This window comes from Arthrobacter sp. AQ5-05 (genome assembly GCF_003287975.1).
In the GTDB taxonomy this organism is placed as follows: domain Bacteria; phylum Actinomycetota; class Actinomycetes; order Actinomycetales; family Micrococcaceae; genus Paeniglutamicibacter.
Window position 1 is genome coordinate 510,306 of the sequence record NZ_QMKQ01000001.1, and the last position, 44,058, is coordinate 554,363.

The following is a 44,058-nucleotide window of genomic DNA, read 5'->3' on the forward strand; positions in this document are numbered from 1 at the left end:
CGACTTCGAACTCGCCATCCAGGAAGGCGCCACCGTCGTCCGCGTGGGCCAGGGCATCTTCGGTGCACGGGCATTGCCCGACAGCCACTACTGGCCCGGGTTCGCCGGAGAGAAGCCCGCCACGCCCAAGCCCGCCGCCCAGTAGGCCGCCAGTCCCATGAGCCCGGACCTGCCCTACGAACTGGACCAACGCCCGGTTGCCGCCGTCGTCATCAGCTCCCAACTGGCCTTCGGCTCGGTGGGAAACAACGTGGTCGGCAGGGTGATTGAACGAGCCGGGCACCGGGTCATCTGCATCCCGACCGTCATGTTCAGCAACCTGCCCCACTACCACTCGCTGGCCGGGGGAGCGCTGGACGACGGCTGGCTCGGCGGGATCCTTGATGACCTGCTGGCGCGTGCGGTCCTCCGTGAAGCAAAATTCGTCTGCGTCGGGTACCTGGCGCATCCGGGCCAGGCACGAATCATCGGCGAATGGTTTTCCAGGGTGCGCGAGGTCAACCCGGGCATCCAGCTGGTCGTGGATCCGGCCATGGGTGATGACGACGTCGGCCTCTACACGGCCCCCGAGGTCGTGGAGGGCTATGTCAAGCACCTGATCCCCTTGGCCGGTGCGGTCACGCCCAACAACTTTGAGCTTGGATTGCTCACCGAGGGCCAAGACGGCCACTCGCCGGAAGAACGGGCGCGGTCGCTGCTGACCCCAACGCTCCGATGGGTTGCAGTCACCAGCGCCGCACCCATCTCCGGCCCCGGCACCGCCACCGTGGACACATTGCTGGTCACCGATGCGGGAACAAGGTTGGTGAAGACGCCACTGGTTGAAAGCCGGGCCAAGGGTGCGGGGGACTTCTTCCTGGGCACCACCGTCGGGGCCCTACTGAACGGGTGTGGCCTCGAAGACGCGATTGCCGACGCAGCGATCGCCACCGCCAGGGCGCTTGCCGGAGGGGATCCGTATTTTTCGGCGAGTCCCCCGACAGCGTAGTTTTACCTTTTGCTGGAGCAACCCCCATGTGAGCTGCCGCTCACTGTGCCTTTCCTGGCGGCAGGTTGAACCGCCGGTGAAGTGCCAAGGGCAAGCCCCGGTCGATGAAACGCCTACCCGCCCTCAATCCCCGGATGGTCACGCCGTTGACGACCCGGGCGCTGAACCGTGCGAAAGCTCGCCCGAACCTGGTGGTCCCGGACGAACCGCAATCGTCTCCAAACGAAGGTGGCGGCAAGTTTGCCCCGCCGCCACACCGGGAGGGCTCTGCCCCGTCGGGCGCCCGCCGTCGGCATTGTCTTTTGCCCCCGGCTTGGGCCGCGCACGCCGAGGTACACCATTTGTGGGGGAAAGTGCGGTGTCGGGCCAGCCGGGGCACTACCCGTAGTGCTAACGTTCAATCGTCCACGCCATATCTTGTGGTTCAGCGGCCAAGGATCGACACGCCGTGCCGAACGACACGCCAACTCTTTAATCCCCGGTCGATTGCTCCACAGGGTGTGGATAGATTTTCGATTTCGTTGGATTCACGCGGTTTAACGAGGGATGTTTATCCACAGTGCTTGTGGACTGCCGGTGAGTTGAATGACAGGGGTGTAATACATCATGTTGGGGTCTAACCCTCGAGGCCCCACTAGATGTAGTATTGAATTAGCTGGTGAGGCCTAGTGCGCGAACTTCCGGAATACGGAGAAATGTACGAATCTCCGCCCCCGAAGGCTTCGTAGCCGCCGGGACACAATGTCCGTATGCATCACTCCCGCGGGGAGCGCGCATAGGGAACCAGCCACATCACATACACAGATTTTTGCACGAGGGGATTTACGGACATGACCGTCACGGTTTACACGAAGCCAGCATGCGTACAGTGCAACGCAACCTACCGAGCTCTTGACAAGAAGGGCATCGTTTACCAGAGCGTTGACATTTCGCAGGATCCCGCAGCCTTGGAGCGCGTTCGTGCCTTGGGCTACATGCAGGCTCCGGTTGTCATCACCGACGCCGACCACTGGTCGGGCTTCCGCCCGGACAAGATCGACGCGCTGGCCCAGGAAATGGCCTCGTCCGTAGCCTAACCAGCCACGCCCAGCCTTACCGATTCGAGCAATTACGAGGCGATCAAAAAATGCCTAGTTCAGCGTTGGCCACACCACCAATGCATGATCACGCCGTGCCGGCGGAGGTACTTACCAACAGCAACTTGATCTATTTCTCCTCGGCTTCCGGTTATACACACCGGTTCATGGGGAAACTTGGTCTGGATTGCGCCCGCATTCCGTTGCTGAACCGCGATCCACACCTGGTGGCAAGCGAGCCGTTCGTGCTTTTGCTTCCCACCTACGGTGGCGAAAAGGGAGAACGTTCGATCCCGCCGCAGGTCGTAAAGTTCCTCAACGATGTACGCAACCGAAACCTGTTACGAGGCGTAATAGGTGCCGGAAACACCAACTTTGGAACCACATATTGCTTGGCCGCGATCAAGATCGCAGCCAAATGCAATGTTCCGCTTCTATACAAATTTGAACTGATGGGCACTCCAGAAGATGTGACCCGAGTTCGCGAAGGATTGGAAGTCTTTTGGACACGAAAGTCGCAGAACCTGAAATGAAGCAGGATTCTAAGGAATTGCCCGCAGCTTTCCAGGGCCTGGGTTACCACGAGCTGAACGCCATGTTGAACCTTTACGGTTCCGACGGACGCATCCAGTTCGAGGCAGACCGTGCCGCAGCACGTCAGTACTTCTTGGAGCACGTGAACAACAACACCGTGTTCTTCCACGACCTCGACGAGAAGCTCGAGTACCTGGTCAAGCACGAGTACTACGAGCGCGAGACGCTCGACCAGTACACGATGAACTTCATCCGCGACCTCTACCGCGGCGCCTACGCCAAGAAGTTCCGCTTCGAGACCTTCCTGGGCGCCTTCAAGTTCTACACCTCGTACACCTTGAAGACTTTTGACGGCAAGCGCTACCTCGAACGCTACGAGGACCGTGTCTGCATGGTTGCCTTGCACCTGGCCCGCGGCGACGAGAAGGTGGCCATCGCCCTGGTCGACGAGATCATCGAAGGACGCTTCCAGCCGGCTACCCCGACGTTCCTGAACGCCGGCAAGGCCCAGCGCGGCGAGCTCGTTTCCTGCTTCCTGCTTCGCATCGAAGACAACATGGAATCGATCTCCCGTGGCATCAACTCCTCGCTGCAGCTTTCCAAGCGCGGCGGCGGTGTCGCACTGTCGCTGACCAACGTCCGCGAACACGGCGCCCCGATCAAGCAGATCGAGAACCAGTCCTCCGGCGTCATCCCCGTGATGAAGCTCCTCGAAGACAGCTTCTCCTACGCCAACCAGCTTGGCGCACGCCAGGGTGCCGGTGCCGTTTACCTCAACGCCCACCACCCGGACATCCTGCGCTTCCTGGACACCAAGCGCGAGAACGCCGATGAGAAGATCCGCATCAAGACCCTGTCACTGGGCGTCGTGGTTCCGGACATCACCTTCGACCTTGCCCGCAAGAACGAGGACATGTACCTGTTCTCGCCTTACGACGTCCAGCGGGTCTACGGCGTTCCGTTCAGCGACATCTTCGTCACCGAGAAGTACTACGAGATGGTCGACGATGCCCGCATCAAGAAGACCAAGATCAATGCCCGCGAGTTCTTCCAGACCCTGGCAGAGATCCAGTTCGAGTCCGGCTACCCGTACATCATGTTCGAGGACACGGTAAACCGCGCCAACCCGATCAAGGGCAAGATCTCCATGAGCAACCTGTGCTCGGAGATCCTGCAGGTTTCGACGGCTTCGGAGTACAACGAAGACCTGAGCTACGACACCGTGGGCAAGGACATTTCCTGCAACCTCGGCTCGATGAACATCGCCAAGGCGATGGACGGCAAGAACCTCGGTGCCTCGATCGAAACCGCCATCCGCGCGCTTTCGGCCGTCTCCGACATGTCGTACATCAACTCGGTTCCCTCGATTGCCCAGGGTAACGCCAAGACCCACGCCATCGGCCTGGGGCAGATGAACCTGCACGGCTATCTGGCCCGCGAACGCGTCCACTACGGCTCGGAAGAAGGGTTGGACTTCACCAACATCTACTTCTACACCGTCGTGTTCCACGCGCTGCGTGCCTCGAACCTGCTGGCCATCGAGAAGAACGAGGCGTTCGAGGGCTTCGCCGACTCGAAGTACGCCACCGGCGAGTACTTCGACAAGTACACCGAGGCCGAATGGGTCCCGACCACCGAGCGCGTGCGTGAACTCTTTGCCGGGATCGACATCCCGACACAAGACGACTGGCGTGCGCTGAAGGCCTCCGTCATGGAGCACGGCATCTACAACCAGAACCTGCAGGCCGTTCCGCCGACCGGGTCGATCTCGTACATCAACAACTCGACCTCCTCGATCCACCCGGTGGCCGCGAAGATCGAGATCCGCAAGGAAGGCAAGATCGGGCGTGTGTACTACCCGGCCCCCTACCTGACCAACGACAACCTGGAGTTCTACCAGGATGCGTACGAAATCGGCTACGAAAAGGTCATCGACACCTACGCCGTTGCCACGCAGCACGTGGACCAGGGCCTGTCCCTGACCCTGTTCTTCAAGGACACCGCCACGACCCGCGACATCAACAAGGCGCAGATCTACGCATGGAAGAAGGGCATCAAGACGCTCTACTACATCCGCCTGCGCCAGATGGCCCTTGAAGGCACCGAGGTCGAGGGCTGCGTTTCCTGCGCACTCTAAGAGCTGTCGATTCACCACCGGTTGCAAGGTAGCGATAACCTGACAACCGAATGCGTACGACGGCGGGTGCCCACCCGCCGTCGTACGCGCACCCGCAAAACCCAAAAACTTTAGTATGAAGAGGGACGGAAATGACTGAGAAGCTCAAGCTGGCCAGCCACGTCGAAGCGATCAACTGGAACCGCATCCAGGATGACAAGGACGTTGAGGTTTGGAACCGCTTGGTCAACAACTTCTGGCTGCCGGAGAAGATTCCGCTGTCCAACGATGTCCAGTCGTGGGGAACGTTGACCGAGGCGGAGAAGCTGCTGACCATGCGCGTCTTCACCGGCCTGACCCTGTTGGATACACTGCAGGGCACCGTCGGCGCCGTCTCGCTGATCCCGGACGCCCTGACTCCGCACGAAGAAGCCGTGTACACCAACATTGCCTTCATGGAATCGGTTCACGCCAAGAGCTACTCCTCGATCTTCTCGACCTTGGCCTCCACCAAGGAAATCGACGAGGCATTCCGCTGGTCAACGGAGAACGTAAACCTGCAGAAGAAGGCCCAGATCATTGAGGGCTACTACTACGGCGAGGATCCGCTCAAGCGCAAGATCGCCTCGACGCTGCTCGAATCGTTCCTCTTCTATTCGGGCTTCTACCTGCCGATGTACTGGTCCTCACGTGCGAAGCTCACCAACACCGCCGACATGATTCGCCTGATCATCCGCGACGAGGCCGTGCACGGCTACTACATCGGCTACAAGTACCAGAAGGGGCTTGAGCTCGAGGGCGTCACCGAAGAGCGCAAGCAGGAGTTGAAGGACTACACCTTCGAGCTGCTCTTCGAGCTCTACGAGAACGAGGTCCAGTACACGCACGACCTTTACGACAGTGTCGGCTTGGCCGAGGACGTCAAGAAGTTCCTGCACTACAACGCCAACAAGGCGCTGATGAACCTGGGCTACGAGGCCATGTTCCCGGCATCGGTCACCGACGTCAACCCGGCAATCCTTTCGGCGTTGAGCCCGAACTCGGATGAGAACCACGACTTCTTCTCCGGCTCCGGCTCCTCCTACGTGATTGGCAAGGCCGTGAACACCGAAGACGAGGACTGGGACTTCTAAGCCCCTCTTCTGAAACAGGCCACTGCGGGTAGTTAGCAGCTCCGGTGGCCGCGGGCATAGCACACCTATTCCCCAACACGCCAACGGCCGGTTGCCGGATCCATTCCCGGATCCGGCAACCGGTCGTTGTGCTCTGCAGCCGGGGAAACCAGCTGCCTGGCAAGGACGGTCAACCACGGGTTGGTCCGCTTAGACCCGCAGGGGTACCGCCTGTGCATGAGATCCAAGCACCATTCTGGCCGGGACAATTTGGCACGCCAGGCAGAGAGATCCGGGGGTCCAACAGGGCCTTTCGACTCTCTACGGCGGTGGAAATTGCGCCTACGATCAGAGATAGCGGCCATCCGGACCATTCGAGCAGTGGCTCCGCGCAGTTGCATGATTCCTCCAGGAATGATGAGGGGCCAACGGCAAGGCCCCGGAGCTTCAGCATCTAAGGACTAGCCATGACATTGAACATTGCCATTATTGTGGTCATTGTCGTTCTGGCGCTTATCGCCGCCAGACTTTCCATTCACGTGGTCAAGCAGTATGAACGAGGCGTGGTCTTACGCCTAGGACGAGTTCTCGGCGCCAGGAATCCGGGCCTAGTATGGATCATTCCAGTGATCGACCGCATCACCAAGGTCTCCATGCGAATCATCACCATGCCCATCCAGTCCCAGGGCATCATCACGCGCGACAACGTCAGCGTCGATATCTCGGCTGTCGCGTACTTCCGCGTCTTCGACGCCGTGAAATCGGTCATCGCCATCGAGAATGTCTACGCTGCCATCGATCAAATCGCGCAGACCACTTTGAGGAAGGTGGTGGGGCAACACACCCTTGACGAGACGCTTGCCGAAACTGACATCATCAACTCCGGGATCCGTGAAATTCTGGATGAGACGACGCTGGAATGGGGCGTCGAGGTGACCTTGGTTGAGCTCAAGGACATCCAGCTTCCAGATAGCATGAAACGTGCCATGGCCCGCCAAGCGGAAGCCGAACGGGAAAAGCGGGCCAAGATCATTGCCGCGGAAGGCGAATCCCTCGCAGCAGCTGCGCTGGGCGATGCCTCGGACACGATGATGGCCCACCCCTTGGCCCTCCAGTTGCGTAATCTCCAAACACTTGTCGAGCTGGGCGTGGATAAGAACTCCACAGTGGTGTTTCCGGCACCCTTGATGAGCACGATTAGCGAGCTGGCTGCGTTTCTGGGACGCGAGGCAGCCGCAGCGGGAGGGGCTCGACTTCCCGCCCCGGTTGGCAACGAGGGCATTCGAGGAAACGTAGCTACCTCCTGACAGCTTGCGCATGAAACGAACCGGAAACCGCAGGGCAAACCGATCGCGGCCTAGACTGCCACGCGTCACCGCCAACAAGTGCCAAAGAGTGCTGGGAATATTGCCAACTGTTGACCAGCCTGACCACGGTGGCCAATGCGCTGCAAGGTGCCACGCCGCAGAACCCCTACGGCAGCATTACCCCGGCACAGTGGCGCTACTTGGTTGCTGATCGCGCCAAGCGCAAACGGAAGGCGGCAAAGGTCATGGAGTCGCACGGGGTCCTGCCGGAGAAGCGAGCATCGTGACCGGCTACATCTTTCGCCGCTTCCTGGAAGCCATCGTAGTCGTCCTGGTGGTGACGGTGATCGTGTTCATCCTGTTGCACCAACTGCCAGGCGGGGCGGTCAGGGCGATCTTGGGGCCCCGTGCCACTGCGGAACAAATGGAGGTGTTCAACTCCGAGAACGGCTATGACAGGCCGTTGACCATCCAGTATTTCACCCAGCTGGGCCAGCGGCTCACCGACAATTTCGGCTTTTCGATCATGCTGAACCAGTCGGTGAGCTCGCTGCTGGTCCAACGGATGCCCAAGACCATCATCCTGGGCGCGCTCTCCCTGGTGCTGACGGTGGTCGTTGCCGTTCCGCTGGGGATCTACCAGGCCGTGCGGCGCGACAAGCCCGTTGACTACATTGTCACCGGCCTGGCCTTCATCTTCTATGCGGCGCCGACCTTCTTCATCGGATTGATCATGATCGAGGTCTTCGCGCAGAACCTGGGCTGGGTCCCGCCGGAGGCGCCCCAGTCCGACGGGGTGGTGCCAATCCCGCACGGCACCACGCTGGGGCTGGTGGGGGAATCGGGGTGCGGGAAGAGCACGCTCGGGCGGCTGGTGGTGGGGCCGGACAAGCCCACCAGCGGGCACATCCTGTTTCGCGGGCGGCGGATCAACCTGCTGCGCGGCAAGGAAGCGAAGGAGGGGCGGCGCAACCTGCAGTTCATGATCGAGGACTCCTACGCCTCGCTGGATCCGCGCATGCGCGTCCGGTAGATCCTGCGTGAACCGCTGGACATCCAGCACGTGGCCACCGCCCGCGACCGCAACGAGCGGGTCGACGAGCTGCTGGCGGCAGTGGGCCTGCCGGCGCGTGCCGCCGAACGCTACCCGCACGAGTTCTCCGGCGGGCAGCGCCAACGCATCGGCCTGGCCAGGGCCCGGGCCCTGCAGCCGGGGCTGATCGTCGCCGACGAGCACGTCTCCGCGCTGGATGTCTCCATCCAGGCGCAGGTGCTGAACCTGATGAAGGACCTGCAACGCGAGCGCGAACTGACCTGCTTGTTCATCAGCCACGACTTGTCGGTGGTGCGCTACCTCTCGGATGTGATCGCGGTGAGGTACCTGGGGCGGATGGTTGAGGTGGGCCCCGCGGCTGAGATCTACTCCCACCCCGCAGCGCCACTACACCCGCGGTTTGATCGACACCATCCCCACCCCGACCCGGTGGTGGTACGTAGCAAGGCAAAGCTGGGTGCGCGCGGCGAGCTGCCCTCGGCCATGGATCCGCCCAGCTGCTGCCGCTTCCGCACCAGGTGCCCCATGGCGCAGGAGATCTGCGCGCGGGTGGTCCCGCCGCTGCAGCCCGGGGGAGGTTCGGTTGCGTTGCCGGCAGCGGAGCTGGAGGCCGCGACCGCCGCTGCCACGGCCGCCGGCACCGTGCCGCATTTGACCACCTGCCACTTTCCCATCGACGGGAAGGCCGCGGTCGATGTGCTCGGTGGAGGCGATGCTGCCCCGCCGGAGCCCGAGTGAGCCGGCCGTCTGTGGACCTCCAGGACTGCCGCGCTGCGGCTGGAATGCCCTACCCCTCCCGCTTGGCGCGGTTAGGGGGACCTCATGCAGATTCCGGTGCAAGCGGCAATTGCGATTGAACTGGGCGACCAGAGGCATCAATCCCATGTGCTTGCCACTGGCGTCAATTGGTCTTCGATGGCTCAAAGATGTTTACCTTAAACGATGCTTGGGGCCCCCATGCGTTCAGCGCGGCGGGCCCCAACCGGGGAGGTTACGTCGATATTTTGTTCGGTGGACCTTCGACCATGTGGGGATCAGGCCACGGAATCTTCTCGATCACGAAGTTGTTGCTCTGCGTCCTCTTCTGCTTCGGTATACAGGTCCTTGCGCCGGATAGCCATGGTGCAGGCAGCACTTATTACCGTGACGGCCAGGATGTAGGCGATTATCAAGCCGAGACCGCCATTCGCTTCGCGAAGCAGGAACGCCAGCAGCAACGGTGTCATGCCGGATGCAAAGATCCCTGAAACTTGATACACGACAGAGATTCCGCTGTAGCGAACCCTGGTCGGGAAAAGCTCAGAGAAGAGTGCTGCTTCCGGCGAGTAGATCATCGGGTAGATGACGCCCAAAACGACTACGATGGTTCCGACGATGACCAAGGTGTTGCCAGTGCCCATGAGAAGCAGCGCCGGGTAGGTCACGGCACCAAGTATGAGCACGCCCACCGTGTACATCTTGCGCCGGTCGATGTGATCGGAAATCTTCCCCATGACCGGGATGGTAACCACCATTGTGATCGCGCCGGCCATCACCGCGAGCAAGATGGTGTTCTTCTCCAGCTTCAGTGTCCCGGTGCCGTAGGCGATGACGAATACGGCCCAGAGATTGAATGCAACCCCTTCTGCCCAGCGGCTGCCCATGCCCAAGAAAATGTTCCGGCGATTGCGGGGATTCTTCATTAGCTCGATTGCTGGGATGGTTGATTTTTCTTCCACCGCCGCCAGTTTGCGGAATGCCGGGGTTTCCATGACCTTGAGCCGGATGAATAGCCCGACACCAACCAAGACGGCGCTGAGCAAGAAGGCGATGCGCCAACCCCAGGCAAGGAATGCCTCGTCGGACATCAGGCCGCCGAGCAGGGCAAACACGCCCGTGCCCAGAACCAAGCCGATTGCAAGACCGATCTGTGGGAAACTCCCATAGAAGCCCCTCTTGCCCGGTGGTGCGTACTCGACAGCCATGAGTACCGCGCCACCCCATTCGCCACCAACCGCAACGCCTTGGGCGATACGCATGACGATCAGGAGGATCGGCGCGGTAACGCCGATCACCTCATACGAGGGAATGATGCCGATGAGGAAGGTTGCTATACCCATGATGAACATGGTTGTTACCAATGTGGTCTTGCGGCCGATCTTATCGCCGATGTGCCCAAAGATCAGTCCGCCGATGGGACGTGCCACGAAGCCGACGGCGAATGTCGCAAAGGCGAGCAGCGTTCCAATGAGTGGATCGGCCGTCGGGAAATAGAGCTTGTCGAAGACGAGGCCGGCAGCCATGCCGTAGAGGAAGAAGTCGTACCATTCGACGGTGGTGCCCACCACGCAGGAAAGCATGACCGTCCGGATATCCTTCTTGGAGAATTCCTCTTGAACGGGACTTCCGGTTGCGGCGCTCACAACGACTCCCGGAAGATCGCTTTCAGTGCCTCACGGGACACGGGGCGCGGGACGACCGCCAGTTGCCGTGTCTGTTTCATCGTTCCTTCGACCAAGGTGTCCAGGTCCTCCTCGCCATAGCCGAAGCTTCGGAGGCCTGCGGGCATTTCGATGTCCGTCATGAGTTCGGTGAGCACATGGGCCAAGGCATCGGAGCCGTCGGTGGCGGTAAAGGTCTGGCCGCTGAGAAGCTCCGCGGCACGCAGGTGGCGCACGGGGTCACCCGCGTAGGTCCAGCGGAAGACCGCTGCCGCTGTCGCCGATACGGCTTGGCCATGCGGGACCATTGGCATCTCCGGGTAGCCTTCCGCCTGGTAGTTCTTCACCGCTCCGGCGATCGGGTACGCGTTGGCATGAGGCAGGTGGGTTCCGGCGTTGCCGAAGCCAGTGCCTGCCGACGTGGATGCAAGGGACATCTGGTAACGGGCCTCCAAGTCGCGTCCGTTCATCACTGCGCGGCGCAGGTACTTGCCGACCAGCCGCAGCGCCTGTTCGCACCAAATGTCACTGATGGGGTTGGCCCCGCAGAATGCGGGGCGCTTGGTTGGATCCTCGGGTGCGGGCTTGGAGTCGAAGGAAACGCTGGTGTAGCTTTCCAATGCGTGCGACAAGACGTCCATGCCGCTGGCCGCCGTTACCTGGCGGGGTAGCGAGACGGTGGTCAGCGGGTCAACGATGGCCATGGTCGGGCGAAGTTTGGCGTGGCTGATGCCTGCCTTCAGATGCAGTCCAAGGAAATCGATAACGCAGATGGAAGTCGATTCGGAGCCCGTGCCGGAGGTGGTTGGCACGGCAATGAGGGGTTTCAGTGGAAGCCATGGTGCCTTTCCGCCGCCGATGGGCGCAGTGACGTAGTCAAGCAGTTCGCCTGGATGGGTCGTGAGCAGGTTGACGGCCTTTGCCGTATCAATGGCGGAGCCCCCGCCAACGGCTATGTAGCAGTCCCAATTGTGTTCACGGGCGTAGGCCACTGCATGATTGATGCTTTCGTCGGTCGGCTCGACGGATACGGAGTCAAAGACTTCGGTCTTGATGCCGGCAGCCACCAGCGTTTGTTCGATTTGGTCGGGGATTCCGGTGTTGCGCACCCCGATGTCAGTGATGACGAGACAGGACTTTGCGCCAAGGCCCGCAACCTCAAAGCCAATTTCCTTCAGGGCGCCGACACCAAACTTGAGCGGTGGTGCGGCCCAGGTGAAGATCGTTTCATTCGTGGTCTGCTCGAACATCAGAAACCCCTTTGTTTCACCATGTGGGGGATATCCCCACATCATGGGGTCTACCTTACGCACATCCGCCGTCACCTGTGAAGTGGGTCACGAAGAATTTCGCGGATATTTCTTGCCGGCAAGTGGGCGCCTGGTGCTTCCGGGCAAATCAATCCGGCGGAAGGTGGCACCTCGCGGGCTGGCTACGGGGCGAGCGGCCGGTCCGGTGGGACGAAGCTCGATGCTTCCTGCGCCGCAATGATGATTCGCTTGCCAAGGTCCTTGACGCGGGAAGCTGGCATCCTGACGGCTGGAACCTGTATGACGATTGCGGCCTGGGCGATTCCCGATTCGTCCAGAATCGGAGCACCAACGCTGCGAACACCCTCGACGTTTTCCTGTTCGTCAATACTGAAGCCGCGCTCGCGCGTTTCCTGGATGGCCAGTTCAAAGTCCTTGCGGGTTCCCAACGAATGCGGTGTTACCTTGTCCAATCGCGTCGGCAAGGTGGCCAGGTATGCCTCTGCATTCGGGGAAAAAGCCAGTATCGCCTTGCCCGAGGCCGTTGAGTACAGGGGGAACCTGGCGCCCGTGTGTTGTTCAAATCGCAGCGGCAGCGTCGACTGGACCCGAAGCATCACCACGGATTCGCGGGAGTCCCTGATTGAGAGGTTGACCGACTCTTCCGTTTCCTGATTGAGCCGCTTGAGGATTGGCATCATCTTGTCCAGACCGAATCCGCGCTGGGCTGCTTGACCCAGCAGCACGGCACCGCTCCCCAGAAAGTACGATTCGGTTTGCGGGTTGCGGGCCACGAGCCGCTCGGCGGCCAACGCCCGAATGATGCGGTTGGCTGTTCCGGAGGAAAGCCCGAGCTTTGCGGCCACTTCACTGATCGATAGCTCTGTTCGAGAGTCGCTCAGCAACCGCAGCACGCTAAGGGCGCGGCCCACGGCCTGTGTTCCTGCAGGGGGAGCTTCAATCATGCATCGAGTCTAGCAACAGGGCATTTTGAGCCCGACATGCGCCCTTCGGGAGATCGGCATGTTGGGAACGCGAGCCGGTCCCGTCGACCCAGACGGGCGGCTCCTGCCGTGTGAATCCGGGGAAGCCCTGATCCGGATGGCTTGGACAATCGCAATTCATGCCGATGGCGTCAAAGGTTGGACTTCTTAGTCGGGCGGGCACGCACGTGCATGCGTTCTCCCTGGGGCCCGAAGAGGCTGAGGAACTCCACCGCGTTGTTGTCCGCCCGTCCAAACCAATGCGGGGTGTGCGTGTCGAATTCTGCGGCCTCGCCGGCGGGCAGGATCAAATCGTGCTCTCCCAGCCGCAGCCGAAGCCTGCCCTTGAGGACGTAGAGCCATTCGTAGCCCTCGTGCGTCTGCAGCTCGGGCTCCACCACGGGTTTGCCCGCGGGAATCAGGTGCTTGAAGGCCTGCAGCCCGCCTCCCGATCCGCGGCTCAATGGCAGGATGGTCATGCCGTGGCGGGTGATCGGCTTGATGTGGATGCGCGGATCCCCGGTGGCCGGAGCGCCGACCAGGTCGTCCAGCGGCACTGAGTGGGCGCGCGCCAGCGGCAGCAGTTGCTCGAGTGTGGGCCGTCGCTGGCCCGATTCCAGGCGGGACAGGGTGCTGACCGATATGCCGGTTTGCACGGAGAGTTCCTGCAGGGTGTATCCGTTTCCGGTGCGCAGGCTTCGCAGCCGGGGCCCTACCTGCGCCAGGGTGCTGTCCAAGTCTTGTTCCATGGCCCCAGTTTGCCATAACAGCAAAAAATATTGCCACTTGTTGGATCGTGGCTGCATGCTGGAAGGTGCACCGGCAAGCACCGGTGAAACACGACCCAAGGAGCAAGAACCATGAACACCAGACCGGATACATACGACGTGGCCATCATCGGCGGGGGAGCGGCGGGACTGGCAGCCGCCCAGGCACTGGGACGCTCGCGCCGCCGCATCGTCGTCATCGATGCCGGGGAACCCCGCAACGCCCCGGCGGAAGGTGTGCACAACTTCCTCACGCGCGATGGCACCCCGCCGCGCGAGCTGCTGGCCCTCGGCCGGGCGGAAGCCGAGGGATACGGTGTGGATTTCCGCAACGCCCTGGCCACTGCAACCCACCCTGACGGGCAGGGCTTCACCATCGAATTGGAAGGCGGGGAGGCGCTTGCGGCCCGCCGCATCATACTCGCCACCGGCGTCAGCGACACGCTGCCCGACATAGCGGGGCTGGAAGCCTATTGGGGCAAGAACGCGCTGCACTGCCCCTATTGCCACGGCTGGGAGGTCAGGGACCGGGACATAGCCGTGCTCGACAGCCCGTTTGCCGTCCACCAGGCCCTGATGTTCCGGCAGTTGAGCGACCGGGTCACCGTATTCACGGCGCCGGATCGGGAAATCGAGCCGGCGGAGCGGGAAAAGCTGGACGCGCGAGGCATAGCGGTGGTGCAGCGAGAAATCACCGGCGTGCGCGGCAACGACACCCACCTGACGCACCTGGTCTTCCGGGACGGCGGCGAGCTCGCGGCCGACGCGCTCGTGCTCATGCCGCGCTTCGCGGCCGGGACCGCGGCCCTTGCTGGCGTGGGCCTGGTGGCCGCGACGCATCCCTCGGGGATCGGCACCTACGTGGTCGCCGATGAAACGGGCAAGACCGAAATCCCGGGCCTGTGGGCGGCGGGCAACACGCGGGATCCCCTGGCACAGGTGATGATGGCCGCAGCCGACGGGCTGCGGGTCGGTGCCATGCTCAACGCCGACCTCATCCAGGAGGAAACGGAGGAAGCGGTGGCTTCCCTGCGGGCCGGTGCGCCCGCCGCATAGGAATGGGGAGGCGCATCCACGGAAGCGCCGCGGAACCGGTCGGGCACGATGCCGCGCCCCGGGAACCTTCCAAGGGACGTCGCGGGTGGGCTTACACGGTGCGGGCCAGCGCCGCGAGCAGGTCCTTGGCGCGTCGGTCCCGGTCCTCCGCCAGCATCTCGTTGGTCAGGAACGAGAACCCGATGTTCTTTTCCGGCCAGGCCCCGTGCAACCCTCCACCTGCCCCTGAATGCCCGAAGGCCGGAGCGACCGGGCCGTAGGTCCCCAGCGGATCGGCAAGCTCGAAGCCGAGCCCGAAGCGCAGCGGGCGGTCGTTGACCGCATCCACGCCCTCGGACCAGCTCGCGATGGACGTGGCCAGCGCACCGGCAGAAACCAGGGGAGACTCCGGTGCCGCCAGGCGGGAGTACAGCGAGGCCATGGCGTCGGCGGTGGCGATGGCCCCGCCGGCGGCCATTTCGGCACGCCGCATGGCCACGGAGTTGAAGGGGTCATCGGCTCCGGTCAGCGAGCCGGCGTACATCCGGTCCACGATCTTGCGGCGTTCCGGGTCCTTCAGGAATGTCGAGATCGCGTAGTTCCCGTCGCGGAAGATGGTGGCGACCCTCGGGTCAAGCTCCTCGGGGAGCCCCAAATACAGGTCGAGCCCCAGGGGTTCGGCCAGCAGTTCGCGCACCAGCTGCCCCGGAGTCTTTCCCGTGATTCGGAAGAACAGCTCCGCCACGAGGTATCCGTAGGTCAGCGCGTGGTACGCGACCTGGGTGCCCGGTTTCCACAAGGGGGACTGGGCCGCCAAGACCGCGGCCACGGCACTGTTGTCGTATCGCAGGTGCAGTCCCGGGTCCGGGTCGACATAGACCAGGCCCACGGTGTGGCCCAGGATGTGGGCGACGGTGGCGTCCTGCTTCCCGGCCGCGGCGAATTCAGGCCAGTAGGAGGCCACTGTGGCATCCGGGTCAAGCAGCCGGCGGTCGATCAATATCGCGGCGATGGTGGCCATCAAGCCCTTGGTGCCGGAAAACAGGACAGCCATCGTCGAGGCCGACCACGGGCGCGGCAACCCGGTGCCCGCGGCGGGAGAGTCGCCTTCCCTGACGGTGGTGCCTCCATAGAAGCGGGCCAGGGGCGTGCCCTCGCGGTACACGCACAGTGCCATTCCACCTTCCGCGGCCGCCAAGTGCCGCTTGAAGACCCCTGACAACAGCTCGAACCCGGTTTGGGGCAACCCGTCGTTGTGGCTGGCAAAGGGTTTTTCGCATGGAGCATTCATGTTGTTCCTTACTTGAACGTAGGGACGTTGGCCAGCAGTTCCTGCGTGTAGCGGTGCTGCGGGTTGTCCAGGACATCGTCGGTGGTTCCGATGTCCACGATCTTGCCCATTTGCAGGACCGCCAGACGCTGGGAAATGTGCCGGGCCAGGGCAATGTTGTGCGTGACAAAGAGCATCGACATGTTGTGGTCCGTCTGCAGCGTGCGCAACAGATCCAGTATCGAGGCCTGCACCGAGACATCCAGGGCGCTGGTGATCTCGTCGCAGACCAGCAGCGAGGGGGCATTGACCAGCGCGCGGGCAATCGCCGCACGCTGTCGTTCGCCGCCACTGAGGTCCCCGGGCCGGCGCTCCATGAAGCGTTCGCCGAGCTTCACCTGGTCCAGGGCTTCGAGGACCAGTGCGCGGCGCTTGCGCTTGTCGCTGATTCCGGACATCTGCAACGGGACGCCCACGGACTCGGCAATTGTCCGGCGCGGGTTCAACGAGGAGAACGGCGATTGGAAGACATACTGGATCCGGCGTCGGTCCTCGGACGAACGTGCCCTCGTGCCGGTGGCCAGTTCCTTGCCGAACAGCTCGATCGAGCCGGTGTATTCGTCATTGAGTCCCGCCACGCAGCGCGAGAGCGTGGTCTTGCCCGATCCCGACTCGCCCAGCAGCATCATTGACTCGCCTTCGAGCAACTGGAAGCCGATCCCGTCCAGGACCTTGTGTTCCCCGTATGAGAGGGACAGGTCGCGCACGCGCATCAGTGGCTGCGGATCAGCCGCAGCAGGCGTTGCCCTGGGCCCGGTGCCGGACAACAGCTTGGCGTCATCAACCTGGGATATGGCGCCGGTGGTGTCCGGGACACCGTGCGGGCCGGGGACGACCAACGGCTGTTCACCGGTGATAGCCTCCACCAGGCCCACACGGCGTTTGCCGGCCAGGTCGGGAACCGCCGCAAGAAGCCTGCGGGTATAAGCGTGCCGCGGAGAATAGAGCACCTGGTCGGTGGCCCCGTGCTCCACGATGTCGCCCTCGAGCATGACGGCGACCTCGTCGGCGATCTGCGCCACCACGGCCAAATCGTGGGTGATGTAGAGCCCCGCAACCTGGTGCCGTTCGGCCAATTCGTCGATTGTCTGAAGCACCACGGCTTGGGTTGTGACGTCCAGGCCGGTGGTCGGCTCGTCGAGCACAATCACCGACGGGCGGCAGGCGAACGCCATGGCAATGCCCACGCGCTGCTGCTGCCCGCCCGAAAGCTGGTGGGGATAGCGACGCTGGTAGGCACGGTCGTTGGACAGCCCGACCTCGGCCAGGACTTCGGCAACCCGCAGCCGGCGTGCGGAATCGGTGGCACCGATCTGGTGCACGCGCAGGGTCTCGGCAATCTGCTCGCCGATGCGCATGGACGGGTTCAGCGACAGTGCCGGGTCCTGGGGCACGTAGGAGATGGTTTTGCCGCGCAAGCGCCGCAATTGGTGATCCGGCAAATCCAGGATGTTTCGCGCTCCCCCGTCGCCCAGGGACACCGTCCCGGTGCCCTTGGCCAGCCCCTGCCTGAAATGCCCCATGCAGGCGAGTCCCGCGGTGGTCTTGCCCGAGCCGGATTCGCCGACCAAGGCCAAGATGCGCCCGGGCTGCAGGGTGAAGCTGATCCCGTGCAGGATTTCCACCCCGGCATCGGTTTCCACCCGCAGGTCGGTGGCGCACAGTGCACCGGTGGTGACCTCGGTTTCAATGATGTTGGTGCTCATGCTCAGTTCCCCGCATTCATGTTGGCCGAGGCCCGCGCGAGCGAGTCGGTCAGGAGGTTGGTTCCCACGGTCAGCACCGCGATGGCTGCAACGGGCAGAAGCACGCCCCAGGGCTGGACCACAAGTGCGATCCGGCTTTCGTTGATCATCAGCCCCCAGTCCGCGGTGGGCGGTTGCATGCCCAGTCCAAGGAAGGACAGCGCAGCCACAAAGCCGATCGAGTAGGTCATGCGCAACCCGAGTTCGACCATCAGCGGACCGGTGATGTTGGGCAGGACCTCGGTGAGCAGGATCTTGTACCTGGGCACTGCGTACATTTCACTGGCACGGATGTAGTCCTCGGTGATCACCGACGCGGTGGCCGAACGGGTGACCCGGGCAATGCGCGGAGCATGGGTGATCCCGATAACCACCACGAGCACCCAGCCCTGCGGGCCGAGAACGGTGATGGCCAAGAGTGCGAAGACCAGCTGCGGCAGGGCCAGCAGCACGTCGTTGCCGCGCATGATCAGTGCATCGACCCGGCCGCGGGAATAGGCAGCCGTCATGCCCACGGCAACCCCGACGACCATGCCCAGCGCGGTGGCAAGCGCCGCGTAGATGATCAGCCGCAACCCGCCGTCGAGGAAGCGCGAGAGCACATCCCGGCCCAGGTTGTCGGTTCCGAACATTCCCGTGTCCGTGAACGGGCGCCCCGTGAACTCGGTGCTGGTGTGCCCGGTCAGCCAGGGCAGCAGCAGCGGCCCGGCAAGGGCGACCAGCAGCACGGCCAGGGTCAGGACCATGCCGACCTTGGCCTGCCGCTGGCGCATCATCCGGGCCAGGAGGCGAGGTGGGCGGGAGACGGCAACGCCCTGTTCAACTGCATCATCGACGGTGCTCATGCGGCTTTCTCCGTGCGTAGTTTCGGATTCGTGAAGATGCCCACCAAATCGGCCAGCAGGTTGACCACGATGTAGGCCGCGGCAATCAGGATGGACAGCGCCTGAACCACCTGCACGTCGCGGTTGGCGACCGCATCCACCAGGGCCTGGCCGATGCCGGGGTACCTGAAGAGGAATTCGATCACGACCACGCCGCCGGCCATCCAGGCCAGCTGGATCGCGATGACCTGCGCGACCGGGGCCAACGCGTGCGGCACCGCGTGCCGCAGGACCACCTGGCGCTCGGGCACCCCCTTGAGGCGTGCCATTTCCACAAACCCGGAATCCAGCACCTCAAGCATGGTGGCACGCATCATCCGGACGATGTACGGGGTCACCACCAGGGCCAGGGTGATGGTGGGCAGGACCAGCTGCACCGGATAGTTCCACACCGCCTCTCCGGGCGGTGCCATGGTCACCGAGGGAAGGATCTTGAACACTGAGGTCGAGAACAACGCAACCAGCCCGATGCCGATCACGAATTCGGGCAGTGAAGCCAGCACCAGTGAAACGCCGGTGGTTGCGTTGTCGAAGGCGCGCCCACGCTTCAGTGCGGAGAAGGTGCCCACGATGATGCCCACCGGAATGGAAATCAGTGCGGCCAGGCCCATCAGCACCAGCGAGGATTGGATGCGGTCGGCCAGCAGTGCGGTGACGGGACCGCCGGTGGCTGCCGAATATCCGAGGTTTCCGGTGAACAGGCCGCCGAGCCAGGTGAAGTACCTGACGAAGACCGGGTCGTTGAGGTTCATTTGCTCGCGCAGCGCGGCCAGCCGTTCGGGGGTGGCCTGCTGGCCCAGGATGGCCTGGGCGGGGTCGCCGGGCAGCAGCAGCGTTGCCACAAACACCAGCAGGGAAACGATGAAGAGGATGATCAGGCTGACCAGCAGCCGTTTGGCTATCATTCGGGTGATCACTTGGTAACTCCGATCCATGCGCGGCGGAACTCGAAGCCGGACAGTGCAAGGCCGGTCTTGTTCGGAATCAACCCGGCCACGTATTTCTGGTAGGCGTCTGCCTGGTTGGGGTGGCCCCAGATGATGTATCCGCCGCGCTCGTATTCGATCTCCTGTGCCTTGGTGATCAGTGCATTGCGCTTGGTCTCATCGACCTCGGTGGCGGCGGCTTCGACAAGCTGCAGGAATTCCACGTCGTCCCAATGCGTCTCGTTGAACGGACTGGTGGGCAAGGAACTGCTGTTGACCTGGGGCAGGAAGTTGCGGGTGTACCAGAAGTCTTGGGCGAAGGTCCATGAGAGATAGTCGTCACCGAAGAAGGTGGTGGTGTCCACCCTGCGGATCTTGACCCGGATCCCTGCCGCCTTGGCCTGCTGGGCGAACACCTGGGCCGCTTCCACGGCACCGGCCTGGATCGGTGCCGTCACCAATTCGATATCCAGGCCGTCGGGGTAGCCGGCCTCGGCAAGAAGCTCCTTGGCCCTGCCGATGTCCTGGGTCCGTTGGGGCAGGTTGCCGGCGTAGCCGGGATCGAATGGTGCGTAGAGGTCGTTGCCCAGGGCTCCGTTGCCACTCAACACCTGTTCGATCATTTGTTCCCGGTCCACCACCAGGCGAAACGCCTGGCGCACCCGGACGTCGTCGAAGGGGGCCTTGTCGATGCGCATCGTGAACGGAAGCCAGGCGCCGGTCTCGGAATTCAGGATGCTGATGCGGGGGTCGGCGGCGATGACTTCCAGCAGGGCGAGCGGGATCTGGCCGATCGCATCGACCTGGCTGGAGAGCAGGGCATTGAGCATTGCGTCGTCGTCCGAGAAATTCAGGATGACCAGTTCATCCAGGTACGGCTGGTGGTCGCGCCAGTAACCGTCGTTGCGGACGAACACCGAGCGGAGCCCGGGATCGAAGCTGGAGGCCTTGAACGGTCCGGTGCCTACGGGGTGGGCCACATCGAAGTCCGCCGGGACGATGCCCAGGGCGTACTGCCCCAACGAATCATCGAAAGTGGCGGTTGGCGTGTTGAGCCTGAACTCGACGGTCAGGTCGTCGATGACCTTGACCGCGTCGAGGATCGTGAGGGCAGCGGCCCCGCTCTTGGGGTCCTCGGGGTTGGTGACCCGGGCAAAGGTGGCGGCCACGTCGGTGGCGGTGAGGGGCCGGCCGTCATGGAACTTCACCCCGGGCCGCAACTTCACGGTCCAGACCCTGGCCTCGGCATCCGGGGTGGCCCTGAGGGCCAGCAAGGGCTTGAGCGCGAAATTCTCGTCCCGGTACAGCAGCGACTCATACAGGTTCACCACGCGGGCGATGTCGGTGGTGCTGACGGGGGAGTGGGGATCAAGCGAGTCCGCGGCACCGCCCCCGGCCAGACCCACGCGCAGCGATCCTCCCCTCAGCGGTTCCCCGGCGGGGGCTTCCAGCACCGAGGCCTCGGGCGAACCGCACGCGGTCAGGAGCAAGCCCAGTCCAAGGGCCACTCCACCGCCCAGCAGCGCTCGGCGGCTTGGTGCGGGCCTGGGGCCAGGGGTTCGTTCAACTGGTGATGCATCGGAATTCAAGGCGTACTCGATTCTCGTGAAGGGCGCGACGGGTTCAGGCGGTGATGGACCGGCCGCTCCAATCCGGGGTCCCGTGTTCGTGGCCGGCGATGCGCCCAAGGATGTCGGTCGGGAAGGGAACCGTTCCGCCGGTGGCCTGGTCCACGTGCAGGCCCAGGATTTCCTCCGTGGCAATGAGTTCGGCCCCTCGGTGCATTTCATGGGCCAGGTGCAGCTTCTTGGATCCCGCCGTAACGATGACGGTGGTGATTTCAAGCTCCTCGGCGAGGGTAGCCTCCCGCAGGTAGCGAACATGCGCTTCGACCGTGTACAGGGAACGGGCACTGGAACGACGGTAGGACTCGTCGATGCCCAGGGCGTCCATCGCCGCGGTGGTGGCGTCGCCGAAGGCCAACACGTAGTAGGCCTCGGACATGTGCCCGTTGTAGTCGATCCACTCGGGCTTCACGGCGCAGTGGTACGGGGGCAGGCTCATTTGTTGCGCCCCCGGCCGGGTTGCTCGATGCCCTCGATCGCCTGGCGCACGGCAATGATCGCCGCATCGCGGGCGGCGACCAGCTCGGCGATGCTGCGCCCGTCGGCCTCGTCGTCGCACCCGTCGATCACGTCCTGGCGCAGCCTGGGGGTGAGTTCCGGGGCCTCGAGCCGGGTCCAGGGGGACTTCAGCGAGGGGCCGAAATGGTCGAGCATGTGGGCCATCCCGCCTTCGCCCCCGGCCAAGTGGAAGGTCAGCATGGGGCCCTGCAGCGGCCAGCGCAACCCGGGACCATCGGTGATGGCCAGGTCGATCTGTTCCACGGTCGCCTCGCCGTTGTCGACCATGTGCAGGGCCTCGCGCCAGAGGGCTTCCTGCAGCCGGTTGGCAATGAACCCGGGAACCTCGCGGTCCATGGTGATCACGGACTTGCCGATGAACTCATACCAGCCCGAGGCCCACTCGGTGGCCTTCGCGTCGGTGTTCCGGCCGCCGACGACCTCGACGAGCGGGATCAGGTAGGGAGGATTGAACGGATGGCCAACGACCAGCCGGGACGGGTCGACGGCGTCGACGGCCATCTCGGTCATTCCGTAGCCGGAGGTGGAGGAGCCGACGACCACGTCCCTCGGGGCCGCCGCGGCGATCCGCGCCAGCAGGTCCCGCTTGAGCGCGAGGTCCTCGGGCGCGCTTTCCTGGATGAACCCGACCCCCTCCAGCGCCTCGGCCAGGTCGGCGTGGACGGTGAAGTTGTCCTTGGAGGCGTTTTCGGCCAGGCCGAGCGCGCTCAGGGCCGGCCAGGCGGCGTCGATGAGTCGGCGCAGTTTCGCCTCCGCGTCGGGCGAGGGGTCCCAGGCGCGCACGGCCAGTCCGCGGGAGAGGAAGTAGGCGGCCCAGCCGCCGCCGATGGTGCCCACTCCGACGCAGGCCACGGTGGTGATGTCGGTGAATTCGGGGTAGTTGCTTTCCACGCCTAGGCCGCCTTGTCGAGCTTGAGGATTTCACGGGCTTCGTCGGGGGTGGCCACCGAGTGGCCCATCGATTCGACGATGTCGATGGCGCGCGCGGTCAGTTGCGCGTTGGTGGCCTTCACCCCGCGCGAGAGGTAGAGGTTGTCCTCGAGCCCGACGCGGACGTGGCCGCCGAGCAGCACCGATTGGGCGACCCAGGGCAGCTGGTTGCGGCCGATGGCGAACGAGGTGAACTCGGCGCCGGCGGGCAGCATGTTCACCATGGCCTGGAGCAGGCCGGAATCGACCGGGGCCCCGTAGGGTATTCCCATGCACAGCTGGTAAAGCGGAGGGGGAGCGATGAGTCCTTCCTCGACCATGACGTTGGCAAACCAGAGGTTGCCGGTGTCGAAGATTTCCATTTCCGGCTTCACCCCCAGTTCCCGGATCCGCGCCGCGCCCTCGCGCAGCATGTCGGGGGTGCTGACGTAGAGCTGGGAACCTTCTCCGAAGTTCAGCGAACCGCAGTCGATGGTGCAGATTTCCGGGCGAAGTTCCTCCACGTGCGCCAGGCGCTCGAGTCCGGAGACCAGGTCGGTTCCGGGCAGGTGCACGGTGGGGTTCGACGGGTCGATGAACAGGTCCCCGCCCATGCCGGCGGTCAGGTTGATGACCGGGTCCACGTCGGAGGCCGCCACCTGGCGGACCACCTCGCGATACAGGGCCACGTCGCGGGAGCCCTGTCCGGTGGCGACGTCCCTGACGTGGATGTGGACCACGGAGGCCCCTGCGCGTGCGGCGGCGATGGCGTCGGCAGCGATCTGGTCAGGGGTGACCGGGACGTGCTCGCTGCGCGAGGTGGTGTCCCCGGCCCCGGTAAGGGCGCAGGTGACGATGATCTTGCGGCTCATGGTGTGGCTCCTTGCTTCTTGATGATGTTTCTGTCGATGTACCCGCATACGTTTGCGAACATCTGACTCGAAGTCAGTTGGCCGGTCAGCACCTGGATGCCCATGCCGTCAAACATGGCGGTCAGTTCGGCGGTGAGAATGGACGGATCGTGATCCACGAAGTGCCCGGTGGCCTGGCCGCCGGAGATGATCTCCCGCACCGTGGTCACCCACCGCCGATACCCGCCGGAGTGGGTGTCCAGACCCTCCTCGTTGACCGCCAGTTTGGTCCAGGTCTGCATCCAGATCGACCATTCGGCGCGGCCCTCGAGACCCAGCGGCAGTTGCAGTTCGATCAGCCGCTTGAGCTGGCTCACCGGGTCGGAGATGGGTTGAAGTTCGGCGACCTGGCGGTCGTAGGCGAGCTTCACCGAATAATGCAGCGTTTCTGCGAAGAGCGCCTGCTTGGTCGGGAAGTAGTAGTGCACGCTCGGCGTGCTGATCCCGACATCCTTGGCGATGTCGGCCATGCGGACCGCGGCAAAGCCCTGCTGGGCGAACAGCCACCAGGCGCGCTTGATGATGCTGCGGCGGCGCTGGGCATGCTTCTCGTCCTCCCGGTGCCGGGCTGGAAGTGTCCCGGGCGAGGGGGCTGCCGAGGGTGCCGGCGCGGAGTCGGAGCCGGTGATCAGCCAGTTGGCAGTGACGCCGGTGACGGTGGCCAGTGCCACGATTTCCTCGCTGGTGAATTTCCGTGTCCCACGCAGGGACTTGGACAACTTGGACTCCTCGAAGCCGGTCAGCTTCGAGATTTCACGCTGAGGCAGGCCAGTGTTGCGTATGGCCTCACGGGTGCGATCGGCAATCGCAGATGGGCTCTTGACGGGTTCGTGCATCCTGCCACACTAGGGCACGGTTTGCGCTTTCCGCAATAGTCCTGACTGCAAGTCAGTTCAAAGTTGCGATTTCGTTGTCGGATTGTTGCCCAGGGTTGTTGCTTGTGGGGCGTAGGCATGAAACACCGGGCCAACCGTGATGGGACGCCGCCGCACGACGCAACCTGGTCGAGGATCCGGTGCCGGCTGGTGGCGGGCAGGGGCATGCGGCACGTTGCCCTTTTGCGCCAAGGGCGGTGCGGATCGCATCATGGCGGAGCCCCGGGCCTGCCCGGCGGTGATGCCGGGTGGCATCGACAGTTCCTGCCGTTCGGTCACCACGACGATGGGGAAGTTGCCGGCGTTGGACAGCGCCCCGCACAGTGCCCCGGACAGGTCCTTGGAGTTCGCACCCGGAGCCCGCGGCCCTGAGCCCCCGAGCGACTGCTGTCTGCGCGGCGAGGCTTTCAGAAGGTCTGCCGGGAGTAACCCGGGGGTGTTTCAGGGTCCTGCCGGGCAGCAACCGGAAGCACAAGACGCTGGATTCATTTCATGGTGGGCTGTCCGCGCCCACGCTATCCGGCAAGTCGACGCCTTGCGCGTCGGCCCGCGGGCGCGGGCAGGTCGCGTTTGCGCCAGGAATCCGTCTGCTGGCCGCTAGATCTCGATCGTGCCAGAGATGCAGCTCCGCACGTTTCCACCAACCCAGATGGCTTCGTCTTCAATGTTGATGTGGATCCGGCCGCGGCGGCCCAATACCTGCCCCTGGGAGGCCACGTAGTTCGGGGGAGCGACACCCGTATCGGTCAGCCATCGGGCAAATCCTGCGTTCAGGCTGCCGGTCACGGGATCCTCCCACACCGCTTCGCCTCCAAAGAAGGCGCGCACCTCGAATTGTGTCTCGGACCCGGCGGCATATGGACCAATCACGCCGATTTCGAGGTCGCCCAATTTTCCGGGATCGGGACGCAACCCCAGCACGGCCTCCGCTGATGCAAGGCGCACGCCCAGCCATCTGGGGCCGTTGACCAGCCACGAGGAATCGAGAATGTCTGCGCGTGGAATGTCCAGGACCTTGGCTACCCGGTCGAGGTCTTTTTCCGCGACTGCCTCGTATCGGGTCAACGGCGGTGCCTCGAATGCCATGCGCCCATCGGCAACACGCACCCGCACCAGGCCTGCAGCGCACTCCTGCACAACCAGCCCGTTCGCGGGGACGGTGCCGCTGGCATCGAGCCAGGCCTTGGCCGAACCCAGTGTCGGATGCCCGGCAAACGGCAGTTCTTCCTTGGCGGTGAAGATCCGGACCCGGTAGTCGGCCCGGGGGTCCTCGGGGGGTAGCAGGAAGGTTGTCTCCGCCAGGTTTGTCCAGTTCGCAAACTGTTGCATGTCTTCGGCGCTCAGCCCTGCGGCATCGTGGACCACGGCCAGCGGGTTTCCGCGATATTGTGCTGCTGAGAAGACGTCAACTTCGCTGTATCGGCGCGTTTGCATGACGCCAATTTAGCAGGAGACCATGTGGCAGCCGTGTTTTCATGACGGCCGCGTCCGCAGTTGCGCATCGAAGTTGGGTTCTGCCCGGGGCCGGTCTTTCCTCGCCGACCCAGGACCCAACGGCAACCATCGCTTGCCGGTCGCCGTGTCGACGGGAGCGAGGACGGGCCCGCGGTTCAGGGGGACGTCCGGGGCGGCTTGGCCATGGCCCCGTGCCTTTGATCCATTTCTGCCGGGAACGGCGGGGATGTACGGAATCGCCCTCAGGACGTTTGGCCAGCCGGCGGCCGACCGTGGTGGCCAACACGCACCCACGCCGGGCCACTGACGGCCTTGGCACGGATGGCCCGCGTGGCGGCGGCGAGCGACACGAAGGCGTGGTCCTCGGCGAAGGCCAGGTAGCCGCTGCCTGACTGGGCCACGAGGACCCCGGAGGAGAGCAGTTCCCTGCGAAGCTCGTTGGTTCTCACGGAAACGCTTGAATGGGACCTTGCCTGGGCCAACGAGCCCTTGGGCACCACGGCTGTGCCGTCGGGCAGGATGACCGCCACCGCATGAAGGCCGACGGCGGAGCCGAGTTCGTGGGTGGCCGTTCGCGTTCCGTTGATGGATCCGGGTTGTCCGGGCACTGCTACGGACGCGAGCTGTTTTGTCTCGAGGTGATCGGCTGTGAGCCTGAGGAGTTCGGCGGTCAGGTTGCCGCGTGAGCGCATCAGGATGATGAAACTGATCGTGAACGTCAGCAACAGGGGGGAGCGAGGCGGCGATCCATGCAATCTGGCCACCGTAGGGCGTTTCGAGGGAATCGGGGTGCAGCGCCCCAATCGTGGGGACCAGGGCAATGACGGAGATGACCAGTCCGAGCGCACCGTAGGCGTACGACTTCTGCCGGTCGAAGCGGTCGCGGAGCTTGTGGATCCGCTCTTCCTTCTGTGCCAACGCCGCATCGCGGGCCCTGCGCACCTCGGCTTCGGCGCGCCGCTGCCGCTCCGTCGCCTCATGTTCCTCTGCGAGCGACCCTTCCCGCTGTTGCGCCAGTGCCTGTTGAAGCACGGGGATGACGGTTGTGGCATCGGCATGGAGCCGGCGCAACTGCCCGGCAAGCGGCCCGACCACGTCGAATGCCGTGCCGCTTGCCGGTACCAGCGTGCCGACGGCGACGTAACTGCTGGTGATCCGGTGGAGAAGCGCGGTTCCGGGCACCTGCCAGTAGGTGAATTCGGCTTCGTCGCCATTGGAGGGACCCTCTGCCCAGCTGCGCAGCCCCTGGGCCAGCCGGTTAACGTTTGCCTCCAGCCCGAGCCGAAGGATTTCGGCGTGCGGATGGCCCGCCGATTCGATGCGGCTGAAGGCAACGGCGCAGTCGCCCGGCGCGGGGGAATCCACGAATAGGCCGGACCAGTCCAGCGAACCGCCGCGGCCGGCCTGCTGCGCCCCGTCCCGATGCGGCGCAGCGAGCGGGAGCCGGGGGAAAGAGCTCAGGAATCCTCATCCCTTCGGCTCCGGTCCCTCGGAGAAGGGATTCGATGGATGCGGCAAGTTCCGCACGCGTGATCCTCTCCGAGGGCTGCGGGGCAGTTGTTCCGGGGGACTCGATCGTGACGACCGGGCAGAACCCCTGGATCCACCAAAGTTCAGCGGTGAGGGCGGCCGTTGTTGCGGTGGCCGGGAAGGAACGTTGGGCACTGGGCAGCACGGATGGGCCACTGCCCAGGATCCAGGAGAATGGAATCGGAGCGGCCCGGGTCCCGACCGCGGCCTGCCCGAAGTCGGGATCGTGCTCGAGATCCACTGCAAAGGCGATCTGCATGGTTCCCACCTGCGGTTGATGTTTAGAACATCCTAGTGGGGAACCATTTTTTCGGGGGAGAAGTACTGCCTTGGCCGGGCCTAGAACAATTGGCGCCAGTTGGTGGCCGCCAGATCCAGCAGCTCGTCGCCCTTGCCTGACATCACGGTGCGGATCGCGTAGAGCGCGAAGCCCTTGGCCTGCTCGGCGGTGATGGCCGGCGGCATCGACAATTCCTGCCGGTCGGTCACCACGTCGATGAGGGCCGGGCCCTCGTGCGCCAGCGCCTCGCGCAGCGCCCCGGGGAGGTCCTTGGAGTTCTCCACCCGGAAGCCGCGGATGCCCAGTGCCGTGGCGACGTCGGCAAAGTTCGGGTTTTGGAGGTCTGTGGCGAAGGTGACGAATCCGGCCGCCTTCATTTCCAGTTCCACGAAGTTCAGCGACGAGTTGTTGAAGACCACGATCTTCACCGGCAGCTTCGACTGGACCAGCGTGAACAGGTCGCCCATGAGCATGGCGAGCCCGCCGTCGCCCGAGAGCGTCACGACCTGCCGCTCGGGGTGGGTGGCCTGGACCCCGATGGCCTGCGGGATGGAGTTGGCCATGGAGCCGTGGCTGAAGGATCCAAGCAGCCTGCGTTTTCCGTTCATGGTGAGGTACCGGGCGGCCCAGACGACCGGGGAGCCGACATCGGCCAGGAACACGGTGTCTTCGTCGGCCAGCCCGTCGAGGGTGCGGGCCAGGTATTGCGGGTGGATCTTGGCGCCCTTGCGCGTCGGCGTGGCCAGGTCGTCGAGCTTTTCGCGGGTCTTGCGGTAGTGCTTCTGCGCGTCCTGCAGGTGCGTGGTGTCGGTCTTGCGCTCAAGCAGCGGCGCCAGGACCTCCAGGGTATCGGCCACGGTGCCGACAAGCCCGGCGTCGATCTTGGTGCGCCGGCCCAGCTGTTCCCCGCGCACATCGACCTGGATGATCTTCGCGTCCTGCGGGTAGAACTGCTGGTAGGGGAAGTCGGTACCCAGCAGCAGGATGGTGTCCGCCGCGTCCATGGCGCGGTACCCGGAGGCGAAACCGAGCAGCCCGGTCATCCCGACGTCGTAGGGGTTGTCGAATTCGATGTGCTCCTTCCCGCGCAGCGAGTGCACGATCGGGGCACCGAGCAGGCCGGCAATGTCCATGACCTGGGAATGGGCCCCTGCAACGCCGGCGCCGGCAAGGATGGTGACCCGCCGGCCCGCGTTGAGCAAGCCGGCGGCGCGGGCCAGGTCCTCGGGGTGGGGGAGCACCGCCGAACGGCTGGCGGTGATCACGGAGGTCCGGGTGCCGGCGGCCTGGGCCAGTGCGACGTCGCCGGGCATCACCAGCACCGCCACGCCGCGGCGCTCGATCGCGGTCCGCATGGCGATTTCCAGCAGGCGCGGCATCTGGTCCGGTGTGGAGACGACCTCGCAGAATACGCTGGCCTCGCGGAATAGCTCGGCCGGGTGGGTTTCCTGGAAGTAGTTGCTGCCGATCTCGGAACTGGGGATGTGGGCGGCGATGGCCAGCACCGGGACCCGGTTGCGGTTCGCGTCGTAGAGGCCGTTGACCAGATGCAGGTTTCCGGGTCCGCAGCTTCCGGCGCATACGGCCAGTTTCCCGGTCATTTCCGCCTCGGCCCCGGCGGCAAACGCGGCGCTCTCCTCGTGCCGCACACCGAGCCAGGAGATGGACCCGTCCTTGCGCATGGCATCGGTCAGGCCGTTGAGCGAGTCCCCGGCCACCCCGTAGATCCGTTTGACCCCGTTGGCCTTGAGGGTTGCGATCATGGTTTCGGCGACAGTGCTCATCGGTATCTCTTCCTGCTGGTCGGGACGATTGTTCCTCACCCTATGCGGGCGGCGCGGGGCTCGCCAAGGATTCGGTGCCGGAAGCCTGGACTCCTGGCCCGATTTGGATTGTGGTCCGGGTCGCATTGCTGGCTAAGCTGAAAGCCGGAAACCTGGTGGTGATGAAGCCACTGGAACAAAGGGAACAGGGACCATGACGCAAACGGCTGCCGAGCAGAACCTTCCGGAACTCGCGGTGGGCGACTTCTATTACGAGCCAACCGGCGCGGGCACTTACCGGTCCACGGTGCACGCCCAGGGCGCCTGGAACCCGCACGAGCAGCACATGGCCCCGGCGACCGGGGTGCTGGTGCACGAGCTGGAACTTTTCGCCCCGCGCGCCGACATGCGCATGGCGCGGGTGTCCCTGGACATCTACGGGGTCATCCACGGCGGGGAATTCGAGGTCAAGACCCGCATGCTCCGTCCTGGCCGGACCATCGAGCTTATCGAGGCGGAAATGCTTTCGCACGGACGCACCTGCATCGTGGCCCGCGGCTGGAGGCTGACGACACTGGACAGCTCCGCGGTGGCAGCAAACGAGGATGCCCCGGTGGTGCACCCCGAGGAACTTGATCCCTTCACCGGCATGTCGCCGTGGCCCGGCGGGTACATCGAGGGCCTGGAATTCCGTGGCGCCGACGGCCACCGTCCGGGCAAGGGCATCGTGTGGATGCGCAACAACTTCGAAATGGTGGCCGGAACGCACACCTCGGACCTGGTGCGGTTGCTGGGCATGGTCGACACCGCCAATGGCGTGGCGCCGCGCGTGGAACCGGGGCCCGATTCCTGGATGTTCCCGAACGTCGATTTGCAGATCCACATGCATCGCGGTCCGGTGGGCCAGTGGCTTGGGATCCAGGCCCAGCAGACCTACGGCACCGATGGCATCGGGCTGACCAGCGCGGTGCTGCACGATGTGCACGGGCCCTTCGGGCGCAGCGAACAGATCCTTACGGTGCGTCCGGCCCCGGGGCAGTAATAGCCGGTACGGGACCCCTGATGCGGCCTGCCAGCGCCGTTCCCACAGGAACACCCAGGCCCGTGCAGGCATCCCAGCCCGCCGTGGCCAAGTATGTTCCATTGTTCCCGGTGACGATGTCGCGGAACCCGGCACCAGTGGTGCCTGCGGGAGCGCTTGCGTAGAGGGCCGGCTGCAGCAGTCCGCTGCCATGCCCGGATGCCCCGGACAGACGGGCCAGCAGTGCCGCCCAGAGCGGGGCGACGGCGCTGGTGCCGCCAATGACCATGTCGCTGCCGTCGATGCGCACCTTGTAGCCGGTCCGCGGGTCTGCCACCGCCGCCACGTCAGGCACGCCCCGCCCGGCCAGGGCAGTGGCGGGTGCGGTGCCGGTGGCCACGCTCAGGTGGCCCTGCCACGCCGGGACGTCGAAGGCGTCCGAAACCGCGCCGCCGGTTGCCGAATGCGTCGAGTCGTTCCACACGGTTTCCGAAGCCACCCTCCCGGAGTGCGGATCCGCCAGCAGACTGGTGCCCCCGCACGCCTGGGCGTGCGGGCTGGATGCGGGGAAGTCAGCATGGTTCTTTCCGTCGGGGACGTTGTCGGCGCTGCCGTTGTCGCCCGCCGCAGCGGTGACCGTGGCTCCCAGCAGCGTGGCGTCGATGAATGCCTCGTCCATTTGGGTGCGGGCCTGCTCGGTCCATTGGTCCTCGGCCTGCCCCCAGCTGATGCTGATCGCCGCGGGGGTGGGGGAGTCGTGGGCCGCCTTGGCCACTGCGTCGATGAACCCGGCATCGGTGTTGGACGCAAAGTAGACCTTGATCTCCGCCTTCGGTGCCAGCGCCCCGGCGACCTCGATGTCCAGCAGCACCTCTCCGTCGGCGCCCTGCGGGTCGGCTCCGGGTACGTTTTTGGCCCCGTCGACGCCGATGGAAGTGACCTTCGGAACCAGGATGCCCAGGGATGGGAAGTAGGCCTGCAGGTCGGCCATCCCGTAGCCGCCACCAAGCTCGATGATGGCGATCACCGATCCGTTGCCGTCGGTTCCTGCGGGGAAGTCGTAGATGCGGGTCAAGGTCCGGGTGACCAGTTCGATGTCCGCGGGATCTGCGCCATGTCCGGTTTCGGGGCCGCCGTACGGCGGGCCGCCGGGAAGCAGCCGTTCGGGAACCGGCTGCCGGCGGCGCAGGTAGATGTTGATCTCGATTTCCTGGTCATCGGGAGCCGGGGCGCGCAGGCCCGGCGTGGCTGAAGGTCCGGGCTCGGTGCCGCGTTCGCTGCCCGGCAGCGGAACGAAGGCCGGGGATTGCCGTACCTGGCGGGAGTGGTTTGCCTCGGTGTTCATGGTGTTGACCGTTTCGGGCCGCAGGGAACTGATGTGGTTGCCAAGCTCAAGGTTTCCATCGCCGCTCCTGTCTTGATGCCACGACCGAGGCAGGGCCTTTACCAAGGTCGAAGCGTGTCCGCCACGTCCCTGCGCAGGGCGTTGTTCGGGATGCCTATAGAGTCACCGGGCATCCGTCCACCGGCCAGTTCGGCATGCCGGAAGGCTGCTTCCAGTTCGAGGACTGCTTGCCGGTAGTCGGCTCCGGACCGGCTCGAGGGAAGTTCCTGGCGGTGATGGCGAAGGTCCTCGGCTGCAGCCAGTGCCCGGACGAGGGCCGCGGTCGGCGGGTTGCCGACGTCGTTCATTGACGGATGGTTGATGGCCGCTTCGGGATCCAGTTCATAGCGGCTCCAGGCCCGGAGCACCGTTTCATGTCGTGCGGCAAGGTCCGAGTGTTCGGCCGCCAGAATCGAATCGTGCTCTGCGTCCACACGGCGCCGTAAGATGTGGGAGGAATACTTGTTGGCGGCCAGGACGGTACCTGCCACCGTGGCCAATGTCGCGACGCCGATCCCACGGTCGATCACGGTTGCACCGAGGACCAACGGTGCCGCCACGCACGCGCCGGTGAAGACATACCAGAACCGGGCGTCCGGATCCTGCTCGGAGGCAGGTCGGGTGTTGACGACCCATGTCGTCAGGACGCCAGCGAGCATGGCCAGCGCTCCAAGGATTGGGGCGAGCACCACGCCACCTCCAGGTCCAGGGTCCGGACTCTTGGGATGCCGGGCCTCCTGCATCCATTGCAACCCTGTCCGCGGCATTGGTCAAGGGCCGGGGGCTGCACCGCACTCGGACATGGGTGAAGCCGACAGCCCTTTTCATCTGAGTGAGCTTGGTCAACCGGCAGCTTTGGCCGAAGCGACTCGACCGGGCCGAATCCCTCCGCAGCCGCTGAATCAACTTCCGGCTTCCGGCTTGCGAATGCTTTTGGCCCAAGGCAGCCACGATGGGTCGTGGGCCCGGGACCGCAGGGGCGGCGTCTCTCCAACCAGGCAGCGGCGGTCAATGGGCGCAGGGTTTGGCAGGCTCGGGGTTCGGGCACCTCGAGGGACCAGGAAATGCTGCGCCACTCCGGCCGGGTAGCATCGGAGGTGCGATTCACCGCACCCGCGGGAAAAAGCCCAACAACAATCCCGCCGCCCAGATCCAAGGAATCCGATGAAGTTAGACAAAAAAGCACTCAAAGACAATGGATTCGCAGGATTCCGGCCCATCGGGGCCCTTGAGGTCAACCGGATTCCGCAACACCAGGGCATATTCGCCGTGTTGCGTCCTGCGGGGTTTGAGCCGCGGTTCCTCGCCAAGAGCACCGCAGGGGTTTTCAAGAAGAAGAACCCTTCAATGGCCAACGCCGAGCTGTCCGCCGAATGGGTGGCGGATGCGGATGTGCTGCTCATCGGCAAGGCCGGCCCCGGAAGCAAGGGCAACCGCGGGCTTCGACGCCAGATCCAGGAATTCGTGGACTTTGGAAACGGAAAGCCGCCGGGGCACTGGGACGGCCGACTGATCTGGCAGCTGGCCGATGCAGGGTCCCTGCTTGTGGCATGGAAGGAATTGCCTGCGGATGCGCTCAACGAGGCCCAAGCGAACTACCATGCGCAGTTCCAGCAATCTTACGGACGCTTGCCCTTCGCCAACCTTGTCCGGGCCCGCGCCTAGCTGGCCAACGACGACAGCATCGCCTTGACGGCATTCTTCCTCATCGGGGTGAACCCGGCGGACAGGTGCCTGCCGCGGATTTGCCGGTCGGCACGGAACAGGGCGTATCCGCGCTTAAGCAGGAACCCCAGCGGCTTGCGTCGCTCCTTGACGTCGCGCACGAAGCGCCGGACGGCCGTGGACACGGGCGAAACGTCGATGTAGTACGCCTGGACGTCGACGTCCAGGCGCTGCAGCGGTGCCAGGATCTCGGACACGAAGATCCCCTCGGACAGCAGCGGACCGCCATTGAGTTCGATCCCGCACGTCCCGTCGTAGCTGGAGGTGCTGATCGAATAGTTGGGGACCTGGGTCTGCCCGGATTCCAGCAATTCAATCAATGCATCGACGGCCTTCTCGCAATTCCAGGTGCCCGGATGGTCCCAGTCGATTTCCCCGTATCCGGTCTGCGGCAACGGCGCCGCCGGTGTGTGCTCGGAGATCTCCCGGTAGAAGTTGTCCAGCTCCAGATGGGGCCGGCCGAAGCGGTGGGCCAGGTAGGATTTTCCGGATCCGGAGGCCCCTCCGAGCAGTATCAGGGGTGTTTGTTGTTTCGGCACGACACCCATTATTCCCTGCGGGGCATCCGGACCTAGAATCGTGCCCATGAGTCTTTGGAATCCCGATGTCGACCACGCCATTCACGTACGCGTCGAGGACCCGACGGGCGATGCGGAGGCGGATCTGATGGCAGGGATCACGCTGCTGAACGCGGTGCGCGAGGGCAGTGCGCCGGCGACACTGCGGCTTTACCGCCCGAACCCGACGGTGGCCTTCGGGCAGCGCGATGTGCGGCTGGAGGGGTACGGCCGGGCCGTGGTGGAGTCCCTGGAGCAGGGTTTTGCCCCGGTGGTCCGCAAGGCAGGGGGACGGGCTGCGGCCTACCACTCGGGTACGGTGATCGTGGACCACGTCGAGCCGGCCGCCGAGGCCATGATGGGCCACCAGCACCGCTTCAAGGTTCTGGGCAAGCTCTATGCCGATGCCCTGCGCACCTCGGGGATCGACGCGCGGGTGGGGGCGATCCCCGGGGAATACTGCGCCGGTGACTACAGCGTTCACGGCGTGCCCGGCGTGGGGTCCAGGGCGCGGAACGCCATCAAGCTGGTGGGCACCGCCCAACGGGTGGTGTCGGGGGCCTGGCTGTTTTCCAGCGTGTTCGTGATCGAGGATTCGGCACCTATCCGCGCGGTGCTGGATTCGGTCTACCGGGCCATGGGGATCGAGATGGACCCGGCCACGGTCGGCGCGGCCGACGACCTGCTTCCCGGCTACACGGCAGATCGATTCATCACCGGCCTGCTTGCCGAATACGGTCTGCACGCCGAACTGGTCGAAACCTAGGCAGGGCCCGAACCAGGGCCTGTCAGCGGGAGCGGCGGCCGGCCATGAGCCCGGCCCAGAATGTTGCCGCACAGGCGGCGAGGGCAAGCAGCAACCAGCCGGTGAGTTGCGCCGTGGTCAAGAAGTGCATGCCCGGCATGAACATGGATTCGCTCAACGGTGCGTAGGCGAACCAGCCAAACGAGGCGTCTGCCCGGGGGCCGAGCGCGAAGACCAGGATGCCCGCGAGCAGGAAGAGTGCGGCGAGGGTTCCGGCGAGGGCCGGGAGCCTGGTCCGCGGTGCGCGTGCTGGTTCTTGCGGCGGGGGAGCGGTGTCATCCATGGGCATCAGTATGCCATGGCCAAGGCGGATAAATGCTGGTCAGTATCCGGTTGTGAATTCCCGCCAGAGCTCGTCGGGGTCAAGGTCGAGGTGCTGGTCGGTGATGGCCTGGGCCACCAGCAACTGTCCGGTGCGGGTGAGGTGTTCGCGCATGGCTGCGGCTGCCTCCTGGCCCCTGCCGGCATTGATGGCCTCGATGACGGGAGCGTGTTCGCCCAGGATTTCGGTGAGTGAGCGTTCCTTCCCTGCCGTGGAGACACCCAGCAGCCGGGTGGAATCGCGCAGCCGGTTCACGATGCCGCGGCCGCGGTTGGAGCCTGCGGCGCCCAGGATGGTGTCGTGCACCTGTTGGTCAAGGTCGAAGAACTCGTCAAGGGACCCGCGTTCGGCGGCCGAGCGCATGCGGGCCTCGAGGTCGTTGAACGTGGCGGCCAGTGCCGGGGTGCTGGCATGGGCGGCGCGAAGTGCGGCCGGCACCTCGAGGGCCAGGCGCAGCGAGAAGATTTCCGCCACGTCGTGCGGGCTGGTGGGGATGATCCGGAATCCGCGGTTGCGCGAGAATTCGATCAGTCCGGCCTCTTCCAGGCGCAGCAGTCCGTCGCGGACCGGCGAGCGCGAGATGCCCAGCTGCTCGGCGAGCTGGTAGACGCTGTAGAGCCGTCCGACTTCCATATCCCCGGTGACCACGGCGTGGCGCACGTGGTTCATGACCTGGTCGGTCAGGGACTGCCCGCGTTGGGGCAAGGTGCGCGAATCGGGACTAGTCATGTTCTGATTCTCTCATTTTTCGGGCACAGGCGGGAGGACGGGTGTTTCTTGACGCGACCATATCGCCGATTGCATGTAACATGTTACTCTGGCTTCACTTGCCCCCGAAGAGAGGTCCTTCCCATGGAAACCATGCCCACCACGGTTGATGCGGCCGCCGAGATGCGTTCGCGCCTGCGCACCGACCTGGGAACGCGAGCCGCCTATGTCTCGGACGCCTCGATCTTCAGGCGTGTCCCGGCCGCGGTGCTGGAGGTGCGCAGCGAGGCGGACATCGCCTTGGCCCTGGCCTACGCACGCTCCGAGGGGTTGGGTGTCACCAGCCGCGGCGGCGGAACTTCGGTGGCGGGCAACGCGATCGGCGAGGGACTGGTGCTGGACACCTCGCGCTACTTCAACAAGATCCTGTCGATCGATCCGGTCGCCCGCACCGCGCGCATCCAGCCCGGGGTCGTGTGCGACAAGCTCCGCGATGCGGCGGCCGAATTCGGGCTGACCTACGGGCCCGATCCCTCCACCCACAGCCGCTGCACCGTCGGCGGCATGGTCGCCAACAATGCCTGCGGATCCCATTCCCTGGCCTGGGGCACCGCGGCGGACAACGTCGAGTCCATCAAGGTCATGTTCGCCGACGGATCCACCGCCACCCTGGGCGCCAACGGGACCGATGACCACGAGTTGGATGCGGCGCTGAAGAAGCTGCGCGATGGGAACCTGGCGGTGCTGCGCACCGAGCTCGGCCGCTTCCCCCGCCAGGTCTCCGGCTACGGTCTGCACCACCTGCTGCCGGAGAACGGGTTCAACACCGCCCGTGCCTTCGCCGGGTCCGAGGGAACCTGCGGCATCATCACCGAGCTCACCGTGAAGCTGGTCCAAAAGCCCAAGGCGACTGCCCTGGCCGTGCTCGCCTTCGCAACGGTCTTCGACGCCGCGGCAGCCGCCGCCACCATGCGTCGGCCCGGCATCACCACCGCAGAAGGCATGGGCGGGGACCTGCTCGACGCGCTTCGCTCGCGGCCCGGACAGGAACTGGCAGGGGCCCACCTTCCCGGCATGGACGGAGCCTACGGGTCGATCGAGCGGGCGGGCGGCTGGCTGTTCTGCGAAACCGCGGGGGACACTCCCCAGGCTGCACGGGCCATTGCCGAGGCATTGGCCAACGAATACCTGGCCGCGGACCCGGTCACCGCCATTGACGCGGCGGTCGTCACCGATCCTGCAGCGGCCCGCACGCTGTGGCGGATCCGCGAGGCCGCCGCCGGCATCGTGACCCGGCTGCCCGATGGCGGGGAGGCCTGGCCCTCCTGGGAGGACTCGGCGGTTCCGCCGGAGCACCTGGCCGACTACCTGCGCGACCTCTACGCGCTGATGGCGAAGCACGGCCTGCGCGGCATTCCCTTCGGCCACTTCGGAGAGGGCTGCGTGCACGTGCGCATCTCCTTCACCCTGGGCACCGAGGAAGGTGTGGCGGTCTTCCGCTCCTTCATGGAAGCCGCCGCACGCACCGTGGCCCGCTACGGCGGATCGCTCTCCGGGGAACACGGGGACGGGCGCGCCCGCTCCGAACTGCTGGGCACCATGTACAGCGGGGCAGCGATGGGTGCCTTCAGGGACTTCAAGAACATCTTCGACCCCACCGGGCTGTTCAACCCCGGGGTGCTCATCGACCCCGAGCGGATCGATGACCGGCTGCGGCCCGGCCCGGGCCAGCGCATCTTCGAGCTGTCGCCCGTCCATGCGCTCTCCCGTGACAGGGGATCGCTGCTCAACGGCGTGAACCGCTGCGTCGGGGTGGGGTTGTGCCGCTCCGACGAGGGCGCGATGTGCCCCTCCTTCCAGGGCACCGGCGACGAGGTGCACTCCACCCGGGGACGGGCCCGGGTGCTCTCGGAGATGTTCCGCGGCGAAACCCTGCCCTCGGCCTACCGCTCCGAGGAAGTCAAGGAAGCACTGGACTTGTGCCTGTCCTGCAAGGCCTGCGCCTCCGAGTGCCCGGTCAACGTGGACATGGCCACCTACAAGTCGGAGTTCCTGCACCGCTTCTACGAGAAGCGGCTGCGCCCCATGGCACACTACACCATGGGCTGGCTGCCGATCCTGACCCGGATCCTGCACCTGGTTCCGGGTGCGGCCGGCACCACCAACGCGCTGCTGCGGATCAAGATGGTCGAGCGCCTGGCCAAGAAGCTCGGCGGCATCGAATCGACCCGCACCATGGTCGCCTTCGCCCCCGAGTCCCTGCAGCGGTGGTTCGCCAAACGGCCGAGACCCAATGCAACCTCCGGCTCCACGGTGGTGCTCTGGCCGGATTCCTTCAACAACCACCTGGACACCTCCCCGGCCAAGGCCGCCGTCGAGGTGCTCGAGGCCCTGGGCTACAACGTCATCATCCCCGACGGCTTCGTCTGCTGCGGGCTCACCTGGCACTCCACCGGGCAACTGGATGCCGCCCGGAAGGTCATCGGCCGCACGCTGAAGGTCATGGAACCGCTGCTGGATGCCGGTTACCCGGTCATCGGGCTGGAGCCCTCCTGCACGGTGATGCTGGGACACGAAATCACCGAGCTGGTCCCCGAGGACCCGCGCGCAGCCGCATTGGCCGCCGCCGTGCTGCCCTTCGGCGACCTGGTCGCCAGGCACCTGCCGGCAGGCGGCAAGCCCGGTGCCGCCTGGCCCTTTGGCGCGTTGGACGCCGGGGCGGTCTCCCAGGTGCACTGCCATGAACGTTCGCTGGGCGACCACTCCGGAACCGCGAAGGTGCTTGCCGGCCTCGGCATTGATGAGCGCGAGATCGGAACCGGGTGCTGCGGGCTGGCCGGAAACTGGGGATTCGAGCCCGGGCACGCCGAGCTCTCCCGTTCCCTCGGCGAGCGCGAGCTCTTCCCGGCGATCCGCGGGCGAGCCGAGGGGGACCTGGTGCTGGCCGACGGGTTTTCCTGCCGCACCCAGATCTCCGAGGGCACCGACGCGAGGGGCATGCACCTGGCCCAGGTGCTCGCCGCTGCACGCCTGGATCCCTAAACGCCGCACCCACGCGTCCTGTGCGCAGGTGGGCATTGCGTGGCGGGAGGGACCGGGCAATACCCGGCCCAATGCACCGGGCATTGCCCGCCCCCGGAGGTACACGACATGGCCGAGATGCCGGCGCCCACCCACTATCAGCCGTTGGACACCCCTCTGGCCGGCAAACGCGTCCGGGCCACCGAAGGTGCCGAGGGACTGGGCGCAGCCATCGCCCGTACGCTGGCCGGCCAGGGCACACACCCGATCGTTGCCGACCGCGACGAGGCCGCGGCCGACGTGCTGGCGCGGGAGATCAACGGCGAAGCGTGGGAAATGGGCTTCCTGGAAACCGCCGCCCTCGAATCGCCGCGGCTGGAGGTCGACGTGCTCATCAACACCGCCGGGGTCCAGGCTGTCGCCCCGATCCAGGACTTCGAGCCCGCCGCCTTCCACCGGATCCTCACGCTGATGCTCGAGGTTCACTTCCTGCTCACCCGTGCGGCCCTTCCGGATATGTACCAGCGGGGCAACGGGCGCATCATCAACATTTCCTCCATCCACCGCCTGCGCGCCTCTGGATTCAAGTCGGCCTACGTGGCGGCCAAAGCACGGGCCTGAAGGATTACCCAAGGCCACCACCCGGGGGCACCAGCAATTGCGTGAACCCCGGATATGCGCGCACCGCATGGTCGAAGGGCAGAGCAAGGACCAAGCCGCCATGCACGGGATCGACGAGGACGCCGTGCTGGAAACGGTTATGCCCACCAAGTATGCGATCAAGCGGCTCATCGTGCCGCACGAGGTCGCAACGCTCGCTGCCTTCCTGGCCTTGGGGCCGGTTGCCACTGTCACCGGGTCTCCTACGTGCTAGACGGCGGGTGGAACGCGTGATGCGGTCCGCGATCCTGCGCGAGTTGCCCGCCGGTGCGAATGTTCCCTGCGCCGACAGCCATCCGTTGGGGATCCAGGAGCTGGCCACCCCGCACCCGCGCGCCGGGGAGGTCGGGGTGGACATCACTTTCTCCTCGCTGTGCCACTCGGACCTCGCTGTCATCAACGGCTCCCGTCCCCGGCCGCTGCCCATGGCGCTGGGCCACGAGGCCGTCGGCCCGGTCGCCAGCCTGGGCGAGGGAATAAGGCAGAGGCGTTGGACGCGATGGTCGAGGGCAGGGTCATATCCGCCGGCTGTTGGTGCCGTAGGCCGGCAGCGGTTGTGCCGGCGGCCTATCCTCGTCCGCATTTTGCTGAGTCATCCGCAAAGTGGACCTTCGACGGGGGCGGTGCCCAGGTGTTTTCGGTGCCAAGTGATGCTCCAGCTGTCTGGGTGTCGCCATCGGCATCGTTGGCGGCAGTAATCTTGACTCGTGTTTGAAACATGCCAGCTGAGTGAAGAAGTCAATATGCGGATCCTGTGCCCGGCTGATGCCGCAGTGCTTGCCGATGCCTATGTGCGCAACCGCGAGTACCTTTCCTCCTGGGAACCCGAGCGTCCCCGGGAGTACTACACCGAGGCGTGGCAGGCTGCTGACATTGCCAGACGCCTTGGAGCAACCGAGGCCGGAGAAGGGTATCCACTGGCATTGTTTGCCGGCAATACCCTGGTAGGCCGATTCAACGTGGCCGGAATCGTGCGTGGACCATTCCAAAGCGCGGGACTGGGTTACTGGGTGGACAGCGAGTACGCGGGCCGCGGTCTGGCAACAGCTGGGGTGCAGGTGATCGTTGAAACCGCACGTGCAAAACTTGGCTTGCACCGCATGGAAGCAAGCACCCTCCTGCGCAACCTCGGCTCACAAAGGGTGCTGTTGAAGGCGGGCTTCCGGCAGATCGGGATGGCTCCGCGGTATTTGCAAATTGCCGGAACGTGGCAGGACCACAACCTTTACCAAGTTCTCCTGCATGACTAGACTCTCGAAATCCTGTCCATGAGTCCAGGGCCGCCCACGCGCTCGTTGGCTATCCGTGCGCAGAACGTTGGCCGGAGGTCTTTCCATGAAGAAGACAGCTCTGCGCGGCAAACAGGTGAGCGGGCAGATGCGCCACCCGTGGTCCCATGCAGTATGCCAGGGGTGCCTGGTTGAGGAGGCGTGGGCCTGCATTTGGGGCCAAGCGTCGGAAAGAAACGACTACCAACTACGCCGGGGTTCTGCATGGACTCGACTTCCATGAGCGATAGCCGAATTGAGATCGATTGGGAATCCGCACGCACCAGTAATCGCGACAATTGGGAAGACCGAGTTCCCCTGCACGAAACGGCATACGCGGTCAGTGACTTGGATGATCCCGACCACCTGACCGGAGTCATCAGAACCGATCTGAGGGCACTCGCTCCGTTCCTCCCAGCCGGCACGGTCTCGGGTTTGGATGTGTGCCATCTCCAGTGTCACATCGGCACGGACACGTTGTCCCTGGCTCGGGCAGGGGCAAGGGTCACGGGCGTCGATTTCTCCCCCTCCGCCCTGGAATCCGCCGCTGGGCTGGCAGATCGTCTGGACCTCGAAGCCACCTGGGTGGAAACCGACGTCCTTGACGCCCGGGCCGCCGTCGACGGCGACTTCGACCTCGTCTACACCAGCATCGGAACCATCACGTGGCTTCCGGATCTGGAGCGTTGGGCAACCCAAATTGCGGGGCTCCTGCGGACCGGCGGGACGTTTTACATCCGCGATGGGCATCCTTCCCTCTATGCCATTGATGAACATGCCGCCGGGCTACGGCTTCGCTACCCATACTTTGGCAACGGCCAGGCACAGATGTGGGATGACGAGTCCACCTACGTCGGAGAGGGCAAAGTGGCCCACCCTCGAACTTTCCAATGGGCACACCCCATCGCCGATATCCTCAACGCCCTTATCGGTGCCGGGCTGCAGATTCTTCGCTTCGACGAGGGCAGGTCGCTGCCGTGGAGGTTCAGTCCCCGGATGGTCGAGGTGCCGGACGGCTACGCATGGCCGGAATCCGAGCGCGATCTTGTACCTTGCAGCTACACCGTTATCGCCCGGAAAACGGGCGCCTAGGCGAAGCAGGACGGACGAAGCCAGGCACCTTGGCGCGTTTGGTGCGGCGACCTTCGTCGCCGCCCACAACGACCGTGTCGAGGTCCCAGGCGACAGGAGCCTCCACCTCCACGCTCCCCGCGTGACAGCCCGACGCTTCAGCCACTGGGATCAGGACATCGATATGCCGAGCAAGCCGGGAGCCAACCCATAGGGTGTAGTGATGACGGCACGTATTGAGAACGCCAACAGACTCTCCGACGTACTCACCGGGCTCGATGATGACGGCGTGCGTCGGCTCATCGAAGCTGCCGAGCCCGTTGGCGTGGGCATTGGGGGAACCACGAAGTCGGCCCGTATCGGTGAAACGACCGTCTTTGTGAAACAGCTCCCGCTGACCAGCATCGAAGAGGCCGATCCGACCTCCACGGCCCTGCGCTTCCCGGCTTCCCTTTGTCAGCCACTACGGGATAGGAAGCCCCACCCACGGAGCCGGGCGGGAACTTGCCGCACACCGGGCGACCTCGGCGTGGGTTCGGGATGGAGCGGTGGATTTCTTCCCGCTTTTGCTGGGGTGGCGGGTCGTTGACCTGAAATGCGATACGGACCTGCATGAATTCGACGGCGATGTACCGCAACGCCAGTGGGGTACGCATTGGCCTGAGGTCCGGCGGCAGCTCGCCGCAATGAAGGACGCGCCCAATGGCATGGTGCTGTTCCCTGAGTACGTGCCCGAGACGCTGGGCGCCTGGCTGCGCGGAAGCCTGGCCGCCGGCACCGGGGTGACAGTTTTCGCCGACGTGGTCGCCCAGGTCCTCGACGCCACGGCCTGGATGAAAACCCAGGGCTTCCAGCACTTCGATGTGCATCCGGGCAACATCCTCGTACACGAGGGCAGGCTGCTGTTCACGGACTTCGGCCTGGCGCTCTGCCGCGGGTTCGACCTCGCCCCGGAGGAGAAAGCGTCCATGGCCACTCATGCAGGCTTTGACCGCGATACGGCCCTGATGCACCTGTTCCATTGGGTGCTATTCGAACTCGGCCATGCCTCCGGTCCGCAGCGCCTGGCGCTGTTGCGTGCTGCCGCCGCCGACCCCCTCACGCCGGCACTGGACCCGGTTCGCGTGGCACTGGGCGACAGCGCCGACCTGATTGCCCGGCATGCGCATGTCGCTGTCCACCTCACCGAGATGTTCGGCCTTCTCATGAAGGCTGCGTTCGCTACGCGATACAAGGGCACGTGCGGTGAGCTGAGAACTTGAAGCCTTTGCCATCCCAGGTCAAAGGCGTTTGCTGGTTTACGGCATCCAGGATTCGGGCACGAAGTTGCGGATGCCGGTCAGAACAATGCGTCGGCGGTTCCCATGACGGCCGAAATGAGGAACGCAACCGCGCAGAAGATCAAGCACCAGGCCTTGACTTGGAATGAGGCGAACACTCTCGCGACGCGGTTGCGAGGCAGCGGCTTGCCGCCACGGTGTGCAGGCTCCGAGCGGGCTGGCCGTTCCGTCCTGACGGAATGGATAATACCCACCGCGAGTACACAAAAAATGGCCCACGTGATGATCAGGTCCATTGCCTGTGTCCTTTTCGCTGGTTGGTGGATTCATCGTGAGGCGGCCATCCTCGGGTCGCAGGTACCCAGGCCGAAGGCACCAACCGCGATGGCTGCCTGTTCATGGAACAAGGGCGTGGGCGGCGAAAACACTGAAAACCGTGCCTTCGCCGCCCACGCCGCGGATCAATGCCGGTCAGTGGCCGCGCTTGATCCACTCGTCCAGGTTCGGTGCTTCGGCCCCGATCGTGGTGGCATCCCCGTGGCCGGTGTTCACCACGGTGCTCGCCGGCAGGGTGAGCAGGCGTTCGCGGATCGAGTCGATGATCGTCTCGAAGCTCGAGTGGCTGCGCCCGGTGGCACCCGGACCGCCGTTGAACAGCGTGTCCCCGGAGAACAGGGTGCCCAGGGACTCCACATGGAAGCAGGTGGAACCCGGGGAGTGCCCGGGGGTGTGCAGGGCCACCAGCGTGGTGCCGGCAACCTCGAACTCCTGCCCGTCGGCGATCCCGGCATCGGCGGTGGTTCCGGGGAACACGTCCTGCCAGAGCATCGTGTCGGCCGGGT

42 protein-coding genes and 2 pseudogenes (1 of these 44 cut by a window edge) are annotated in these 44,058 nt (G+C 64.7%); 21 read left to right on the forward strand and 23 right to left on the reverse strand.

All coding sequences use genetic code 11. The features are described 5' to 3' along the window. The 10 genes and pseudogenes from DQ353_RS02430 to DQ353_RS22120 form a co-directional block, all read left to right on the forward strand. A protein-coding gene (locus DQ353_RS02430) for a YggS family pyridoxal phosphate-dependent enzyme (protein ID WP_113761176.1) crosses the window boundary here: on the forward strand, nt 1-145 show its final stretch. 671 nt of this gene lie to the left of the window's left edge; only the last 145 of its 816 coding nucleotides appear in the window; its start codon lies off the left edge, out of view; it ends in the stop codon at nt 143-145. 12 nt (nt 146-157) lie between these two features. Further along, nucleotides 158-988, forward strand: coding sequence for a bifunctional hydroxymethylpyrimidine kinase/phosphomethylpyrimidine kinase (locus DQ353_RS02435; protein WP_113761177.1), 831 nt, complete (start codon nt 158-160; stop codon nt 986-988). A gap of 830 nt (nt 989-1,818) precedes the next feature. After that, the gene (gene nrdH, locus DQ353_RS02440) at nt 1,819-2,064 is read left to right on the forward strand and encodes a glutaredoxin-like protein NrdH (RefSeq protein WP_071216467.1); all 246 of its coding nucleotides are present in this window, start codon (nt 1,819-1,821) and stop codon (nt 2,062-2,064) included. A 50-nt stretch (nt 2,065-2,114) separates the two neighbouring features. Beyond that, complete coding sequence (gene nrdI, locus DQ353_RS02445; RefSeq protein WP_113761178.1) at nt 2,115-2,597, forward strand: class Ib ribonucleoside-diphosphate reductase assembly flavoprotein NrdI; 483 nt, start codon at nt 2,115-2,117, stop codon at nt 2,595-2,597. After that, entirely contained in the window at nt 2,594-4,735 is a 2,142-nt protein-coding gene (gene nrdE / locus DQ353_RS02450) for a class 1b ribonucleoside-diphosphate reductase subunit alpha (RefSeq protein ID WP_181578206.1), read from the forward strand. The genes nrdI and nrdE overlap by 4 nt, the downstream gene beginning before the upstream one ends. A gap of 131 nt (nt 4,736-4,866) precedes the next feature. After that, a complete protein-coding gene (gene nrdF, locus DQ353_RS02455; RefSeq protein WP_113761179.1) occupies nt 4,867-5,847 on the forward strand; it encodes a class 1b ribonucleoside-diphosphate reductase subunit beta in 981 nt (326 codons plus the stop codon). Nucleotides 5,848-6,293: 446 nt separating this feature from the next. Continuing rightward, nucleotides 6,294-7,133 carry a slipin family protein gene (locus DQ353_RS02460; protein ID WP_181578207.1) on the forward strand — a complete coding sequence of 280 codons (840 nt, stop codon included), beginning with the start codon at nt 6,294-6,296 and terminating at the stop codon, nt 7,131-7,133. Between the two features lie 110 nt (nt 7,134-7,243). After that, nucleotides 7,244-7,420, forward strand: coding sequence for a hypothetical protein (locus DQ353_RS21530; RefSeq protein ID WP_181578208.1), 177 nt, complete (start codon nt 7,244-7,246; stop codon nt 7,418-7,420). Then, nucleotides 7,417-8,358 (forward strand): annotated as a pseudogene (locus DQ353_RS21950) (ATP-binding cassette domain-containing protein); the annotation flags it as partial. The gene DQ353_RS21530 and the pseudogene DQ353_RS21950, both read left to right, overlap by 4 nt. Before the next feature lie 165 nt (nt 8,359-8,523). Then, on the forward strand, nt 8,524-8,925 hold the full coding sequence (locus DQ353_RS22120) for an oligopeptide/dipeptide ABC transporter ATP-binding protein (RefSeq protein ID WP_286166564.1): 402 nt from the start codon (nt 8,524-8,526) through the stop codon (nt 8,923-8,925). Nucleotides 8,926-9,221: 296 nt separating this feature from the next. Here DQ353_RS22120 and DQ353_RS02470 read toward each other — a convergent pair whose 3' ends face one another. The 4 genes from DQ353_RS02470 to DQ353_RS02485 all read right to left on the reverse strand — a co-directional run bounded on the left by DQ353_RS02470 (nt 9,222) and on the right by DQ353_RS02485 (nt 13,589). Further along, nucleotides 9,222-10,589: an MFS transporter gene (locus DQ353_RS02470; RefSeq protein WP_220093953.1), complete on the reverse strand. Its 1,368-nt coding sequence runs from the start codon at nt 10,587-10,589 to the stop codon at nt 9,222-9,224. Further along, complete coding sequence (locus DQ353_RS02475; RefSeq protein WP_113761181.1) at nt 10,586-11,857, reverse strand: hydroxyacid-oxoacid transhydrogenase; 1,272 nt, start codon at nt 11,855-11,857, stop codon at nt 10,586-10,588. The genes DQ353_RS02470 and DQ353_RS02475 overlap by 4 nt, the downstream gene beginning before the upstream one ends. 182 nt (nt 11,858-12,039) lie before the next feature. Next, a complete protein-coding gene (locus DQ353_RS02480; protein WP_113761182.1) occupies nt 12,040-12,822 on the reverse strand; it encodes an IclR family transcriptional regulator in 783 nt (260 codons plus the stop codon). A gap of 170 nt (nt 12,823-12,992) precedes the next feature. After that, complete coding sequence (locus tag DQ353_RS02485; protein ID WP_113761183.1) at nt 12,993-13,589, reverse strand: helix-turn-helix domain-containing protein; 597 nt, start codon at nt 13,587-13,589, stop codon at nt 12,993-12,995. Between the two features lie 111 nt (nt 13,590-13,700). On the opposite strand from DQ353_RS02485, the gene DQ353_RS02490 reads away from it, so the two are divergent. After that, nucleotides 13,701-14,663, forward strand: coding sequence for an NAD(P)/FAD-dependent oxidoreductase (locus DQ353_RS02490; RefSeq protein WP_113761184.1), 963 nt, complete (start codon nt 13,701-13,703; stop codon nt 14,661-14,663). A gap of 91 nt (nt 14,664-14,754) precedes the next feature. Here the strand turns inward: DQ353_RS02490 and DQ353_RS02495 are convergent, their stop codons facing one another. From DQ353_RS02495 to DQ353_RS02545, 11 genes are all read right to left on the reverse strand, one after another. Continuing rightward, the gene (locus DQ353_RS02495; RefSeq protein WP_113761185.1) at nt 14,755-15,933 is read right to left on the reverse strand and encodes a serine hydrolase domain-containing protein; all 1,179 of its coding nucleotides are present in this window, start codon (nt 15,931-15,933) and stop codon (nt 14,755-14,757) included. 8 nt (nt 15,934-15,941) lie between these two features. Further along, nucleotides 15,942-17,678: a dipeptide ABC transporter ATP-binding protein gene (locus DQ353_RS02500; protein WP_113761186.1), complete on the reverse strand. Its 1,737-nt coding sequence runs from the start codon at nt 17,676-17,678 to the stop codon at nt 15,942-15,944. A gap of 2 nt (nt 17,679-17,680) precedes the next feature. Then, nucleotides 17,681-18,562: an ABC transporter permease gene (locus tag DQ353_RS02505; protein WP_220093954.1), complete on the reverse strand. Its 882-nt coding sequence runs from the start codon at nt 18,560-18,562 to the stop codon at nt 17,681-17,683. Beyond that, nucleotides 18,559-19,506, reverse strand: a complete 948-nt coding sequence (locus DQ353_RS02510; RefSeq protein WP_502696364.1) for an ABC transporter permease — start codon at nt 19,504-19,506, stop codon at nt 18,559-18,561. The genes DQ353_RS02505 and DQ353_RS02510 overlap by 4 nt, the downstream gene beginning before the upstream one ends. A gap of 8 nt (nt 19,507-19,514) precedes the next feature. Continuing rightward, nucleotides 19,515-21,017, reverse strand: coding sequence for an ABC transporter substrate-binding protein (locus DQ353_RS02515; RefSeq protein ID WP_286166557.1), 1,503 nt, complete (start codon nt 21,015-21,017; stop codon nt 19,515-19,517). A 133-nt stretch (nt 21,018-21,150) separates the two neighbouring features. Further along, entirely contained in the window at nt 21,151-21,591 is a 441-nt protein-coding gene (locus tag DQ353_RS02520) for a thioesterase family protein (protein WP_113761188.1), read from the reverse strand. Beyond that, a complete protein-coding gene (locus DQ353_RS02525; RefSeq protein ID WP_113761189.1) occupies nt 21,588-22,562 on the reverse strand; it encodes a 3-hydroxyacyl-CoA dehydrogenase NAD-binding domain-containing protein in 975 nt (324 codons plus the stop codon). The genes DQ353_RS02520 and DQ353_RS02525 overlap by 4 nt, the downstream gene beginning before the upstream one ends. Nucleotides 22,563-22,564: 2 nt before the next feature. Beyond that, complete coding sequence (locus tag DQ353_RS02530; protein ID WP_113761190.1) at nt 22,565-23,452, reverse strand: beta-keto acid cleavage family enzyme; 888 nt, start codon at nt 23,450-23,452, stop codon at nt 22,565-22,567. Beyond that, nucleotides 23,449-24,327, reverse strand: coding sequence for a TetR family transcriptional regulator C-terminal domain-containing protein (locus DQ353_RS02535; protein WP_113761191.1), 879 nt, complete (start codon nt 24,325-24,327; stop codon nt 23,449-23,451). Before DQ353_RS02535 ends, DQ353_RS02530 begins: the two co-directional genes overlap by 4 nt. A gap of 636 nt (nt 24,328-24,963) precedes the next feature. Then, a complete protein-coding gene (locus DQ353_RS02540; RefSeq protein WP_113761192.1) occupies nt 24,964-25,800 on the reverse strand; it encodes a PhzF family phenazine biosynthesis protein in 837 nt (278 codons plus the stop codon). 263 nt (nt 25,801-26,063) lie between these two features. Beyond that, nucleotides 26,064-26,513: a DUF4357 domain-containing protein gene (locus DQ353_RS02545; protein ID WP_146755180.1), complete on the reverse strand. Its 450-nt coding sequence runs from the start codon at nt 26,511-26,513 to the stop codon at nt 26,064-26,066. Nucleotides 26,514-26,520: 7 nt separating this feature from the next. Here DQ353_RS02545 and DQ353_RS02550 point away from each other — a divergent pair, with 7 nt between their 5' ends. After that, nucleotides 26,521-27,192 (forward strand): hypothetical protein, encoded by a 672-nt coding sequence (locus DQ353_RS02550; RefSeq protein ID WP_146755181.1) that lies wholly within the window; start codon nt 26,521-26,523, stop codon nt 27,190-27,192. Between the two features lie 498 nt (nt 27,193-27,690). Here DQ353_RS02550 and poxB read toward each other — a convergent pair whose 3' ends face one another. Further along, nucleotides 27,691-29,415, reverse strand: coding sequence for a ubiquinone-dependent pyruvate dehydrogenase (poxB, locus tag DQ353_RS02555; protein ID WP_113761195.1), 1,725 nt, complete (start codon nt 29,413-29,415; stop codon nt 27,691-27,693). Between the two features lie 193 nt (nt 29,416-29,608). Between poxB and DQ353_RS02560 the strand changes: the two genes are divergently transcribed. Further along, nucleotides 29,609-30,436, forward strand: coding sequence for a thioesterase family protein (locus tag DQ353_RS02560; protein WP_113761196.1), 828 nt, complete (start codon nt 29,609-29,611; stop codon nt 30,434-30,436). Here DQ353_RS02560 and DQ353_RS02565 read toward each other — a convergent pair. Both DQ353_RS02565 and DQ353_RS02570 read right to left on the reverse strand, forming a co-directional pair. After that, nucleotides 30,408-31,760 (reverse strand): S53 family peptidase, encoded by a 1,353-nt coding sequence (locus DQ353_RS02565; protein ID WP_113761197.1) that lies wholly within the window; start codon nt 31,758-31,760, stop codon nt 30,408-30,410. The genes DQ353_RS02560 and DQ353_RS02565 overlap by 29 nt on opposite strands. Before the next feature lie 98 nt (nt 31,761-31,858). Beyond that, complete coding sequence (locus tag DQ353_RS02570) at nt 31,859-32,491, reverse strand: hypothetical protein (RefSeq protein ID WP_113761198.1); 633 nt, start codon at nt 32,489-32,491, stop codon at nt 31,859-31,861. Between the two features lie 472 nt (nt 32,492-32,963). On the opposite strand from DQ353_RS02570, the gene DQ353_RS02575 reads away from it, so the two are divergent. Further along, on the forward strand, nt 32,964-33,464 hold the full coding sequence (locus DQ353_RS02575; protein WP_113761199.1) for a hypothetical protein: 501 nt from the start codon (nt 32,964-32,966) through the stop codon (nt 33,462-33,464). On the opposite strand, the gene DQ353_RS02580 is transcribed toward DQ353_RS02575, so the two are convergent. After that, nucleotides 33,461-34,072 carry a uridine kinase family protein gene (locus tag DQ353_RS02580; protein ID WP_113761200.1) on the reverse strand — a complete coding sequence of 204 codons (612 nt, stop codon included), beginning with the start codon at nt 34,070-34,072 and terminating at the stop codon, nt 33,461-33,463. The genes DQ353_RS02575 and DQ353_RS02580 overlap by 4 nt on opposite strands. A 37-nt stretch (nt 34,073-34,109) precedes the next feature. Here DQ353_RS02580 and DQ353_RS02585 point away from each other — a divergent pair, with 37 nt between their 5' ends. Next, the gene (locus DQ353_RS02585; protein WP_113761201.1) at nt 34,110-34,847 is read left to right on the forward strand and encodes a lipoyl protein ligase domain-containing protein; all 738 of its coding nucleotides are present in this window, start codon (nt 34,110-34,112) and stop codon (nt 34,845-34,847) included. A gap of 22 nt (nt 34,848-34,869) precedes the next feature. On the opposite strand, the gene DQ353_RS02590 is transcribed toward DQ353_RS02585, so the two are convergent. Together DQ353_RS02590 and DQ353_RS02595 are read right to left on the reverse strand one after the other, a co-directional pair. Then, nucleotides 34,870-35,169, reverse strand: a complete 300-nt coding sequence (locus tag DQ353_RS02590; RefSeq protein WP_146755182.1) for a hypothetical protein — start codon at nt 35,167-35,169, stop codon at nt 34,870-34,872. Between the two features lie 39 nt (nt 35,170-35,208). Continuing rightward, nucleotides 35,209-35,937, reverse strand: coding sequence for a GntR family transcriptional regulator (locus DQ353_RS02595; RefSeq protein ID WP_113761203.1), 729 nt, complete (start codon nt 35,935-35,937; stop codon nt 35,209-35,211). A 132-nt stretch (nt 35,938-36,069) separates the two neighbouring features. Here DQ353_RS02595 and DQ353_RS02600 point away from each other — a divergent pair, with 132 nt between their 5' ends. The 6 genes and pseudogenes from DQ353_RS02600 (at nt 36,070) to DQ353_RS02625 (ending at nt 43,198) form a co-directional block, all read left to right on the forward strand. Beyond that, nucleotides 36,070-38,958 carry an FAD-binding and (Fe-S)-binding domain-containing protein gene (locus DQ353_RS02600; protein WP_502696365.1) on the forward strand — a complete coding sequence of 963 codons (2,889 nt, stop codon included), beginning with the start codon at nt 36,070-36,072 and terminating at the stop codon, nt 38,956-38,958. 144 nt (nt 38,959-39,102) lie between these two features. After that, nucleotides 39,103-39,831, forward strand: a pseudogene (locus tag DQ353_RS02605) (SDR family NAD(P)-dependent oxidoreductase). After that, entirely contained in the window at nt 39,831-40,295 is a 465-nt protein-coding gene (locus tag DQ353_RS22485; RefSeq protein WP_113761205.1) for an alcohol dehydrogenase catalytic domain-containing protein, read from the forward strand. Before DQ353_RS02605 ends, DQ353_RS22485 begins: the two are co-directional and overlap by 1 nt. A gap of 9 nt (nt 40,296-40,304) precedes the next feature. Then, on the forward strand, nt 40,305-40,847 hold the full coding sequence (locus DQ353_RS02615; RefSeq protein WP_286166558.1) for a GNAT family N-acetyltransferase: 543 nt from the start codon (nt 40,305-40,307) through the stop codon (nt 40,845-40,847). Between the two features lie 258 nt (nt 40,848-41,105). After that, complete coding sequence (locus DQ353_RS02620; protein ID WP_113761251.1) at nt 41,106-41,957, forward strand: class I SAM-dependent methyltransferase; 852 nt, start codon at nt 41,106-41,108, stop codon at nt 41,955-41,957. A 527-nt stretch (nt 41,958-42,484) separates the two neighbouring features. Beyond that, on the forward strand, nt 42,485-43,198 hold the full coding sequence (locus tag DQ353_RS02625; protein WP_113761207.1) for a phosphotransferase: 714 nt from the start codon (nt 42,485-42,487) through the stop codon (nt 43,196-43,198). A 77-nt stretch (nt 43,199-43,275) separates the two neighbouring features. Here DQ353_RS02625 and DQ353_RS02630 read toward each other — a convergent pair whose 3' ends face one another. Then, nucleotides 43,276-43,512, reverse strand: coding sequence for a hypothetical protein (locus DQ353_RS02630; RefSeq protein ID WP_113761208.1), 237 nt, complete (start codon nt 43,510-43,512; stop codon nt 43,276-43,278). Nucleotides 43,513-43,687: 175 nt separating this feature from the next. Further along, nucleotides 43,688-44,058 (reverse strand): MBL fold metallo-hydrolase (locus DQ353_RS02635; protein WP_146755183.1); only part of this gene is annotated, 371 nt, incomplete at its 5' end.

What these genes read in the sequence shown, in the direction of transcription:
- DQ353_RS02490 (WP_113761184.1), top strand. Translation starts at nt 13,701, where the DNA reads ATGAACACCAGACCGGATACATACGACGTGGCCATCATCGGCGGGGGA.
- DQ353_RS02475 (WP_113761181.1), bottom strand. Translation starts at nt 11,857, where the DNA reads ATGTTCGAGCAGACCACGAATGAAACGATCTTCACCTGGGCCGCACCA.
- DQ353_RS02585 (WP_113761201.1), top strand. Translation starts at nt 34,110, where the DNA reads ATGAGTCTTTGGAATCCCGATGTCGACCACGCCATTCACGTACGCGTC.
- DQ353_RS02535 (WP_113761191.1), bottom strand. Translation starts at nt 24,327, where the DNA reads ATGCACGAACCCGTCAAGAGCCCATCTGCGATTGCCGATCGCACCCGT.
- DQ353_RS02580 (WP_113761200.1), bottom strand. Translation starts at nt 34,072, where the DNA reads ATGGGTGTCGTGCCGAAACAACAAACACCCCTGATACTGCTCGGAGGG.
- DQ353_RS02485 (WP_113761183.1), bottom strand. Translation starts at nt 13,589, where the DNA reads ATGGAACAAGACTTGGACAGCACCCTGGCGCAGGTAGGGCCCCGGCTG.
- DQ353_RS02540 (WP_113761192.1), bottom strand. Translation starts at nt 25,800, where the DNA reads ATGCAAACGCGCCGATACAGCGAAGTTGACGTCTTCTCAGCAGCACAA.
- nrdI (WP_113761178.1), top strand. Translation starts at nt 2,115, where the DNA reads ATGCCTAGTTCAGCGTTGGCCACACCACCAATGCATGATCACGCCGTG.
- DQ353_RS02435 (WP_113761177.1), top strand. Translation starts at nt 158, where the DNA reads ATGAGCCCGGACCTGCCCTACGAACTGGACCAACGCCCGGTTGCCGCC.
- DQ353_RS02550 (WP_146755181.1), top strand. Translation starts at nt 26,521, where the DNA reads ATGAAACTGATCGTGAACGTCAGCAACAGGGGGGAGCGAGGCGGCGAT.
- nrdF (WP_113761179.1), top strand. Translation starts at nt 4,867, where the DNA reads ATGACTGAGAAGCTCAAGCTGGCCAGCCACGTCGAAGCGATCAACTGG.
- DQ353_RS02530 (WP_113761190.1), bottom strand. Translation starts at nt 23,452, where the DNA reads ATGAGCCGCAAGATCATCGTCACCTGCGCCCTTACCGGGGCCGGGGAC.
- DQ353_RS02600 (WP_502696365.1), top strand. Translation starts at nt 36,070, where the DNA reads ATGCCCACCACGGTTGATGCGGCCGCCGAGATGCGTTCGCGCCTGCGC.
- DQ353_RS02500 (WP_113761186.1), bottom strand. Translation starts at nt 17,678, where the DNA reads ATGAGCACCAACATCATTGAAACCGAGGTCACCACCGGTGCACTGTGC.
- DQ353_RS02595 (WP_113761203.1), bottom strand. Translation starts at nt 35,937, where the DNA reads ATGACTAGTCCCGATTCGCGCACCTTGCCCCAACGCGGGCAGTCCCTG.
- DQ353_RS02510 (WP_502696364.1), bottom strand. Translation starts at nt 19,506, where the DNA reads ATGATAGCCAAACGGCTGCTGGTCAGCCTGATCATCCTCTTCATCGTT.
- DQ353_RS02630 (WP_113761208.1), bottom strand. Translation starts at nt 43,512, where the DNA reads ATGGACCTGATCATCACGTGGGCCATTTTTTGTGTACTCGCGGTGGGT.
- DQ353_RS02495 (WP_113761185.1), bottom strand. Translation starts at nt 15,933, where the DNA reads ATGAATGCTCCATGCGAAAAACCCTTTGCCAGCCACAACGACGGGTTG.
- nrdH (WP_071216467.1), top strand. Translation starts at nt 1,819, where the DNA reads ATGACCGTCACGGTTTACACGAAGCCAGCATGCGTACAGTGCAACGCA.
- nrdE (WP_181578206.1), top strand. Translation starts at nt 2,594, where the DNA reads ATGAAGCAGGATTCTAAGGAATTGCCCGCAGCTTTCCAGGGCCTGGGT.
- DQ353_RS02560 (WP_113761196.1), top strand. Translation starts at nt 29,609, where the DNA reads ATGACGCAAACGGCTGCCGAGCAGAACCTTCCGGAACTCGCGGTGGGC.
- DQ353_RS02480 (WP_113761182.1), bottom strand. Translation starts at nt 12,822, where the DNA reads ATGATTGAAGCTCCCCCTGCAGGAACACAGGCCGTGGGCCGCGCCCTT.
- DQ353_RS02545 (WP_146755180.1), bottom strand. Translation starts at nt 26,513, where the DNA reads ATGCGCTCACGCGGCAACCTGACCGCCGAACTCCTCAGGCTCACAGCC.
- DQ353_RS22120 (WP_286166564.1), top strand. Translation starts at nt 8,524, where the DNA reads ATGGTTGAGGTGGGCCCCGCGGCTGAGATCTACTCCCACCCCGCAGCG.
- DQ353_RS02590 (WP_146755182.1), bottom strand. Translation starts at nt 35,169, where the DNA reads ATGGATGACACCGCTCCCCCGCCGCAAGAACCAGCACGCGCACCGCGG.
- DQ353_RS02520 (WP_113761188.1), bottom strand. Translation starts at nt 21,591, where the DNA reads ATGAGCCTGCCCCCGTACCACTGCGCCGTGAAGCCCGAGTGGATCGAC.
- DQ353_RS02460 (WP_181578207.1), top strand. Translation starts at nt 6,294, where the DNA reads ATGACATTGAACATTGCCATTATTGTGGTCATTGTCGTTCTGGCGCTT.
- DQ353_RS02505 (WP_220093954.1), bottom strand. Translation starts at nt 18,562, where the DNA reads ATGAGCACCGTCGATGATGCAGTTGAACAGGGCGTTGCCGTCTCCCGC.
- DQ353_RS22485 (WP_113761205.1), top strand. Translation starts at nt 39,831, where the DNA reads ATGCGGTCCGCGATCCTGCGCGAGTTGCCCGCCGGTGCGAATGTTCCC.
- DQ353_RS02565 (WP_113761197.1), bottom strand. Translation starts at nt 31,760, where the DNA reads ATGAACACCGAGGCAAACCACTCCCGCCAGGTACGGCAATCCCCGGCC.
- poxB (WP_113761195.1), bottom strand. Translation starts at nt 29,415, where the DNA reads ATGAGCACTGTCGCCGAAACCATGATCGCAACCCTCAAGGCCAACGGG.
- DQ353_RS02620 (WP_113761251.1), top strand. Translation starts at nt 41,106, where the DNA reads ATGAGCGATAGCCGAATTGAGATCGATTGGGAATCCGCACGCACCAGT.
- DQ353_RS02575 (WP_113761199.1), top strand. Translation starts at nt 32,964, where the DNA reads ATGAAGTTAGACAAAAAAGCACTCAAAGACAATGGATTCGCAGGATTC.